This is a genomic window from Marinobacter sp. ES-1 (assembly GCF_000475255.1).
Taxonomy (GTDB): Bacteria; Pseudomonadota; Gammaproteobacteria; order Pseudomonadales; family Oleiphilaceae; genus Marinobacter; species Marinobacter vinifirmus.
Genome location: NZ_AXBV01000043.1, coordinates 1 through 57,671, shown reverse-complemented (window position 1 = coordinate 57,671; position 57,671 = coordinate 1). Strand labels below are relative to the sequence as shown.

General features: G+C 58.1%; 46 protein-coding genes, 3 tRNA genes and 1 pseudogene (1 of these 50 running past the window's edge). 25 read left to right on the top strand and 25 right to left on the bottom strand.

The annotated features are described in order from the left end of the window. The 3 genes from queA to Q668_RS08540 form a co-directional block, all read right to left on the bottom strand. Nucleotides 1-849: the 5' portion of a tRNA preQ1(34) S-adenosylmethionine ribosyltransferase-isomerase QueA gene (gene queA, locus Q668_RS08550; protein WP_022989195.1), read on the bottom strand. It extends 252 nt beyond the left edge of the window; the window shows 849 of its 1,101 coding nt (coding positions 1-849); the start codon lies at nt 847-849; its stop codon lies off the left edge, out of view. 41 nt (nt 850-890) lie between these two features. Further along, nucleotides 891-977 (bottom strand) — tRNA-Leu (locus Q668_RS08545). Nucleotides 978-1,025: 48 nt separating this feature from the next. Next, nucleotides 1,026-1,607 (bottom strand): nitroreductase, encoded by a 582-nt coding sequence (locus Q668_RS08540; protein WP_022989194.1) that lies wholly within the window; start codon nt 1,605-1,607, stop codon nt 1,026-1,028. A 153-nt stretch (nt 1,608-1,760) separates the two neighbouring features. Between Q668_RS08540 and Q668_RS08535 the strand changes: the two are divergent. Then, a pseudogene (locus Q668_RS08535) lies at nt 1,761-3,202 on the top strand (adenylate/guanylate cyclase domain-containing protein). 9 nt (nt 3,203-3,211) lie between these two features. Here the strand turns inward: Q668_RS08535 and queF are convergent. From queF to Q668_RS08520, 3 genes are read right to left on the bottom strand one after another with little or no spacing between them, the layout of a single operon-like run. Further along, complete coding sequence (gene queF, locus Q668_RS08530; protein ID WP_022989191.1) at nt 3,212-4,030, bottom strand: NADPH-dependent 7-cyano-7-deazaguanine reductase QueF; 819 nt, start codon at nt 4,028-4,030, stop codon at nt 3,212-3,214. An 18-nt stretch (nt 4,031-4,048) separates the two neighbouring features. Continuing rightward, the gene (locus Q668_RS08525) at nt 4,049-4,822 is read right to left on the bottom strand and encodes an ABC transporter permease (protein ID WP_022989190.1); all 774 of its coding nucleotides are present in this window, start codon (nt 4,820-4,822) and stop codon (nt 4,049-4,051) included. Next, entirely contained in the window at nt 4,819-5,769 is a 951-nt protein-coding gene (locus tag Q668_RS08520) for an ABC transporter ATP-binding protein (RefSeq protein ID WP_022989189.1), read from the bottom strand. Before Q668_RS08520 ends, Q668_RS08525 begins: the two co-directional genes overlap by 4 nt. Nucleotides 5,770-6,019: 250 nt before the next feature. Between Q668_RS08520 and Q668_RS08515 the strand changes: the two genes are divergently transcribed. Further along, nucleotides 6,020-7,138, top strand: coding sequence for a hypothetical protein (locus tag Q668_RS08515; RefSeq protein ID WP_022989188.1), 1,119 nt, complete (start codon nt 6,020-6,022; stop codon nt 7,136-7,138). Here the strand turns inward: Q668_RS08515 and Q668_RS08510 are convergent. Together Q668_RS08510 and Q668_RS08505 are read right to left on the bottom strand one after the other, a co-directional pair. Further along, entirely contained in the window at nt 7,128-8,435 is a 1,308-nt protein-coding gene (locus Q668_RS08510; RefSeq protein WP_036219544.1) for an HD-GYP domain-containing protein, read from the bottom strand. The two genes, Q668_RS08515 and Q668_RS08510, sit on opposite strands and share 11 nt — an antisense overlap. A gap of 174 nt (nt 8,436-8,609) precedes the next feature. After that, nucleotides 8,610-9,212 (bottom strand): hypothetical protein, encoded by a 603-nt coding sequence (locus Q668_RS08505; protein WP_022989186.1) that lies wholly within the window; start codon nt 9,210-9,212, stop codon nt 8,610-8,612. A gap of 201 nt (nt 9,213-9,413) precedes the next feature. Here Q668_RS08505 and Q668_RS08500 point away from each other — a divergent pair, with 201 nt between their 5' ends. Beyond that, nucleotides 9,414-10,427: a Fe(3+) ABC transporter substrate-binding protein gene (locus Q668_RS08500; RefSeq protein WP_022989185.1), complete on the top strand. Its 1,014-nt coding sequence runs from the start codon at nt 9,414-9,416 to the stop codon at nt 10,425-10,427. Nucleotides 10,428-10,601: 174 nt separating this feature from the next. After that, complete coding sequence (locus Q668_RS08495; RefSeq protein ID WP_022989184.1) at nt 10,602-12,290, top strand: ABC transporter permease; 1,689 nt, start codon at nt 10,602-10,604, stop codon at nt 12,288-12,290. 80 nt (nt 12,291-12,370) lie between these two features. Here the strand turns inward: Q668_RS08495 and Q668_RS08490 are convergent, their stop codons facing one another. Beyond that, a complete protein-coding gene (locus Q668_RS08490) occupies nt 12,371-14,038 on the bottom strand; it encodes an AMP-binding protein (RefSeq protein ID WP_022989183.1) in 1,668 nt (555 codons plus the stop codon). Between the two features lie 284 nt (nt 14,039-14,322). On the opposite strand from Q668_RS08490, the gene Q668_RS08485 reads away from it, so the two are divergent. From Q668_RS08485 to Q668_RS08455, 7 genes are all read left to right on the top strand, one after another. Continuing rightward, a complete protein-coding gene (locus Q668_RS08485) occupies nt 14,323-15,297 on the top strand; it encodes an ABC transporter substrate-binding protein (RefSeq protein ID WP_022989182.1) in 975 nt (324 codons plus the stop codon). 66 nt (nt 15,298-15,363) lie between these two features. Next, nucleotides 15,364-16,266 carry an ABC transporter permease gene (locus Q668_RS08480; RefSeq protein WP_022989181.1) on the top strand — a complete coding sequence of 301 codons (903 nt, stop codon included), beginning with the start codon at nt 15,364-15,366 and terminating at the stop codon, nt 16,264-16,266. A 9-nt stretch (nt 16,267-16,275) separates the two neighbouring features. Continuing rightward, nucleotides 16,276-17,070 (top strand): ABC transporter ATP-binding protein, encoded by a 795-nt coding sequence (locus Q668_RS08475; protein WP_022989180.1) that lies wholly within the window; start codon nt 16,276-16,278, stop codon nt 17,068-17,070. Between the two features lie 289 nt (nt 17,071-17,359). Beyond that, a complete protein-coding gene (locus Q668_RS08470; protein ID WP_036219539.1) occupies nt 17,360-19,498 on the top strand; it encodes an adenosylcobalamin-dependent ribonucleoside-diphosphate reductase in 2,139 nt (712 codons plus the stop codon). A gap of 30 nt (nt 19,499-19,528) precedes the next feature. Next, nucleotides 19,529-20,227, top strand: a complete 699-nt coding sequence (locus Q668_RS08465; RefSeq protein ID WP_022989178.1) for an NrdJb — start codon at nt 19,529-19,531, stop codon at nt 20,225-20,227. 185 nt (nt 20,228-20,412) lie between these two features. Then, the gene (locus Q668_RS08460) at nt 20,413-20,898 is read left to right on the top strand and encodes a GNAT family N-acetyltransferase (protein ID WP_022989177.1); all 486 of its coding nucleotides are present in this window, start codon (nt 20,413-20,415) and stop codon (nt 20,896-20,898) included. Between the two features lie 7 nt (nt 20,899-20,905). Beyond that, entirely contained in the window at nt 20,906-21,412 is a 507-nt protein-coding gene (locus Q668_RS08455; RefSeq protein WP_022989176.1) for a methylated-DNA--[protein]-cysteine S-methyltransferase, read from the top strand. Here the strand turns inward: Q668_RS08455 and Q668_RS08450 are convergent. Continuing rightward, nucleotides 21,375-22,250: a metal-dependent hydrolase gene (locus Q668_RS08450; protein WP_022989175.1), complete on the bottom strand. Its 876-nt coding sequence runs from the start codon at nt 22,248-22,250 to the stop codon at nt 21,375-21,377. The two genes, Q668_RS08455 and Q668_RS08450, sit on opposite strands and share 38 nt — an antisense overlap. 94 nt (nt 22,251-22,344) lie before the next feature. Then, nucleotides 22,345-24,399: a dehydrogenase gene (locus Q668_RS08445; protein ID WP_022989174.1), complete on the bottom strand. Its 2,055-nt coding sequence runs from the start codon at nt 24,397-24,399 to the stop codon at nt 22,345-22,347. 145 nt (nt 24,400-24,544) lie between these two features. Here Q668_RS08445 and Q668_RS08440 point away from each other — a divergent pair, with 145 nt between their 5' ends. After that, a complete protein-coding gene (locus Q668_RS08440; protein WP_022989173.1) occupies nt 24,545-25,564 on the top strand; it encodes a class I fructose-bisphosphate aldolase in 1,020 nt (339 codons plus the stop codon). Here Q668_RS08440 and Q668_RS08435 read toward each other — a convergent pair. From Q668_RS08435 to Q668_RS08410, 6 genes are all read right to left on the bottom strand, one after another. Next, nucleotides 25,561-26,538, bottom strand: a complete 978-nt coding sequence (locus tag Q668_RS08435; RefSeq protein WP_022989172.1) for a tRNA dihydrouridine synthase — start codon at nt 26,536-26,538, stop codon at nt 25,561-25,563. The genes Q668_RS08440 and Q668_RS08435 overlap by 4 nt on opposite strands. Before the next feature lie 145 nt (nt 26,539-26,683). Beyond that, nucleotides 26,684-28,855 (bottom strand): catalase/peroxidase HPI, encoded by a 2,172-nt coding sequence (katG, locus tag Q668_RS08430; protein WP_022989171.1) that lies wholly within the window; start codon nt 28,853-28,855, stop codon nt 26,684-26,686. A gap of 442 nt (nt 28,856-29,297) precedes the next feature. Then, on the bottom strand, nt 29,298-31,190 hold the full coding sequence (gene htpG, locus Q668_RS08425) for a molecular chaperone HtpG (protein WP_022989170.1): 1,893 nt from the start codon (nt 31,188-31,190) through the stop codon (nt 29,298-29,300). A 466-nt stretch (nt 31,191-31,656) separates the two neighbouring features. Next, nucleotides 31,657-32,091: a PaaI family thioesterase gene (locus Q668_RS08420; protein ID WP_022989169.1), complete on the bottom strand. Its 435-nt coding sequence runs from the start codon at nt 32,089-32,091 to the stop codon at nt 31,657-31,659. Further along, a complete protein-coding gene (locus Q668_RS08415; protein WP_022989168.1) occupies nt 32,088-32,558 on the bottom strand; it encodes a PaaI family thioesterase in 471 nt (156 codons plus the stop codon). The genes Q668_RS08420 and Q668_RS08415 overlap by 4 nt, the downstream gene beginning before the upstream one ends. Nucleotides 32,559-32,576: 18 nt before the next feature. Next, nucleotides 32,577-33,320, bottom strand: a complete 744-nt coding sequence (locus Q668_RS08410; RefSeq protein ID WP_022989167.1) for a DUF599 domain-containing protein — start codon at nt 33,318-33,320, stop codon at nt 32,577-32,579. A gap of 190 nt (nt 33,321-33,510) precedes the next feature. Between Q668_RS08410 and Q668_RS08405 the strand changes: the two genes are divergently transcribed. The 4 genes from Q668_RS08405 to Q668_RS08390 all read left to right on the top strand — a co-directional run bounded on the left by Q668_RS08405 (nt 33,511) and on the right by Q668_RS08390 (nt 37,585). Further along, on the top strand, nt 33,511-34,788 hold the full coding sequence (locus tag Q668_RS08405; RefSeq protein WP_036219536.1) for a M48 family metalloprotease: 1,278 nt from the start codon (nt 33,511-33,513) through the stop codon (nt 34,786-34,788). Nucleotides 34,789-34,948: 160 nt separating this feature from the next. Next, on the top strand, nt 34,949-35,494 hold the full coding sequence (locus Q668_RS08400) for a hypothetical protein (protein WP_022989165.1): 546 nt from the start codon (nt 34,949-34,951) through the stop codon (nt 35,492-35,494). Beyond that, nucleotides 35,494-36,681: an iron-containing alcohol dehydrogenase gene (locus Q668_RS08395; protein ID WP_022989164.1), complete on the top strand. Its 1,188-nt coding sequence runs from the start codon at nt 35,494-35,496 to the stop codon at nt 36,679-36,681. The genes Q668_RS08400 and Q668_RS08395 overlap by 1 nt, the downstream gene beginning before the upstream one ends. A 124-nt stretch (nt 36,682-36,805) precedes the next feature. Then, nucleotides 36,806-37,585, top strand: coding sequence for a substrate-binding periplasmic protein (locus tag Q668_RS08390; RefSeq protein ID WP_052009690.1), 780 nt, complete (start codon nt 36,806-36,808; stop codon nt 37,583-37,585). 18 nt (nt 37,586-37,603) lie between these two features. Here the strand turns inward: Q668_RS08390 and Q668_RS08385 are convergent, their stop codons facing one another. Continuing rightward, nucleotides 37,604-40,090, bottom strand: coding sequence for an ABC transporter permease (locus Q668_RS08385; RefSeq protein ID WP_022989162.1), 2,487 nt, complete (start codon nt 40,088-40,090; stop codon nt 37,604-37,606). After that, a complete protein-coding gene (locus Q668_RS08380) occupies nt 40,090-40,809 on the bottom strand; it encodes an ABC transporter ATP-binding protein (RefSeq protein WP_081697575.1) in 720 nt (239 codons plus the stop codon). Before Q668_RS08380 ends, Q668_RS08385 begins: the two co-directional genes overlap by 1 nt. A gap of 69 nt (nt 40,810-40,878) precedes the next feature. On the opposite strand from Q668_RS08380, the gene Q668_RS08375 reads away from it, so the two are divergent. Then, complete coding sequence (locus tag Q668_RS08375) at nt 40,879-41,508, top strand: arylesterase (protein WP_036219534.1); 630 nt, start codon at nt 40,879-40,881, stop codon at nt 41,506-41,508. On the opposite strand, the gene Q668_RS08370 is transcribed toward Q668_RS08375, so the two are convergent. Then, entirely contained in the window at nt 41,505-42,464 is a 960-nt protein-coding gene (locus tag Q668_RS08370) for a YheT family hydrolase (RefSeq protein ID WP_227498322.1), read from the bottom strand. The genes Q668_RS08375 and Q668_RS08370 overlap by 4 nt on opposite strands. A 73-nt stretch (nt 42,465-42,537) precedes the next feature. Between Q668_RS08370 and Q668_RS08365 the strand changes: the two genes are divergently transcribed. After that, nucleotides 42,538-42,613 (top strand) — tRNA-Asn (locus tag Q668_RS08365). 53 nt (nt 42,614-42,666) lie between these two features. On the opposite strand, the gene Q668_RS08360 is transcribed toward Q668_RS08365, so the two are convergent. Then, a complete protein-coding gene (locus Q668_RS08360) occupies nt 42,667-43,956 on the bottom strand; it encodes a M18 family aminopeptidase (RefSeq protein ID WP_022989157.1) in 1,290 nt (429 codons plus the stop codon). 115 nt (nt 43,957-44,071) lie between these two features. Between Q668_RS08360 and Q668_RS08355 the strand changes: the two genes are divergently transcribed. Further along, nucleotides 44,072-44,557: a hypothetical protein gene (locus Q668_RS08355; RefSeq protein ID WP_022989156.1), complete on the top strand. Its 486-nt coding sequence runs from the start codon at nt 44,072-44,074 to the stop codon at nt 44,555-44,557. A gap of 104 nt (nt 44,558-44,661) precedes the next feature. Further along, nucleotides 44,662-45,279, top strand: coding sequence for an outer membrane beta-barrel protein (locus tag Q668_RS08350; RefSeq protein ID WP_022989155.1), 618 nt, complete (start codon nt 44,662-44,664; stop codon nt 45,277-45,279). Nucleotides 45,280-45,322: 43 nt separating this feature from the next. On the opposite strand, the gene rlmKL is transcribed toward Q668_RS08350, so the two are convergent. Then, a complete protein-coding gene (gene rlmKL, locus Q668_RS08345) occupies nt 45,323-47,503 on the bottom strand; it encodes a bifunctional 23S rRNA (guanine(2069)-N(7))-methyltransferase RlmK/23S rRNA (guanine(2445)-N(2))-methyltransferase RlmL (RefSeq protein ID WP_022989154.1) in 2,181 nt (726 codons plus the stop codon). A 321-nt stretch (nt 47,504-47,824) separates the two neighbouring features. On the opposite strand from rlmKL, the gene rmf reads away from it, so the two are divergent. Continuing rightward, entirely contained in the window at nt 47,825-48,037 is a 213-nt protein-coding gene (gene rmf, locus Q668_RS08340; protein ID WP_036219531.1) for a ribosome modulation factor, read from the top strand. A gap of 178 nt (nt 48,038-48,215) precedes the next feature. Here rmf and Q668_RS08335 read toward each other — a convergent pair whose 3' ends face one another. Further along, on the bottom strand, nt 48,216-49,244 hold the full coding sequence (locus Q668_RS08335; RefSeq protein ID WP_022989152.1) for a quinone-dependent dihydroorotate dehydrogenase: 1,029 nt from the start codon (nt 49,242-49,244) through the stop codon (nt 48,216-48,218). 406 nt (nt 49,245-49,650) lie between these two features. Between Q668_RS08335 and Q668_RS08330 the strand changes: the two genes are divergently transcribed. Continuing rightward, on the top strand, nt 49,651-50,814 hold the full coding sequence (locus Q668_RS08330; RefSeq protein WP_022989151.1) for a cation diffusion facilitator family transporter: 1,164 nt from the start codon (nt 49,651-49,653) through the stop codon (nt 50,812-50,814). A gap of 24 nt (nt 50,815-50,838) precedes the next feature. Here the strand turns inward: Q668_RS08330 and Q668_RS08325 are convergent, their stop codons facing one another. Next, nucleotides 50,839-52,338 (bottom strand): RimK family protein, encoded by a 1,500-nt coding sequence (locus Q668_RS08325; protein ID WP_036219555.1) that lies wholly within the window; start codon nt 52,336-52,338, stop codon nt 50,839-50,841. A 197-nt stretch (nt 52,339-52,535) separates the two neighbouring features. Between Q668_RS08325 and rimI the strand changes: the two genes are divergently transcribed. Then, nucleotides 52,536-53,651, top strand: a complete 1,116-nt coding sequence (gene rimI, locus Q668_RS08320; RefSeq protein ID WP_022989149.1) for a ribosomal protein S18-alanine N-acetyltransferase — start codon at nt 52,536-52,538, stop codon at nt 53,649-53,651. Here the strand turns inward: rimI and uvrB are convergent, their stop codons facing one another. Beyond that, nucleotides 53,652-55,709 carry an excinuclease ABC subunit UvrB gene (gene uvrB, locus Q668_RS08315; protein WP_022989148.1) on the bottom strand — a complete coding sequence of 686 codons (2,058 nt, stop codon included), beginning with the start codon at nt 55,707-55,709 and terminating at the stop codon, nt 53,652-53,654. It abuts the gene before it with no gap. 192 nt (nt 55,710-55,901) lie between these two features. On the opposite strand from uvrB, the gene Q668_RS08310 reads away from it, so the two are divergent. Together Q668_RS08310 and Q668_RS08305 are read left to right on the top strand one after the other, a co-directional pair. Then, entirely contained in the window at nt 55,902-57,086 is a 1,185-nt protein-coding gene (locus tag Q668_RS08310) for a pyridoxal phosphate-dependent aminotransferase (protein ID WP_022989147.1), read from the top strand. A gap of 70 nt (nt 57,087-57,156) precedes the next feature. Beyond that, nucleotides 57,157-57,232 (top strand) — tRNA-Asn (locus Q668_RS08305). Nucleotides 57,233-57,671 lie beyond the last annotated feature (439 nt).

Below are 57,671 nucleotides of genomic sequence, written 5' to 3'. Positions count from 1 at the left end.
ATAGCCGGGATAGATAAAGATATCGGTTTCACCCCGAAAGGCCGACAGCACGCCGTTCTGACTGGCGGATTCCAGCGAGCGTACCGAGGTGGTGCCCACCGCCACTACCCGACCGCCCCTGGCGCGGGCCTGATTCACGGCATCTACCGTTTCCCGGGGAACGTGGGCAACCTCACTGTGCATCACGTGGTCTTTGACGTTATCCACCCGAACCGGCTGAAAGGTACCGGCGCCTACGTGCAAGGTGACGTAGGCAAACTCAACACCCTTTTCTTTCAGTAGCCCCAGCAGATCGTCGTCAAAGTGAAGCCCGGCGGTAGGCGCCGCCACGGCACCCGCCTCCCTGGCGTAGACGGTCTGGTAACGCTCCCGGTCAGACTGATCGTCATCCCGCTCCATATAAGGAGGCAACGGCATGTGGCCAATGCGCTCGAGCACATCAAGAATGGGTTCTTCGCTCTCGCAGACAAAGCGGAACAGGGCATCTTCCCGGCCGGTCATGCGCAGGGCCGGTCCATCCTCAAGCAACACCCGCTGCCCCGGCTTGGGAGACTTTGAAGAACGGGTGTGGGCCAGGATTTCGTGTTCACCGACCACTCGCTCAACCAGCACCTCTACCCGGCCACCGGTTTCCTTCTGGCCGAACAGGCGCGCGGGAATAACACGGGTATTGTTGAACACCAGAAGGTCGCCAGGCTGAAGCAGGTCAGGCAAGTCAGTAAAACGAAGGTGCCGGGTGTGGCCGGTAGGGCCATCGAGATTCAGTAAACGGGATGCACTGCGTTGTTTGAGCGGGTAACGGGCGATGAGCTCGTCCGGCAGGTCAAAGTGAAAATCAGAGACGTTCATGGGCCGGGCTATTCACGACGCCGCAGGTTGCGGCCAATAAGTGGTAGCGGCGGGCGGACTCGAACCGCCACGGGTTTTACCCCAACGGATTTTGAATCCGTCGTGTCTACCAATTTCACCACGCCGCCATCGGAGAGTGGGAGGATTATACTGACCCTGATTCTGAAAGCAACCGATCATTCATCCCAGGATGCAAGCTGTCCCGGCGCTTGCCAATTTTCAACAAATTCACGGGTTTCCGGCCGTGGCACGGGTGGCTTTTCCTGCACCACTGTACCCGTATACAGAAAGCCGACTATCGATTCGCCTTGCGCCAGCCCAAGGCCACGATGCACCTGTGCATGGTAGGTAACCGGGCCGGTGCGCCACATGCCACCGTAACCCGCATCGCGCAATGCCAGGCCGATAAATGCCATGCCGGTGGCAGCAGACATCACCTGCTCTACTTCCGGTACCTTGGGATGATGTTGCGGTGAGGCAATCCCGACAATCACCATCGGAGCCCTCAGCGGTGCTTTACGGGATTTTTCGACTTCCTGCTCACTGGCGGTTTCCGGGCAGGCAGAGGCGAACAGCTCGCCAAGGGCCTCCAGCGCCTCACCCTCTATCACCAGGTAGCGCCAGGGCCGCAACAAGGCATGGTCCGGAGCCCTTGCTGCACACTGGAAAGCCTGCTCGAGAACATCCCTGGGCGGAGCCGGGGCCTCCAGGCGGGGCTCGGAGGCACGGTCAAGCAGAAAGCGGGTAACAGAGCTCATAGACACCTGTAAGAATTGTGGCTTATACGTAATACTGCTAACCTTCAGTGTTAGCTCACTTCAAAACTACAAAAAACCGGCAGCACACAATGAGCGACCAAAAGAATTTTAGCAACTCTGTGTCTAAATCTGTGTCTGGGGCCCGGCTCTGAAATGATGAACGCACCGGCAGAATTACGCAACGCTACCGGGTCCGCCGCTAAAGTTGTGCATGGCGACCTCTCCAGCCACGAAACCGTGGCTATTCCGCCTATGCCGGATTACAGCGGCCGGATTCTCGGGTATGGCGTCAACACTGCCATTATTATTACCGGCGTGCTGCAAGGTATCTTCCCGGGCTGGATGCTTTGGCTGGTCGCGGGCACCATGCTCTGGCCCCACGCCGCACACCTGATATCCCGTCGCACCTTTCTGAGACGATCTCCCCGCATCCGGCAGAAAATGCTGTTCCTGGATTGCGTGATCGGCGGTGGCTTTATCGGAATGATCGGATTAGTCGCCATTCCTGCGGTATCCACCGTGCTTATGCTGATGTTCAGCTGCCTGATTGTCGGTGGCACACGCCAATGGCTGGTAGGCACCCTGTTGATGGGCGCGGCCACGGCTGTGTCGGTTGCCAGCTTCGGTGTTGCCGAAAGCTTCCAGTCGCCACTGCTGACCAGCCTGGTCTCGGTGTTTGCAACCGGCACCTACATTTGCGTTACCGCGTACTATTCCCACCAGCAAGCCCGCGCCCTGCTCCTGGCCAAAACCCAGATCCAGAACCAGCGGGAGCAATCCATTGCCCTGTCGCACAAGCTTTCCAAATACCTGTCGCCCCAGGTCTGGCAATCCATCTTTACCGGCGAGCGGGATGTCCGGCTTGAAACCCAGCGCAAGAAGCTCGCTATTTTCTTCTCGGACATCAAGGGCTTTACCGAACTCTCCGAAGAAATGGAGCCGGAAGCGCTGACCGAACTGCTCAACCATTACTTCAACGAAATGTCGGAAGTGGCCCTGAAATACGGCGGCACCATCGACAAATTCGTTGGCGATTCCATCATGGTCTTTTTCGGCGACCCCACCAGCCGGGCCAGAGAGAAGATGCCTTTGCCTGCGTATCCATGGCCATCGAGATGCGCAAGCACATGAAGATCATGCGCCAGAAGTGGCGAAGCCAGGGCATCAAGACACCGTTACAGATCCGTATGGGCATCAGCACCGGCTACACCACCGTAGGCAACTTCGGCGCCGAAAACCGCATGGATTACACCATCATCGGCAAGGAAGTGAACCTCGCCAGCCGCCTGGAGTCCCTGGCGGATTCCGGCGAAATCCTGATTTCCTACGAAACCTTCTCGCTGGTGAAAGATCGCATCATGTGCCGCGACAAGGGCGAGATCACGGTAAAAGGCTTTGCCAAGCCGGTGCCGATCTATGAAGTCGTGGACTTCCGCCGGGACATGGGCCCTCACCGCAGCTTCATGGAGCACGAGCACAGCGGTTTTGCCATGTATATGGATTCGGAAAAGATTACCGAGAGAGAGCGCAAGGCCATACTGGCCGCCCTCGAAGACGCCGCCGACCGGCTGCGCATCGAGGAAGACAGCGAATAACCCCCGCCTTTACTGCCGTACCAGGCGCGGCCCCGGACCCTGCTCAGGGCTGGTGCTGCGCCACGGATTGATATCCAGCCCACCCCTGCGGGTATAGCGTGCACACACCGTCAGGTGTTCCGGTTTGCAGCGGGCCATCAGGTCTGTAAACACCGTTTCCACGCAGTGCTCGTGAAAGTCCTGCTTCTGGCGAAAGCTGACGATGTAGCGCAACAGGCCGGATCGATCTATCTTCTTGCCCTGATAGCGGATAAGCACCGTTGCCCAGTCCGGCTGGCCGGTGACCGGGCAGTTGCTTTTCAGCAGGTGCGAACACAGCTGCTCGCTGACCTGCTCACCGGACACCGCCAGGGACTCCGCCGAGTACTCGTACACCACATCATCTACAGGCTCGTCATCAATCAGCTCATAACCTTCCGGGCGCCCGATAGCCGGTGCCGACTCATCCACACTGAGCAGACGCACATCCACAGACGCTCCACAGGCACTGGACAGGTCAGCGGTAATGGTTTCCGCCACCTGTTCGACGGTGGAGAACACGGCCTGGTTGAGGGAATTCAGGTACAGCTTGAGCGACTTGCTTTCGATGATGGACGGTGACGCGGCAGGAAAGCGGATCTCCGCCCAGGCGACCGCCGGCACGCCACCAGGCCGAAGCCAGGAGATTTCCCAGGCTTGCCAGAGATCTTCCCCGAACCAGGGCCAGCGACCGTCTTCCAGGCCGATGCGACGCCGATTCTCTTCCCGTGCGACCGGAAACAGTAGCGAAGGATCGTACTGATCCGGGTATTCGCTGGATTTACCCAGCGGAGCGTTATGCAATGCCATGTCGTAAAGATTCCCCGATCAGTGACGGATGCCTTTGCCCCGGGCCAGCATGCGCAGTGCAACGGCAGCCAACAGGACAATAAAGACGACAATCATACCAAGGGAGATGAACGGATTAACGTCCGAAACACCCAGTATGCCGTAGCGGAACCCGTTCACCATGTACAGGATCGGGTTGATCATCGACGCCCCCTGCCAGAACGCCGGCAGCAGGTCGATACTGTAGAAAACACCACCGAGATAGGTCAGCGGCGTGAGCACGAACGTCGGCACAATGGAGATGTCATCAAACTTGGTAGCCAGCATGGCATTGATAAAGCCGCCAAGGGAGAACAGTGCCGAGGTCAGGAACACCGTAATCACCACCATGGGCAGATTGTGGATAGACAGCTGGGTAAACGCCAGGGACAAGAGGGTAACAATCAGCCCGATGCTCAGGCCCCGGGCCATACCACCCGCCACATAACCTGCCAGTATCGTCCAGTTGGGTACCGGCGACACCAGCAACTCCTCGATGCTGCGCTGGAACTTCATCGAAAAGAACGACGACACCACGTTAGCGTAGGAGTTGGTGATCACCGCCATCATGATCAGGCCAGGCACGATGAACTGCATATAGTCGTAGCCGCCCATGTCGCCGATCCGGGAGCCGATCAGGTTACCGAAGATGATGAAGTACAGGGTCATGGTGACCGCCGGCGGCAACAGCGTCTGCGGCCAGATGCGGGTGAAGCGGCGGATTTCCCGCAGGACAATGGTCTGGAACGCGATCCAGAGGGCCTGAATGGTCATGCTTTCACCCCCGAGCCGTTTTCGGCTGCCCGGGCATTGTCTTCGACCATTCGCACAAACAGCTCCTCCAGCCGGTTGGCCTTGGTACGCATACTCACCACTTTGATTCCTTGACGTTCCAGTTCGACAAACAGGGAGTTCAGGCTCTGACCTTTCTCCACATCGACTTCCAGGGCGCCGTCTTCGTTAAGACTGCTACGGAAGCCGTCCAGTTCCGGCGCGGAATCCATCAATTGTTCTGTATCCAGAACAAAGGTTTCCACGTTCAGCTGCTGCAGCAGTTCCCGCTTGCTGGTGTGCCGGATAATCTCGCCGTGGTCGATAATGGCGATGTTACGGCACAGGGCTTCCGCCTCTTCCAGGTAATGGGTGGTCAGGATAATGGTGGTGCCCTGGCGGTTCATCTCTTCCAGGAACTGCCACATAGAGCGCCGTAATTCGATGTCGACACCGGCGGTCGGCTCGTCAAGAATCAGCAACCTGGGTTCATGCACCAGCGCCCGGGCAATCATCAGGCGCCGCTTCATACCGCCGGACAGCATGCGGGACGGGGTGTCTCGCTTGTCCCACAAACCAAGCTTGCGCAGGTATTTTTCGGCAGAAACCCTGGCCTGCTTGAGCGGAATGCCGTAATACCCGGCCTGGGTGGTGACGATATCAATGACTTTCTCGAACTGGTTGAAGTTGAACTCCTGTGGCACCACACCAAGGTTCAGCTTGGCGCCCGAGAGATCCGTATCGATATCGTGGCCAAACACCCTCACCTTGCCGCCACTCTTGTTCACCAGGGACGACACTATGCCCAGGGTCGTGGATTTGCCGGCACCATTGGGGCCCAGCAGGGCGAAAAAGTCCCCTTCCCTGACTTTCAGATCGATTCCCTTCAGGGCCCGGAAGCCATCGCCGTAGCTTTTCTCCAGCCCTTCGATTTCGAGTGCAAAGGTCATAAACCGTACCGTTTCCGAAATTTGCCTGACAAGCCAGGCAAAAAAGTAGAGAGCTATTGAATTGTGGCAAAAGGCGGTATTTCAAGGCCGGGGATTACAACCCGGGCAGCAGGCCAAACCCCCAAACTGCGACAGGATTCCCGATATACTCCAGGCACCGTCCCTATAATGCCGTTACAACAACTTACAAGACACCTGTCACCAGGCATCGGGTGCATCAGGTCAACGCGAAGGGATTGTACGACATACCATGAAACTCGTTCACCTTACCCGCCTGTTTCTTCCACTTTCCGCTGCCGTCGTTTGCACCGGCTGCCTGGACAGCGGCGGCTCCGGCTCTGACGACACCCGCATCGGGCGAATCAATTACCAGGGCCTCAGCGGACTGACCTACACCACCAACAGCCAGAGCGGTGAAACCAACGAAGCCGGCGAGTTCCGCTACTATCCCGGTGAAACCCTGTCATTGAAAGTGGGCAAGTTACCGGTCATCGATAACGTTCCGGCACAGGATTTTGTCAGCTTCCTGGATTTTCAGCCGGAACTGCGGGAAGCCCTGAGAACCGCCAGCGTGAACGATCGCGGCCTGAAAGATCACCGGCCGGTGGAAGCCAGATTGCTCCCGAACAACACCGAACTTCAAAACCGCACACGATTCCTGCTGGCGCTGGACTGGTCCGGCAACGTGAGCGAAGGCGAAGGCATCGACATTCGCCCGAGAGTGATCGAGCAGCTGAATGCAGCGATTAACGATCCGGATATCCCCGACACCCTGGATTTCACCGTGAGCGCCCAGGACTTTGCCGCGGCAGATTCGCCAGCAAACCGCATTCTGCAAAGCATCTGTTTCTACCCTGAGGGTGACCGCCTCTGTGGCGCGCCGCCCAGCCCGCAAGAGATTGAGGCGGCACCGTCCCGCCCTGAAAACGACGAGGACCTGGACCCGAACACCGTTTATAAAGAAGACCTGCAATCCCTGGCCGACCGAATCCGCGAAGCCGTCAGAACCCTGGAAGATGTCGACAGTGAGCAGGCTGAAAACTACCTTGAGCGGGAGCTGGCCAGCATCTCCAGCCATTACGGCCGCCGTTACTACCTGGAAGACTACCTTGCCAGCCATCCCGCCAGCGACACCGGCATCAAAACCATTGAAGTACGAAAAATCGGTGGTGAGACTGCGTTAGCCGAAATCGAGGCAGTCAGCACCCGCCCGAACGATATCGCGGTGCACTCCTGGAGCTGGCAGACGGCGGAAGTGGAGTACTATGTGGCAGGAAATACCGGCGGTGAATCCGAGATCCGGATCAACTTCAGGCCGGAAGACACCTACCGGTGGATTACCAAAGATATCCGGGTAATTATCGACTGAGCAGCTTGCCCAGCGACCAGCGGGACTCGGCTCCAGCCACATCATAGCCGGCCGGGTCCAGCCCTTCCGTACCATGGGGCAGACACTCCCTTACAGAAAGCATTGCCTCTCCGGATTTCGATTCGTTATAGCTCGCCAGGTCGATAATCTTTGCCGTTTTACGGGACTGGCGACCGGCATCCTGCATCACCATGACACTGGGCCACAGCCGCCGTTCCGGCGAATGGGAAACCACAATGCCCCGCTGCCCGTCTGACAACTCCACCAGGCTGCCGGTGGGGTAAACGCCGATTGCCTTGATAAAGGCCTCGACCAGGTCATCCTGAAACTCGATATTACGCATTTCGTAAAGCATCGACACCGCTTTCGCCGGCGTCAGTGAATCGCGGGTTTCGCGGGGCGTAATCAGCGATTCGAAAAACTCGGCAATACCGGCGACCTTGGCCAGCAACGGAATTCTGTCGCCTTTCAGCCCTTGAGGGAAACCGGAACCGTTATGGCGCTCTCGATGGTTCTGAACCACTGTCATCACTGCCCGGGACAGCCCCGAGTTTTGCAAAAGCGCCACACCTTGCTCGATATAACCACGATAATGTGTGTACTCTTCCGCAGAAAGCTGTTGCTCGCGCTCTACCAGGTCTTTTGGCAACGCAGTCTTACCTGTCTGGGACAACAGGCAGCCCATCGCCAGGTGGTTAAGCAAACCTTCATTCAAGCCCAGTTGACGACCACAAACCAACGCCCAAACCGCTGTATTCAGGGCGTGCTGGTAAAGAAAATCATCATAGTGGCGGGTACGGCTGAGCCACAGCAAGGCACTGGGCTGACGAACGACACTGGAAACCATCTTGCGGGTGAGATCAGCTACCGGCCGCAAATCAGGGGCCTTGGCGGAGCGAATAGAATTAAAAACCTTCTGAAGAGCCGCCTCGCCATCGTCGAGAAGTTCCCGCGAAGCCTTTATTTCCTTACGCAGAGGTACCGTAACCTGGTGGCTGACCGGCTCGCGGATACTCAGTGGCGGCAGTTTCAGCTCGTTCCGGCCATTACCCCGCCCGGAAGCCCGCTGGCTGAACAGGCGGACATTGCCCTCTTCCTGGTCAACCTTCTGCCGCGCTTCGGCAACGTCTACCTTGACCCACTTGCAATGGGAATGCAGGGCCCGGATATCACTCTGGGAACGAATGTAGAACCCCTGAATGGGGAATGGCGTCTGGTGCCATGGACGATCGAGATCCGACACAAACATGCCGATCTCGAGGTCATGGACCATTATTTTTCTCTGACTTACGCCCACCACACACCTCGGCTCAAGCTTTTGACACTATTTTACAGTTTGCCGCTTGCACAAAAAAACGCCTCTTTAATTTAGTAGCCAACCGTCACTGTACATCGCCCTCAGGTAACGCAGTTTATCTTTGTGCAACAAACTGTATCAGCGGGACAGCCATCACAGGTTCCACCTGGCTGATCACTCCTCCTTACACAGGGATTCATCAAAGGCCGGCAAGCGCGCACTCAAAGAGCCTCTGGGTACCCGCCTCGCGAACACGGTATAAGCCACCGCTGAGGAGCGGATGTAATCGACGTTAACTTCTTCGTCACCCCGTACTATTTGCCGCTGCACAGGCTCACAGGAAACCCGCAAAGAAAACCGGCCGCCCAATTCCGCAATGCGCCCGGCTCCGTCCGGGGAGGAAACTGTCATACACGCGGTGGCGCCGGATGCCGGCTGGCCTGAACCCGCCACAGTGTCCCGAGCCGGATCTGCACAGGCCCGGATGCCATCTCCGCACTCCCCTGCTTGGTCATGACTGTCATCAGCCAGCCGCCAGACCCGCTCGCTGCACTCCGTTTCCACCTTCATGGTGGTGGACTTGTCAGACAGCAACCACCAGTCAGGATAGTCGGCGCTATCCCAGTGCACCCTTACCTGGCGGCTTTCGCCGGCCGAATTCTCCGCTGGAAACATGGCGTAGTGAGTGTAATAACTGGCACACCCCGACAAACCGAGCAGGGGCAGGAGTGGCAGTCCAAAAATCACAACACTTCGGGCGATCGACGGGCATTTCATCAGTAAAAACCTTCCTTGCTTGACTCACTCCATTATCAACGGCCTGCCTTTTATATCTACGTACTACTCATCATTCTGCGGCACCAAATTATTCCAGAAGGGTTATTGACTCCGATGCTGATAGTAATGAGAATGGTTGACGTTTAAAGTTGCTTGTAAGATTCATCCCCATACAGGCTCAAAGTCCAAAGGAACGAAACTATGCGAATGAAACTTGCCGCTACCGCTGCCATCGCCCTGACGGCCCTGCCCCTGACCGCTTCTGCAGACGGCGAAGTGAATATCTATTCTTACCGCCAGGCTTACCTGCTTGAACCTCTGTTGAATGCCTTTACTGACGAAACCGGCGTCAAAACCAACGTGGTTTTCGCCAAGCAGGGCCTTGCAGAGCGCCTGGAGCGTGAAGGCCGCAACAGCCCGGCAGATATCGTAATGACGGTCGATATCTCCCGCATTAACGAGCTGGTCGAGAAAGACCTGGTTGCCGGTGTTGAGTCAGACACGCTGAACAAGAACATTCCGGAAAACCTGCGCCACCCGGAAGGCAAGTGGTATGCACTGACTACCCGTGGTCGCCTGATTTTCACCTCCAAAGAGCGCGTGGAAGCCGGTGAAATCGCCAGCTACGAAGACCTGGCCGATGACAAGTGGGAAGGCCGCATCTGTACCCGCAGTGGCAAGCACCCGTACAACATCGCCCTGATTTCTTCGATGATTGCCCACCATGGCGAGGAAGCGACACGGGAATGGCTGGAAGGCGTTAAAGAAAACCTGGCCCGCAAACCGCAAGGTGGCGACCGCGACCAGATCAAATCCATCGCCGAAGGCGTATGTGACGTAGCCATTGGTAACAGCTACTACTATGGCAACATGCTGATGGATGAAAACCAGCGCCCGATTGCCGAACAGGTGAACCTGGTATTCCCGAACGCTGAAGGCCGCGGCACCCACGTTAATATCAGCGGTATCTCCCTGACCAAGAGCGCTCCCAACAAGGACAACGCCATCAAACTGATGGAGTTCCTGTCATCGCCGAGCGCCCAGCGTATCTACGCCGAGGCAAACACCGAGTACCCGGCTAACCCGGAAGTGAAGCCCACCGGCCTGGTGGCTGAATGGGGTGAGATCAACCCTGATGGCCTGTCTCTCCAGGAGATTGCCAACAACCGAAACGCCGCAGTAAAACTGGTCGACACCGTGGATTACGACGGCTGATCCATCAGTAACTGATCGATAGCTTTTATAGCTGACTCGAAAGGTGCTCCGGAGGGTTCCGGGGCACCTTTTCTTTTAGCAGGACAAAAGGAAATGACCCGCATCATTGCAGGGAGCATGCTCAGTATCTAAAATCGGAACACTTCTCATCACCACTATCAGAACGGATCACTCATGACAGAGGTCGTTACCAGCGCCAACCCGGGTCTTTCGCAACCATTGCTGGCCAAACGAACCTCCAAACGATGGATGATCAGCGCACTGGTCACTACCGCCATCGTAGCCTTACCCGTTCTGTCGGTGATTGTCCTGGCCCTGTTCCCGGAAGAGAACATCTGGCCGCACCTCCTGGAAACTACCCTGCCCCGCTACCTGGTGACCACCATCAAACTGATGATCGGTGTGGGCGTAATCACACTGGCCATCGGGCTGGCAACGGCCTGGGCCGTCACCATGTGCGAATTTCCCGGCCGCAAGTTTTTCGAATGGGCGCTGATGCTGCCCTTTGCGGTGCCCGCCTACGTGATCGCCTATGTTTATACCAGCCTGCTGGATTACGCGGGCCCGGTTCAGATTGCCCTGAGGGACTGGTTTGGCTGGCAAAGCGCCGCCGACTACTGGTTTCCGGAAATACGCAGCCTGGGCGGCGCGACCATCATGATCGGACTCGTACTGTACCCCTACGTGTACCTGCTCGGCCGCGCCGCGTTTCTTGAACAGTCCCCATCACTGTTTGCGGTCAGCCGCAGCCTTGGCCATTCTGCCCTGAGCACCTTTTTCAAGGTAGTGTTGCCCATTGCGCGCCCGGCCATCGCCGTAGGCTTGTCGCTGGTGTTGATGGAAACCCTGAACGACTTCGGCACCGTGGACTTCTTTGCGGTACAAACCCTCACCGCAGGCCTGTTCGATACCTGGATGAACCTGGGCAACCTGGGGGGAGCCGCGCAGATCGCCACCACCATGCTGATGTTCGTGGTACTGCTGGTGACGCTGGAACGCTATTCCCGCCGCCGCCAGCAACAGTTTGCCGCCCGGGACAACCGTGAGCCGCTGCACCGGTTCACCATGTCTTTCCCGCGCCAGATGATTTGCGTGGTGGTGTGTGCCGTACCACTGGTACTGGGCTTTGTCATTCCCGGTGCAACGCTCGGCTACTACGCCTGGGAATATTTCGATGTAAGCTGGAACCCCGACTTCCTGCGCAACACCATGAACAGCCTGTTCCTGTCCGGCTCGGCCGCCCTGACCACGCTGGTAATCGGGGTAACCCTGGCCTATAGCCGCCGGCTGCACAACACCCGTGGCATGCAGGTGCTGATGCGCCTGTCCTCATTGGGGTATGCCATGCCCGGTGCCGTATTGGCAGTCGGTGTGATCGTCCCCCTGGCCGGGTTTGATAACTGGCTGGATTCCCTGATGCGGGATTACCTGGGAGTCAGTACCGGCCTGCTGCTCAGCGGCAGTGCCTTTGCCCTGATCTTCGCCTACACCGTTCGCTTTCTGGCAGTATCAGCCGGCAGCGTGGAAAGCGCCCTGCAGAAAGTAACCCCAAGCATGGATATGGCGTCCCGCTCACTGGGCCACAGCCCCGGCAAAACCCTTGTGAAAGTCCACCTGCCGATGCTCAGGGGTACACTGATTACGGCGGCACTGGTGGTCTTCGTGGACTGCATGAAGGAGCTGCCGGCAACGCTGATACTCCGGCCTTTCAACTATGAAACCCTGGCCACTTACGTGTATCAGTTTGCGTCTGACGAGCAGCTTTACCATAGCGCACTGCCGGCGCTGATCATTGTACTGGCCGGTATCATCCCGATTATTCTGATGAACCGCTCCATCTCCAATTCCCGCTCCATGGCTTAGGGCCGGTTTTCAACTGGCGCAAAAAACAAAGGCCCGGCAATTTGCCGGGCCTTTGTCGTTCACCATCAATCCTGCAGCCGTTACTGCCAGATTACCGGCTGCTTCTGGGCATACCAGTTATCCACCTTCGCCTGGTAGGCATCCTCCACCACGTTACGCTTGAGCTTCAGTGTAGGTGTCAGGAAGCTGTTCTCGATGGACCATTCATCGCTGACAACCGTGATGAACGCCAGCTGCTCGTGGGGATCCACGGTCTTGTTCACGTCGGCAATCAGCTTCTTGAAGCTTTCCTCGATTTCCTTCCGGAAACCGGCGTCGGCCATCTGAGGACGGATTTCCTCGCCAAGCAGCACCAGCGCATGGGGCTGGGTCTGGTTGGCACCAGAAACGCACACCATCTCAATGGCATCGTGAGCCATCAGGCGGTTCTCGATCGGTGCAGGGGCAATGTACTTGCCTTTGCTGGTCTTGAAGATTTCCTTGATGCGGCCGGTCAGCTTGAGACGGCCCATATCGTCGATTTCGCCCTTGTCACCGGTTTTCAGGAAGCCGTCCTCGGTGAAGGTTTCCCGGGTTTTCTCCTCGTCCTTGTAATAGCCCATCATGGTGGCCGGGCTCTTCACCAGCACCTCGCCCTGCTCGCTGATTCTTACTTCAACGCCGGGCAGCGCCTCGCCAACATAACCGGTCCGGGTACGGCCGGGCTTGTTCATGTGGGAGTAGGCAAAGTTCTCGGACATACCGTAGCCTTCCAGCAGCTCCAGCCCCAGGTTGCGGTACCAGTCGAGCACATCGTTGGACAGCGGCGCCGAACCGGAGCCGGCCAGCTTGACCTTGTCGAGCCCCAGGCCCTTGAGCACTTTTTTCTTGATCAGCTTGCTGACCACGGGGATCTTCAGCAAACGCTCGAGCTTCTGCTTCGGCACCTTCTGCAGCACGCCGTGCTGGAACTTCACCCACAGGCGGGGTACAGACAGGAACAGGGTCGGCTGTGCACGCTGCAGGTCCTGGACAAAGGTATCCAGTGACTCGGCAAAATACAGCTCGAACCCTGCGTACAGTGAGCCAAGCTCCACAAAGGTCCGCTCGAACACGTGGGCAAGCGGCAGGTAAGACAACATCCGCTCACCCGGGCCCACGCCCAGGGTTTCGATGCCACCGGCGGCAGCAAAGGCCATGTTATTGAAACTCAGCATCACGCCTTTCGGCCGGCCGGTACTGCCCGAGGTGTAAACAATGGTGGCCAACTCTTCGGCCTCGCGCTCGGTCTTGCCTTCCAGCGGCGGATACTTGGCGACGATATCGTCCCAGGTTTCGAAATCATTGGGCGGGCTGAGGGGATAGGAAATGCAGCGCACGGAATCCGGCACGCCGGGTTTCATCATGTCCCAGTCGTCCAGCTTGCCCACAAACAGGACTTCACACCCGGCATGATCGAGGATGTAGTTGACGGTATCGGCATTCAGGGTGGGATACAGTGGCACGGAAATATGGCCGGCCATCCAGATTGCCCAGTCGGTCATGACCCATTGGGCACAGTTCTTGGAAATCAGGCCGATACGGCTTTTTTCCGGCAGGTTAAGAGACTTCAGGTACGATGCCATCCGGCGGGCTTCGTCTACCGCCCGGCCCCAGGTGTATTGCACCACCTTGCCATCGCCGATGGGCTGGGTCATATAGAGGGAGTCCGCCATTGTGGCCTCCCGGTGGTAAACCATTTCCAGGGGAAGTTTCTTTGCTGTGTCCATGGACCTTCCTGCTTTGTCTTTATAGTTTTCAGAGTTGCGTTTTTAGTGTTATCCGTGGCCTGAGTAGCCATTACGACTTTAGTAGCCTATTTGAACACACCTTCACTCGTCAAAACGTGATGAATGCAAAATTATCTGCAGTTCAATACATTGAGGAAAAACAACCGATAAAGTTCATCGCAATCGCTACCCCGAACCCCGCAACCCTGTGGTAAACTTGCGAACTTTGAAAATTTTCCACCCCGTTCCAAGGGGAAACCTGCAAAAGACCCGGAGATCGGCATATGGCCAAGAAAACTCTGCGTACCCTGATCGGCGCGTCGCTGCTCGCCGCTGCAAGCCTGGTTCAGGCAGAAGACACTCGTGTAGTTGCCATCACCCAGATTGTTGAACACCCGGCACTGGATGCCGCCCATCAGGGCGTGGTCGACGAGCTGGCCGAACGTGGTTACCGTGAAGGCGAAAACCTGCGCCTTATGCACGAAAGTGCCCAGGGCAACTCGGCTATCGCATCCCAGATCGCACGCAAGTTTGTGGGTGAAAGCCCTGACGTCATCGTGGCCATTGCCACACCGTCTGCCCAGACAGTTGCCGCAGCCGCCCGGGAAATTCCCGTTGTCTTCTCTGCCGTAACCGACCCGGTCGCCGCCAAGCTGGTTAAGAGCTGGGAAGCACCTGGCGCTAACATCACCGGCGTAAGCGACATGCTGCCGATCGAAAAGCACCTGGATATGCTCCAGCGTGTAATGCCGGATGCCAAGCGTATCGGTACCGTATACAACCCGGGCGAAGCCAATGCTGCTGCCCTGGTGGAACTGCTGGAAGAGCGCCTGAGTGCCCGTGGACTGGAGCTGGTTAAAGGTGCCGCCACCAAGACTTCCGAAGTACTGGGCGCTGCCCGCTCCCTGGTTGGCAAGGCCGATGCCATCTACCTGACCACCGACAACACCGTTATCAGTGCAGCTGAAGCGGTTATTTCCGTAGGCGAGCGCGCCAAGATCCCGGTCTTTGCCGCCGACACCGCTACCGTAGAGCGCGGCGCGGTTGCAGCCCTGGGCTTCAACTACTACAACCACGGCCGCCAGACCGGCGCCATGGTAGCCCGCGTACTTGAAGGTGCCAGCACCGCAGACATGCCGGTGGAAATCATGGAAGAGCTGGACCTGTATGTGAATCCTGAAGCTGGTGAGCGCATGGGCATTACCCTGTCTGAAGACCTCATCCAGGAAGCAGTAAAAGTCGTCAAGAACGACAAGTAACGCCTGACCAACACGGGCGGACCCCAAAAGGGCCCGCCCGTTTTCTTTCACGGTGAATCCATACCCATGCTCAGCGAAATTGCTTTTTACGGCGCACTCGAAACCGGCCTCATTTATGGCCTGGTTGCTTTTGGTATCTATATCTCTTTCCGTGTTCTGGACTTTCCCGACCTGACGGTAGACGGCAGCTTTCCCCTTGGCGCTGCTGTGGCAGCCGTATTGCTGCTGGAAGGCTGGAACCCCTGGCTGGCCACAGGCTGTGCCGTCCTTGCAGGCATGGCCGCCGGCGCGGTGACTGCCATCCTGAACGTCAAACTGAACATTCTTAACCTACTGGCCTCCATCCTGACCATGATTGCGCTTTATTCGGTGAACCTGCGCATCATGGGGCGGCCCAATATTGCGCTGCTTACCGAAGAAACCGTGCTGACCCCCTGGTACGACCTGGGGCTGGATTACCACCAGGTTCCGGTACTGCTGTTCGTGATCGTGGTTTTTGTGTCACTGATCCTGCTCTGGCGTTTCATGAAATCCGAAACCGGCCTGGCCATGCGCGCCACCGGCGCCAACGCCCGAATGGCTCGCGCCCAGGGCATCGCGACTGGCGGCATGATCATTCTCGGCGTTGCCCTCTCCAACGGCCTGGTTGGCCTGGCTGGCGCCCTGTTCGCCCAGAGCCAGGGCGCGGCAGACGTGACCATGGGCGTTGGTGTGATCGTTATCGGCCTGGCCTCGCTGATTGGCGGCGAAGCGGTTATCACACCGTCTACGGTTATCCGGGCCCTGCTGGCCTGCGTGATTGGTGCCATCATCTACCGCCTCGCGATCGCCTTTGCCCTGAATGCCGACATTCTGGGATTGCAGGCACAGGACCTGAACCTGATCACCGCAGTGCTGGTAACCCTGGCCATTGTTCTGCCGGGCGTGCGCACCAATATCGCCAACCGCTTCACCCGCAAGAAAGCCTGAGGAGGCACTATGATCAGCGCAACCGATCTGAGGCTAACCTTTGGCAAGGGAACTCCCCTGGAGAACCCGGCCTTGCGGGGCATGAGCCTGACTGTAAACCAGGGTGAATTTGTCACGGTTATCGGCAGTAACGGTGCCGGCAAGTCCACCTTCCTGAACGCCCTGGCCGGCGAGGTGATGGTCGACAGCGGCCAGATTATCGTGGACAACCAGGACGTAACCCGGCTGCCGACCTACAAGCGCGCTGCGCGGGTGGCCCGGGTTTTCCAGGATCCCCTGGCGGGCACCTGTGAAAACCTGTCCATCGAAGAAAACCTGGCGCTGGCCATCAAGCGCGGTCAGCGCCGTGGCCTCAGTGCTGCGGTGAAGAGACAGTATCTGGGCCAGTTCCGGGAAAGCCTGTCTTCCCTGAAGCTGGGCCTGGAAAGCCGCCTTGGTGATAAGATGGGACTGCTTTCCGGCGGCCAGCGCCAGGCTGTGAGCCTGCTGATGGCAAGTCTAACCCCGTCCAGCATCCTGCTGCTGGACGAACACACCGCGGCGCTGGACCCCAAAACCGCAGCCTTTGTGCTGGATCTCACCGAGCAGATCATCGAAGAGCAGAAGCTGACCGCACTGATGGTCACCCACAGCATGAAACAGGCACTGGAAGTCGGCAGTCGCACTGTGATGCTGCATCAGGGCCAGGTGGTGTTCGACATCGCCGGTAAGGATCGGGAAGGCCTGGAGGTGAAAGACCTTCTGGGACTGTTCGAGAAACAGCGTGGGCTTCAGGTAGACGACGACAGCCTGTTACTCGGCTGATTCAAACCAGAGCCTGACCTGAAAAGCGGGGCCTGGCCCCGCTTTTTTTTGTTTTGTTAATTGTGGCAAGGATCACCTTTTAACCACTACATCTAGTGATCTCCGCAAACGCAGGTTTCATGCGGGGTTGCGGAGTTTCAAGCCTTTTTCCATTGAATTTCTTTGCGGGGCATCGCTCCGGCAATAGTTCGTACCTTATTCACAGAACACTATATCCTGTTATACTCCATTCAAAATAAGCCCATATATAGGGTTAAAGCCAAAGACAGACTGGAAACCGAGGGTGGCAATGAACGCTAAGGCACAGGCAGTAATCACAACGATTCCGATGCAGGAAGCTTCGCTCGACATCTGGAGCAGCAAGTACCAGCTGAAAACCAAGACTGGCGAGCCGGTCGACAAGGACATCAACGCAACCTATGAACGGGTTGCCCGCGCCCTTGCCGAAGTCGAGAAAAAGAATGTACGCGACAAGTACATGAAAGAATTCCTGTGGGCCCTGCAGAACGGCGCCATTCCGGCGGGCCGTATCACCTCCAATGCCGGAGCCGAGGCTCACAAGCCGGCGACCTCGACCATCAACTGCACCGTGTCTGGCAGCATCCACGACTCCATGAATGACATTCTGGAGAAAAACCACGAAGCAGGCCTTACCCTCAAGGCCGGCTGCGGCATCGGCTATGAATTCTCCACCCTGCGCCCCCGTGGTGCCTATGTGGCCGGCGCCGGCGCCACTACTTCCGGCCCGCTGTCATTCATGGATATCTTCGACCGCATGTGCTTCACCGTGTCGTCTGCCGGTGGCCGCCGCGGTGCACAGATGGCCACCTTTGATGTTCACCACCCGGACGTCATCGAGTTCATCCAGGCCAAGCGTGAAGATGGCCGCCTGCGCCAGTTCAACCTGTCTCTGCTGATCACCGAAGATTTCATCGAAGCCGTGCGTAACGGCGACGACTGGCACCTTTCCTTCCCGGTCACCAAAAAGGAAGTGGAAGAAGAGGGCCTGGACCTGACAGACACCAGCAAGTTCCTGTACCGCGACTTCCCGGTTCAGGACAGCTACGTTATTAACGATGAAGGCAAGGTCGCCTGCCGCATCTACAAGACGGTGAAAGCCCAGTTCATCTGGGACACCATCATGACCAGCACCTACGACTACGCCGAGCCGGGCTTCATCCTGATTGACAAGGTCAACCAGATGAACAACAACTGGTTCTGCGAAGACATCCGTGCCACCAACCCCTGTGGCGAGCAGCCCCTGCCCCCTTATGGCAGCTGCCTGCTGGGTTCGGTCAACCTGACCAAGTTCGTGGACTACCCGTTCACCGACAAGGCCAGCTTCAACTACGAGAAATACCGCAAGGTCGTTGGCACCTTCACCCGTATGCTCGATAACGTAGTGGAAATCAACGGCCTGCCGCTGGCCGAACAGCGCCACGAGATTACCTACAAGCGTCGTCATGGCATGGGCATTCTGGGCCTCGGCTCTACACTGGCGATGCTGCGCATGCCTTACGGTTCAGATGAATCCGTGAAGTTCACCGAAGAAGTGGTTCGGGAGATGGCCGTTGAAGGCTGGCGCCAGTCCCTGGCCCTGGCCGAAGAGAAAGGCCCGGCTCCGATCATGGAAGACGAGTTCGAAGTGACTCCGAAGATGATGACCAAGTGCCCCGAGCTGGCCAAAGACGGCTACAAGGTGGGCGACATTCTCAAGGGCAAGCTGCTGCACGCGAAGTACAGCCGCTACATGCAGCAGATCGGCCACGTTGAGCCGGAGCTCGTCAAGCAACTGGCCGAGAAAGGTGGCCGTTTTACCCACCACACCTCCATTGCTCCGACTGGCACCATCAGCCTGTCCCTGGCCAACAACGCCAGTAACGGTATTGAGCCGAGCTTCTCGCACCACTATGCCCGGAACATCATCCGTGAAGGCCGGAAAACCAAAGAGAAAGTGGACGTGTTCAGCTTCGAACTGCTGGCCTACCGCCACCTGGTCAACCCGGGCGCCATGCCGTTCTCCGATGACGACGACAAGAAGCTGCCCGGCTACTTCACCACATCCGATGATGTATCACCAAAGCAGCACGTAGACATTCAGGCGGCCGCCCAGAAGTGGGTTGATTCCTCCATTTCCAAGACCGCCAACGTACCGCAGGACTTCAAGTACCAGGACTTCAAGGGCATCTACCTGTACGCCTACGACATGGGCCTGAAGGGTTGCACCACTTTCCGCTTCAACCCGGAGGCGTTCCAGGGCGTGCTGGTTAAAGAGAAGGACCTTGAGAATACCCTGTATGAGTTCACCGTGGACGATGGCAGCAAAGTCACCCTGAAGGGCAATGAACAGGTAGAGTACGACGGCGAAGTCCATACCGCCGCCAACCTTTTCGACGCCCTCAAAGAAGGCACCTACGGAAAATACTGAGTCCGGAAACCGACAGACAGGAACAGCAAAATGACAGTCAAAATCAGCAACAAAATCGTCGGCTACCGGGTCAAGAAAGCCGATGCGGAAACCCCGAACGAACACCAGGCACCGGTACAGGCTGAAACCAAGCCGGTTGAGATGAATGAATACATCGAGCGGCCGGATTTCCTGTTGGGCACCACCTACAAGATCAAGCCGCCCGTGGCCGAGCACGCGATGTACATCACCATCAATGACATCCTGCTCAACGAAGGCACTGACCACGAGAGCCGCCAGCCCTATGAAGTGTTCATCAACTCCAAGTCGATGGAACATTTCCAGTGGGTTATCGCCCTCACCCGCGTTATCTCGGCGGTATTCCGCAAAGGTGGCGACGTAACCTTCCTGGTGGAAGAGCTGCGCAGCGTGTATGACCCGAACGGTGGTTACTTCAAGAAAGGCGGCGTCTTCATGCCGTCACTGGTTGCCGAAATCGGCGCCGTGATCGAGAAACACCTGAAAGCCATCGGCCTGCTGGAAAGCGACGAGCTGAGCGAAACCACCAAGCGCATTCTCGCCGAGAAGCGTGCGGAGTTTGAAGCCAGCCAGGACAAGGCCACCAACGACGACACAGGCAGCGACTACCCTGCCAACGCCACCATGTGCGGCAAGTGCAATACCAAGGCTGTGATCGTGATGGACGGCTGTGCTACCTGCCTGTCCTGCGGCGACAGCAAATGCGGCTGAAGTAATCAGCTGACGAGTTGAAAAAAGCCCGGTTGCGCAAGCAACCGGGCTTTTTTCTGATGGCCACAACTAAAGCATTTGAGTGGGTAGGAATGCTGGATTTTCCTGCTGTACGGGGTATGCTGCGGGTATAGTGGAATAACGGTTTTAACCTGCTATCCAACACAGGTGCACACTGAGCTGACATGAACACAATCACGTCTATCACGATTCGCAAGTACCAGATTCAGGATCTGAGCCCGGTGGTTCGGCTGTTTACGGATTCCGTACATGAGCTGACCGCTGGGGCCTATGATGAAACCCAGCGCTATGCCTGGGCCTCCCGCACGCCTCACCTGGATGTCTGGCGCGCTCGGCTGGACTCGCTGGAAACCCTGGTCGCCGAGGAAGGTGACGACCTGGCCGGGTTCATTTCCTACGACAAGGACGGCACCATCGACCTGGTGTTCACAGCACCCAACTTTGCCCGCCGGGGCATTGCCTCCACCCTCTACCATGAGGCGGAGAAGCAACTGATCGGCATGGGTGTGAAAGAGCTGAAAACCGAGTCCAGCGTGGTCGCACGGCCGTTCTTTGAGCGGCACGGCTTTGAAGTGGTCGACGAGCAGCGGGTCACGGTTCGTGGAGCCCAGTTCCTGCGCTATAACATGCGCAAAGTAGTGGAAGGATAATGCGGTGATGCACTATGGCATCACCCCATACTCACAGGGCCAGCTGCTGGCCAGCTGGTCTGAAGAAGGCCTCTGCGCCATCGAGCTGGGCGACACAAACGAAGAACTTGTCGCCCTGCTTCACGCCCATTTCCCCGGCCAGGTTATCAAGCCCGCAACAGCCGGCATCGCCGACGTCCTTGACCCCGTGCGGCAGTTTGTCGACAACCCCACTGGCAGCCTCAGCATGCCCCTGGCACCAAAAGGCACTGTCTTCCAGAAAGAAGTCTGGCAAGCCCTTCTGCGAATTCCGGCAGGCACCACCGTCAGTTACAGCGAACTTGCCCGGAAGCTGGGCCGCCCGAAAGCCACGCGCGCCGTTGCTACGGCCTGCGCAGCCAATAAACTGGCGGTGGTAATACCCTGCCACCGGGTTGTCCGGTCTGACGGCAGCCTCGGGGGCTACCGCTGGGGCATCGAGCGTAAACGCGCCCTGCTCAACCTTGAAGCGACGCTGGCAGCCAGCGCTTCTTAGCCTTCTCCACAAGATCCCGGGCGTCGTTGTTCCAGGGGTGGAAGTTCGGGCTGTAATACTTCAGGTAAGACGGTATCAACTTGCGGAACACACCCGGCTTGCCCCACATATAATTAAAGGCCCCGGCCCAGGATTTCAGGTTCCCCAGCTGGCCGTCTTCCTTCATCAGCTGAATCACGTGCAGCGTGCTGAAGAACGGGAAAATCACGCTCACAACCATCATTTCCGTTACCCGGATAAACTCGCTGCCGCCGATACTCTTATAAACATCAAAGGCCACCGCCTTGTGCTCGGATTCCTCAATGGCGTGCCAGGCCCAGACTGGCGCGATTCTGGGGTCCATTTCCTCGAGCGCATCAAACTTGAGCAAAAACTCCTCTGCCATCAGGGCCGTAAAGTGCTCAACCGCCACGGTGTGGGCCAGCTGGCGCTCCGGGGTGAAGTTCCTGCGCAGCTTGTTCATGAACCACTGAACTTCACGCTCGAGCCGGCCCAGACCAACGCCCCGCTCCTCCAGGAAGCCGTTCATCAGCTTGTGCTCTTTCGAGTGATGAGCCTCCTGGCCGATAAATGCCCGGATCGCCTTCTTCAGCTCCGGGTCCGTAATCTGGTCCTGGTAGTGACGGACCGAATCAATGAAGAATTTTTCTCCGGGCGGGAAGCTGGCAGACAACGCCCCCAGCAACAAGGTTTTTACCGGGTCGTTATCCCACCAGTATTTTGGGAGATCCTCCGGAAACTCGAAATCCGGACTGCGCACTTCCGGAACCAGCCCCGGCGGTGTCGCACTCCGGTAGCCCCTTGTGGACTTCTTGATCTGTGTCGCTGGCGCGTTCATAGCAAACTCTCCTGAACCTGTGGGCTCGAATACATTCCTACAGGCTACGCCCCCTTTTACAGGGGCGTCAGGTGATTGCGGGCCAATTTCGTAATCAGGCGGGCTCTGTGGCCTCTGCGGCAAGCGCCCGTACCCGTTCGAAGTCCTCCTCGGTGAACACACCGTTAACCCCGGACACCGCCGCCAGCTGCATGCCGTGCTTCAGGCCGAGTTTGTAGATTTCCCGCACCTTCTCCCATTCGATATTACGGCCCAGGGTGAAGTTCTCGAACCGGGCCTCCAGCGCCAGTACGATGGTTTCGGCCAGGCAGGCATAGGCGATGCCTTTGGGCAGGCCAATGTCTTTCATCTTTACCGGCCCGGGAAGCTGGATTTCACCGGATTCGATGACCAACACATCCGGCCGCCGGGCCACATCTTCTGCAGGAATATCCAGCGGCCGGGCCACGTCGGTAATCACGCAGCCCGGCTTCACCTTCATGATATCCAGGATGCGCTTGCCGGCCCCTGAGGTGGCCGTTACCACCATATCCATATCCGGAAGATCGCGATCGGTGGTGGCTGCCACGTGTACGATAGCACCCGGGGTTTCCAGTTCGATGCTTTCCTTCAGGGCCAGCAGCTTGGCCGCTTCCGGAGCCACCATATAGATTTCATCCACGGCCTTGGCCAGCAACCGGGCGCACACAGAGCCAATGGCTCCGGTAGCGCCCACAACCATGGCCTTGCCACCCATCTTGCCGCTTTTGCCGATACTCACCCTGCCAATGCGCTGCGCCGCGTCGTGGGCGGCCCAAAGGGCACCTGAGGCGCTGTAGCTGTTGCCGGTAGTAATCGGCAGCGGTGCCCGCTTGGCCACCGTAATCCCGGCATCCCCGACTACCTTGGTAAACGCGCCCAGGCCCATAATCTGGGCACCCAGTTTCCTGGCCAGCTTTGCCGCCGCCAGCAAGCGGCTGTAGGTAAACTCCGGGTCATGGGCCATGATTTCTTTCGGGGTGCCGCCCACGGTAATCAGCCAGCCTTCCACTTCATCACCAGTGGGTGACTGAATGCCGGAGACCTTCGAATACACAAATGGCGGCGTATAGGCGATGGCTTTTTCCACCAGGTTCATCACCGCCGGCGGCGATACGCTGGCGACCCAGTCCAGGGGCGGGGTTTTGGTCAGATACTGTTGCGACAGCGGATGGATTACAAAGGCGAACCGGTTTATACGGCGGTAGCCATTGGGGTACAGAATCCGGGGTTCCACCCCGAGCCGCTCGATCACATCGAGAAAGTCATCCGCACCCAGCTGCTCCGGAGTTCGTGACAACGCTGCGCTGATCATCGCCTCCATAACGTTCACCCCCACTGGCCGACCTTCCAGCCAGGGGCTGTAGTCCACCACCATGGCGACTTTCCGGGAACGGAACCAGTCCAGGGCAGATTCGCTCACCCGGGAGGTGATCACGGTTTTGCCATCCAGCTCTTTCTCCGTGAAAGCCTCCAGATCCCCCATGGCCCCGACAATTACATGGCAGTCCCTGACCGATTCATGCAGGGAACCGCTGATCAGTTTCTCACCCATCCGGTAAAGCGGAGTACGGTGCAGTCGCTCGATGACCTTGACGGCATTGGGGCTGAACATCACCGGTGCGGTGAGCTTGGTGTAGGCTTCCAGCTGGCTCAGGGAAGTCAGCAGACGTGGCACGCCGAAATCCAGGTAAGGATCAGCGAACAGCAGGTTGTCTGTATGTTCCGACAGCGCCTTGGCAATGCGGAAACCGGCCTGGCCGTTGAGGAACAAAACGCGGGCATTGTCGAAAAAATGGCCCAGTTCGGTTTGGGTATGGCGTACGGCCCATTCCTGGAGAATGCCCCGAAGGCCGGCCCCGGTGGTGACGGGCTTATCCGGCACACAGGCTTCCAGACGCGAGGTATCCGGGTGCTGAAGCTGCTCCCGCCCTACCTGGTAATGGTCGTGGATCATACTCAGGCCAATGGCATCTGCCTGTTCACGCACCGAATCCAGAACGGCCTCGGCACGGTCCAGGTTACCATCGCTCCCCACCCTGATCACCCGGAAGTCCTGGCCCAGAAACCGGGTTTCAAGCTCGTAGTCGTACTCGGATGAGCCCTGGCTGATACTCACAACGGTTTTCATGGCGCCTTGTCCCTGTTGTTTTGTTCTTTCTCAAGTCTAGAAGCTGGGGCCTTATCCTGCCTTAGCCCAGATCAAATACCGCCGAGCAAATTACCGGCTACACTGAAAAACACGTTTGATCACCACATCCTTCCACGGAGGTACCATGACCATTCAGGACGAACTGATTACCACCATTGCCGACCTGGTGCAGCCCGGCAAAGGCATACTGGCTGCCGACGAGAGCACGCCTACCATCGCCAAGCGCTTCAAGGCAGTGGGCGTGGAGTCCACCGAAGCCACACGGCGCGAATACCGCAGCATTATTTTCTCCACGCCCGGCCTTGGCGAACACATCAGCGGCGTGATTCTTTACGACGAAACTCTGGAACAACTGAGCCTGGATGACGTCGCTATCCCCAAGCTGCTTGCCAGTCAGTGCGTTGTGCCCGGCATCAAGGTCGATCAGGGTAAAGGCCCGCTGGTGAATGCCCCGGGGGACGAGATTACCTATGGGCTCGATGGCCTGGCCGCGCGGCTGGAGCATTACAAATCCATGGGTGCCCGGTTTGCCAAGTGGCGGGATGTGTTCCATATCTCGGATAGCCTGCCCTCGTTCCAGGCCATCAAATCCAATGCCGAGGTGCTGGCCCGCTATGCCGCCGTGTGTCAGTCCATGGGTATTGTGCCGATCGTCGAGCCGGAGGTTCTGATTGACGGCAACCACCCCATCGAACGGGCGTCAGAGGTGAGCGAGGATGTGTTGCTTGAAGTGTTCAAGGCCCTGCATCGGCACCGGGTGAACCTGGAATGCATGGTGCTGAAGCCCAGCATGGTGACACCGGGCAAGGAATCCGGCAAAGCCACACCTGAACAGGTTGCCGAAGCGACGCTCAGCGTTTTCCGGCGAGTGGTGCCAGCGGCCGTCCCCGGGATATTTTTTCTCTCCGGAGGCCAGACACCTGAAGAATCCACCGAAAACCTCAACGCTCTGAACAGCCTGGGCTACCACCCGTGGGAGCTGAGTTTCTCCTACGGCCGGGCGCTGCAGGAGCCCGCCCAGAAAGCCTGGGCCGGAAGACTGGAGAACGCCGGGGCATCACAGGCGGCCATGAAAAAACGGGCCAGACTCAATGGCCTGGCCCGTTCCGGTGATTACACGCCCATGATGGAGAACGAGGGCTAGGCGGCGTTAGTGCTGCGTTGCGAGAGGTCTACCGGCTGATCCAGGCAAGCCAGCATCGGCGCCACTTCCCGGATTTTACGGGCCTGGGGCCACAGGGCTTCGGCTTCGGCAAAACCCTGGCGCAGGTAGTTGAGCCATTGCTTGATGCGGCCGGTCACGTATTTGTCTTCCAGGCGGGTTTGCAGGGCAGCAGCGTATTCCCGCACCAGAACAACGGCCTCGGCCCAGGTCATAGGCTCCAGTGTTTCACCGTTCTGGGAGGCTTTGATCTGTGCCGCCAGGTCCGGCCGGGCGATCAGGCCCCGGCCGATCATGACATCGTCGCAACCGGAGACTTTCCGGCAGCGCCAGTAATCGTCCACGGTCCAGATTTCGCCATTGGCAATCACATGGCTGTTCACGGCTTCGCGTACCTTGGCGATTTCTTCCCAGTAAGCCGGCGGCTTGTAACCATCCACCTTGCTGCGGGCGTGAATAACAATCTCGGAGGCGCCGGCCGCTTCCAACGCCTGGCCACAGGCCACGCCCATAGAACGGTCGTCATAGCCCAGGCGCATCTTGGCGGTGACCGGAATATCCGCAGGCACGGCTTTACGAACGGCTGCGGTGATTTCATACATCAGCTCCGGCTCGCGCATCAGTACACAGCCGCCCTTGTGTTTGTTCACCGTCTTAGCCGGGCAGCCGAAGTTAATGTCCACCTGCCCTGCTCCCAGCTGCGCAGCCTTGGCACCGTGACGGCCCATCATGCCGGCGTTGGAGCCCAGCAATTGGACGGCCACGGGTGTACCTACCTCGGTGAGCGCACCGTTGTATAGCTCCGGAGCGTACTTGTAGAAAATCCGGGGCGGCAACATGCCGTGGGTCACGCGAATAAATTCCGTCACGCACCGGTCAATCCCGCCGACCTTGGTCAGGGTTTCACGAATGGGTGCGTCGACCAGCCCTTCCATCGGGGCAAGGATGATTCGCATGAAGGCTCCAGGAACTGAGAGAAATGAATCAGAATGCGGCTGATCAAAAATCAGGCGGAGCGGATTGTAAGGAATTCGGGGGGAAATAGGTAGCCGGGCATCCCGAAACAGGATGCCCGGCGGGTTTTACAACGTTACCGGCAGATTATGCCTGTACGTCGAAGCGGTCGTTGTTCATGACCTTGGTCCAGGCAGCGATAAAGTCCTTCACGAACTTCTCACCGTTATCGTCCTGGGCGTACACCTCTGCGTAGGAACGCAGGATGGAGTTGGAGCCGAACACCAGGTCTACGCGGCTTGCGGTCCACTTGGCCTGGTCGGTCTTGCGGTCACGGATCTCGTAGGTTCCGTTACCCACCGGCTTCCAGCTGTAGGCCATGTCGGTCAGGTTCACGAAGAAGTCGTTCGTGAGCTGGCCTTCACGGTCTGTGAACACACCGTGCTTGGTGCCACCATGGTTGGTGCCGAGCACCCGCATGCCGCCGATCAGAACGGTTATTTCCGGTGCCGTCAGCCCCATCAGTTGGGCGCGGTCGAGCAGCAACTCTTCCGGCTTCACGACGTAGTCTTTCTTCTGCCAGTTACGGAAGCCGTCGGCTACCGGCTCCAGGTACTCGAAAGACGGTGCATCGGTCATCTCGTCGGTTGCGTCGCCCCGGCCCTTCAGGAAGGGTACGCGAACATCATAACCGGCAGCTTTTGCAGCCTTCTCGATACCCACGCTACCAGCCAGTACGATCACATCGGCCACGCTGGCACCGGTTTCGGCAGAGATCTGCTCGTACACCTTGAGTACCTTGCTCAGACGGGCCGGCTCGTTGCCTTCCCAATCTTTCTGCGGGGCCAGGCGAATGCGGGCACCGTTGGCACCGCCGCGCATGTCAGAGCCACGGAAAGTACGGGCGCTGTCCCAGGCAGTGCTGACCATCTCGCTGATGCTCAGGCCGCTGTCTGCAATCTTCTCTTTCACCACTTCTTCGCAGTAGTCGATGCTTCCTGCCGGTACCGGATCCTGCCAGATCAGGTCTTCTGCCGGCGCTTCCGGGCCGATATAACGGCTCTTCGGGCCCAGATCCCGGTGAGTCAGCTTGAACCAGGCACGGGCGAAGCAATCCTTGAAGTATTCCGGATCTGCCATGAATTTCTCGCAGATGGCGCGGTACTTCGGATCCATCTTCATGGCCATGTCGGCGTCGGTCATCATCGGGTTGTGACGCTTGGACGGGTCCGAAGCATCCACCGGCTTGTCTTCCTCTTTGATATCAACCGGCTCCCACTGCCAGGCACCGGCCGGGCTCTTCTTCAGCTCCCATTCGTGGCCAAACAACATCTCGAAGAAGCCCATGTCGAACTTGGTCGGATGCGTCGTCCAGGCACCTTCAAGGCCAGAGGTCACGGCGTTGGCCGCCTTACCCTTCATGTTCGGGTTGCTCCAGCCCAGGCCTTGTTCCTCTACGTCAGCGGACTCCGGCTCGGCGCCAAGGGCAGAGGCATCGCCATTACCATGGGTTTTTCCAACGGTGTGGCCACCGGCTGTCAGTGCCGCGGTTTCTTCGTCGTTCATCGCCATACGGGCGAAGGTTTCACGCACCTGCTCGGCGGTTTTCAGCGGATCCGGCTTACCGTTCACGCCTTCCGGGTTCACGTAGATCAGGCCCATCTGAACGGCCGCCAGCGGGTTTTCCATGGTGTCTGGCTTCTCGACGTTGCCGTAGCGCTCGTCTGACGGTGCCAGCCACTCTTTCTCGTTACCCCAGTAGATGTCTTTTTCCGGGTGCCAGATGTCCTCACGGCCGAAGGAGAAGCCGTAAGACGGCAGGCCCATAGACTCATAGGCCACCGTACCAGCAAGAATAATCAGGTCTGCCCAGCTCAGTTTATTGCCGTACTTTTTCTTGATCGGCCACAGCAGGCGACGGGCCTTGTCCAGGCTGACGTTATCGGGCCAGGAGTTCAGCGGTGCAAAACGCTGGTTACCGGTGCCACCGCCACCACGGCCGTCCTGGATACGGTAGGTGCCAGCGGCATGCCATGACATACGGATCATCAGGCCACCGTAATGGCCCCAGTCTGCCGGCCACCAGTCCTGACTGTCTGTCATCAGGGCGTGCAGGTCTTTCTTGACGGCTTCAAAATCGAGTTTTTTGACTTCTTCCCGGTAGTCGAAATCTTCGCCGAGAGGATTGGTCTTGCGATCGTGCTGGTGCAGGATGTCCAGGTTAAGGGCCTCTGGCCACCAATCCATCACATCGCGGTTCTCGGTGGAGTTTGCCCCGTGCATTACCGGGCACTTACCACCAGACGTATTAGCTGTCATAGCACTCTCCTGTTCTTCGCGTCTTTAGCACATTTGGTCTTTTCTGATCAGGGCACCACTTAATATAGATCACTCTCAGTTGCCTGCTTGAATCTTTCCTAATGGCAGCATAGTGACTGACTATAAGAGGTCCACCGCGTTCCTTATTGCCAAATCAGCCTCTGCCTGTTACTGAGCGATGGCATACTCGCAGCAATACAGCGCAAGAATGCCAAGAGACTCATCCCATCCTACAAGGGTCATATTTCTCAATACTGACATGGCGCAACTCCCTGGTTTTCTGGAACAACTCAACCATACGCCACCAACATCATTAGCTAAAATTGATTAATAATAACTTCACGAAAGCTTTTGGTTATCGATAGAGATTCTCAGTTCCAACAAAAAAAGGGCCGGTGATTTACTCACCAGCCCCTCTTGTCTACTTACGCGATGGTTGATATCAATTCGCCAGTTCCAGCAACAACCGGTTCAGGCGGCTGACATAGGCACCGGGATCTTTCAGCTGTTCACCGCTGGCCAATGTGGCCTGGTCAAACAGAACCGCAGACAGCTCCCTGAAGCGCTCCTCGCCCTGCTCGCTTTCGAGGCGCTGTACCAGCGGGTGGTCCACATTGATTTCGAAGATCGGCTTGCTTTCCGGCACTTTCTGGCCTGCAGCTTCCATGATCTTCTTCATCTGGGCGCCCATATCGAACTGGCCCACTACCAGACACGCCGGTGAATCGGTCAGTCGGTTGGTTACCCGCACTTCCTGTACCTGATCGTCCAGCACCTTCTTGATACGCTCCAGCAGGTCCTTGTGCTCCTTGGCAGCTTCTTCCTGGTGCTTCTTGTCTTCCTCGGTTTCCACTTCGCCAAGGTCCAGGTCACCACGGGCTACGTCCTGGAACTGCTTGCTGTCGTACTCGTTCAGGTAACCCATCATCCACTCGTCGATGCGATCCGACAGGATGAGTACCTCGATGCCCTTCTTGCGGAACACTTCCAGGTGCGGGCTGCTCTTGGTGGCCGCGAAGTTGTCGCCGGTGATGTAGTAGATCTTTTTCTGGCCATCTTTCATGCGGTTGATGTAGTCGTCCAGGGAGACGTTCTGAGCTTCATCGCCGGTATGAGTAGAGGCAAAGCGCAGCAGTCCGGCGATTTTCTCGCGGTTGCTGAAGTCTTCTGCCGGGCCTTCTTTCAGAACGGTGCCGAACTCGTCCCAGAAGCCCTGGTACTCATCGCCGTCTTTCTTGGCTAGCTTGGACAGCATGTCCAGCACCCGTTTGGTCATGGCGGTGCGGATGCTCTCCACGGTGCTGTCGTTCTGCAGGATTTCCCGCGATACGTTCAGGGACAGATCGTTGGAATCGATTACGCCCTTGGCGAACCGCAGGTACAGCGGCAGGAACTGCTCGGCGTCGTCCATGATGAACACGCGCTGCACGTACAGTTTCAGGCCACGGGGCGCTTCCCGGTTGTACAGGTCGAACGGCGCGCGCTTGGGGATGTACAGCAGGCTGGTGTAGTCCAGCTTGCCTTCCACCTTGTTGTGGGACCAGGTGAGCGGGTCCTCGAAGTCGTGGGCAATGTGCTTGTAGAACTCCTTGTACTCTTCGTCCTTGATCTCGGTGCGGGGCAACGTCCACAGGGCGGTGGCATCGTTGACCGTCTCGTCTTCGCCCTTCTTGTCCTCTTCCTCGGACTCGGCTTTCATCACGACCGGGAAGGAGATGTGATCAGAGTACTTCTTCACCAGGCTGCGCAGCTTCCAGCCATCCGCAAACTCTTTGTCTTCGGCTTTCAGGTGCAGCACGATTTCAGTACCACGCTGCTCACGAGTCGCCGGCTCGATGGTGAACTCGCCATCGCCCTTGGACTCCCAATGCACACCCTCTTCGACCGGTGCACCGGCACGGCGGGTGAATACATCTACCTTGTCCGCCACGATGAAGGCAGAGTAGAAGCCCACACCAAACTGGCCGATCAGCTTGCTGTCTTTCTTTTCGTCACCCGACAACTGCTTGAGGAACTCTGCAGTACCGGACCGGGCGATGGTGCCAAGGTTGGCAATCACATCGTCACGGGTCATACCGATGCCGTTGTCGGCAATGGTGATGGTGCCGGCGTCTTTGTCGTAATCCAGGCGAATTTTGAGTTCGGAATCGCCTTCGTAGAGTTTGTCGTCTTTCAGAGCGGCGAAGCGGAGTTTGTCTTCGGCGTCCGAGGCGTTTGAGATGAGCTCACGAAGGAAGATTTCCTTGTTCGAGTACAGAGAGTGGATCATCAGGTGAAGCAGTTGCTTCACTTCGGTCTGGAATCCTAAGGTCTCTTTGTTGGTTTCTACCGTCATGGCTGGTTTTGTCTCCTGCTTTTTTGCTTTGGGTGGAGCGGCAGGGCCGGGCTACGGCTTCCAAAACACGCTCCTTGCGGCACATCCATGTGGCGCTTGGGCTCCGCCATCCATGGCTCCGCACAGTTTTGGAAGCCGTAGCCCGGCCCCGCCACCCAACATCTCGGTTAGGCCGGTTTCAGCACGGAGTCTGGGCGAGCGTGAGGGGGATGGCTTTCCGAAACCGTGCGGAGCCATGGGTGAAGAGCGTTAGCTCTTCACGGGCTGGCCATGGACGGCCAGTCCAGGACCCGCAGTGCGACGCAGGAGCAATAAGCCCTGCGGGGCGGAGCCGAGCGTACACGGACGTATTCACAGCGTGTTTCGGAAAGCCATCCCCCTCACGCTTGCCTGCACCAGTGCAGAAAAGTCTGACTCCAGAAATGGGGGTAAGCCGGAGCATTTCAACCCCGGCTTGTGGGCAAAATCAGTCTTCCAGGAGGAAATGGGCCCGTGCGGTGGCAATAGGCTGGGAACGGGATTTTTGCCAGGCGGTGATCATTACGTTGGCTACCCGGTTGCCCTGGCGGGTCAGGCGGCATTCGGCGTAGGTTTCACGGTTGAGGCCGGCGCGCAGGTAGTCGAGGGAGAAGTCGACGATTCTGGGCATTCTGAAGGTGTCCTGGGACATCATCAGGTAGATCGCGGCAGACATTTCCATGAAGCCACCAATCACGCCGCCGTGGATGGCGGGCAGGATGGGGTTGCCGAGGTTTTCTTCTTTCTTGGGCAAGCGGAAAATCAGGTCGTCACCGAAGCGCTCGCACTGCAGGCCGATCCACTTGGCGTAGGGTACGGCGTCGAGCATTCTGGAGAAGTCACCGCTTTCCCGGGTGTGTTTGAGGATTTCCGGGTCAGTCATTCAGCGCCTCCGGTGATCAGGTCGCGATAGCTTTTGGGCGTAGCTTCTTTGCCGATGCGCATGAAGGTGCCCACGCAGTTGGCGATGGTTTCGCCGCCTTCCTGGTAGGCTTCGCAGCGGGTGAAGATGATGTTCTTGGTGATCTTGTAGGTTTCGGCCCGGGCGAAGACCGGTTTATGGGGTTCTGCCGGGCGCATGTAATCTACCCGCAAGTCCAGGGTCGGGCAGAGTTCGAATTCTTCCAGGGCGCAGATCATCACCGAGCCGGAGGTGGTGTCCATCAGGGTGGTGATGGCGCCACCGTGGATCACGCCGGTGTCCGGGTTACCGATGATTTTGTCACTGTAGGGCAGTTCCATGACCAGGTAGCCCTCACCCGCTTCCCGTGCGGTCAGGCCCAGTTCCCGGGCCTGGTTGAGCGTGTTCACAAACCGGTTCACCCGGTTAATTCGGGTTTCGTCATTCATTCAGGAAAATCCTGCGGGTCAGTTTTTCGTTTTTTCATCGTCACCCGTGCGGGCGGGGGTGGCTTCTTCAAATACTTTGCCGGCACGCAAGGATGCCAGCGCATCAGAGTGGAATTCCCTGCGGTAGAGCACGTATACCACCAGCGTCGCCGCCGCAATCAGGGCCAGCGGGTGTATGAACCAGGCCACCACGGCGAGCGCATAGTAATAGGAACGCAGGCCAAGGTTAAAGGTATCGCCCGCCTGGTTGCAGATGGCGCCGGCACTGCGGGCAAAGGCCTCCCTCGCCGCCGGGCTGGTTTTGCTGTCGTCGGGCATGGGGGCGCTGCCGATCATCACCGCCACGAAGTTGTACATGCGCATCGACCAGGTGAATTTAAAGAAGGCATAGACAAACACCACCATAAGCACCACCAGCCGCAACTCCCAGATTTCCCGGGAAGGCACTACGCCGAACGGCATGGTAGCGAACACTTCCATGGCTTCACTGGTGTACCCCAGTGCCGTGATGATACCCGCAAGGATCAGCAGGCAGCTGGAGGCAAAGAACGCACCGTTGCGCTCAAGGTTACCCACCACAGAGGCATCCGAGATACGGTTCTCGCGCTTGAGCATCACCCGCATCCAGTCTTCCCGGTACAAGTCCAGGGTATTGGAAAGGCAAGCCCGTGAATCCGCCCGGTTGCGGGAGTACCAGGTATAGCCACCCCAGCAAGCCAGAAACCAGATCAGTGCCAGAAAATCCAGGTAATGCGTTGTCACAGGTAGGGGTATCCGGGCCAATTTCGGTGATTATTCAATGTGCTGATATGATACGCCAAGGGCGGTGGCCCGGCCACATCCCCGCCAGTACAGGCGAGGAAACCACCGCCTGGCTGTGCTATAAAAACAGCATCATGAATGGCCGGCCCCTGAACAGGACGTTGGTTACTGACCCATCAAGGAGTAAAACGTGAATCCCGGACCTCTCGCCCGTTTGTGTGTCGTTCTTTCTCTGCTGTTTGCCCTGGCGGGCTGCGCCGTGAATCCGGTGACCGGCAAGAAGCAGCTGTCCCTGATCTCGGAAAGCGAAGAACTCGCTCTGGGCGCAGAACAGTACACCCCTACCCAACAAACCCAGGGCGGTCAGTTCTATATTGACCCTGAGCTGACGGTGTACGTTCGGGAAGTCGGCATGAAAATGGCGCAAGTCAGTGATCGTCCGGACCTCCCCTACGATTTCGTGGTGCTGAATAACAGTGTGCCCAACGCCTGGGCCCTGCCGGGGGGCAAGATTGCCATCAATCGGGGGTTGTTGGTGAAGCTTGAAGACGAGGCCCAGCTGGCCTCGGTACTGGGCCATGAAATTGTTCACGCTGCGGCCCGCCACAGCGTTCAGCGCATGCAGCAAGGCATGCTGATCAGTGCAGGCATGGCGGGGATCGGCATTGCGGTCTCTGACAACGAGTGGGCAAGCCTGATTATGGGAGGCGCCGCCGTTGGGGCACAGCTGGCGCTGGCACGGTACAGCCAGGGCGACGAACTGGAATCGGATGCCTATGGCATCGAATACATGAAAGCGGCAGGCTATGATCCCCAGGCCGCCGTGGAACTCCAGGAAATTTTCCTGCAACTCTCCGAAGGCCGGGAGAGCAACTGGCTGAGCGGGCTGTTTGCCAGCCACCCGCCCTCCGCCCGTCGGGTAGAGGCGAACCAGCAACTGGTGCAGGAACTCGGTGGGGGCGGCTACCGGGGCCGGGACGTGTACCAGCGCCGAATTGCCAAAATCAGGCAACTTCAACCCGCCTACGATGCCCACGACAAAGCCATGAAACTGGCGTCGGAGGGGGATTACGATGCCGCCCTGGCTTCGGTAAACCAGGCCATTAAGGCAGAACCCCGTGAAGCCATGTTCTATGCCCTCCGCGGCCGCATCTACAAGGCACAGGACCAGGCTGAGAAAGCCCGTGCCGACTTCGACAAAGCCGTCTCGCTGTATCCGGAAATGTTCGAGTACCAGCTTTACAACGGCCTGAACGAACTGCAACTGAACAACCTCACCAAAGCCCGCGAACACCTTGAACGGGCGAATCAGGTGGTGCCCACCTCTATCGCTTACCTGCGGCTGGGGGATATTTCCCAGCAGCAAGGGCGGAGAGACGAGGCAGTGCAATACTATGCAGCCGCTGCCGAAGCTGGTGGCGATGTGGGCGAGGAAGCCAAGCGTAAACTCGCCGCCATGACCAACTGACGGCCACGCCGCAAGCCCGGGAACCGGAGGCCACAAGCCTCCGGTTTTTTGTGCCCGGTCAATTTGCCAGCCTGACGCGGAGTTCGTGTCACTGAATGCATTGACTTCTAGAGCAATAACTCTAAAAATCACTGAAACCAACAACAACCGGATTGCGAACATGCTCATCAAGCGACTCCAACCGATGATGTTTCAGGCCAGGCGTAATTATGTGGAACTGATGTTCCAGGTAATGGGCCGGGCACTGCAGGCGATCAGTGACGTAGACGAACCCAGCCGCGAAGAAGTCCGCGCCCTGCCCGAAGGCTTTCTGTTTGAGATGCAGGTAATGCCCAACGGGCCGAAACTGATTGTGGAACACACCGGCGACGGCAAATTGCACTTTCACGGTGACACCGCCCCGCGCCCCGTGGACCTGTCTATCCAGTTCAAACACATGGCCCACGCGTTCCTGGTGTTGTCTTTCCAGGAGAAAACCTCCGTTGCCTTCGCCAACGACCGCATGCTGGTAGATGGCGATGTCAGCTACGCCGTGCGTATGACCCGGGTGCTGAACCGCCTTGAGTCGTTCATCCTTCCGAAACTCGTGGCACAGCGGGCGGTCAAGGAATACCCCGCAGACCTCCACCTGCCGGAGAAACTCATGAGCTCAGCCCGCATCTACCTGAAAGTTGCCACCCAATTTGTCGAGACAGTGAGAGCATAATGACTAACAAATACTACGAGTTCTTCTGCCCGGTAAAAGTGATTGCCGGTAAAGCCGCCCTGGAGCATATTCCGTACGAACTGACCGGACTTGCTGCCAAACGGCCCATGATTATTACTGACAAGGGTGTGCGGGCCGCCGGCCTGCTGGATCCGGTGATTGCAGCCTGTGAAGAGAGCGGGCTGGAGATTGTCTCTATCTATGACGATGTGCCGCCGGATTCCTCCACGACCGTGGTACGGGACATTGCCGCTGTTTATCGCAAGGAAAAATGCGACTCCATCATTGCCGTCGGTGGCGGATCCGCCATCGATACCGGAAAGGCCGTCAACATCCTGGTGTCCGAGGGTGGCGATGACATTGCCAGGTACACCGGCGCGGGCGTGCTCAAACATCCGCTCAAGCCCTTTTTCGTAGTACCCACAACTGCCGGCACGGGCTCCGAGGTTACCTCGGTGGCGGTCATTACCGACGAAAAGAAAGGCGTCAAGCTGCCGTTCACCTCCAGCTTCCTGCTGCCGAATGCCGCGATTATAGACCCGCGCATGACCCTGACGCTGCCGCCGCACATTACCGCCGCCACCGGCATGGACGCCCTTACCCATGCCGTTGAAGCCTTCACTTGCATGGCCAAGAATCCGTTAAGCGATGCCTACGCCACCGCCGCCATCAAGAAAATCAGCCAGTCCCTGCTGGCGGTGATGGACAACCCGAAAGACCAGGACGGCCGGTTAGAGCTGGCTCAGGCCTCAACCATGGCCGGTATCGCCTTCTCCAACTCCATGGTAGGGCTGGTGCACTCCCTGGGGCACGCCACCGGTGCCATCTGCCATCTGCCTCACGGCCTGTGCATGAGCTTGTACCTGCCGTACGTGCTGGAGTTCAACCTTGAAAGCATCCGTGAGCCCCTGGGCGAATTGCTGCTGTATCTGGAAGGCCCGGAGGTCTATTCTGCCACTCCGGCTTCCCGCCGTGCCGAAGCCAGCATCTCCGCCATCCGCAAGCTTCGTGATGCCCTGCACAAGCGCTGTGAGTTGCCCCGTACCCTGAAGGAAACCGGCAAGGTACTGGAAACCCAACTGGAGGCGATTGCCCGCCAGGCACTGGACGACGGCTCCATCATGTTCAACCCCAGAGAGGTGACCCTCGAGGACGCATTGAGCGTTCTCCGCCGGGCCTGGGCCTGAACACGGATTCAAAATCATTGAAACAAACGGATAAAACGGTAATATTTGGCAAGCGCACTGGCAGGGAGTTGGCCGGATAAGTGCATTTTCAAAGCATAGGCCGCTTCCACTAGAGTTTCTTGCGATGACTAAACTGGTCCGACACCTCAAGAGCATTGGTTTCCGGACACTCTCCGGGCTGATAACCGCAGGCTGCTTTTCCATGGCAGCCTATAGCGGAGAAACCGGCCCGGGGGTTTTCCACTTCAATGTATCCCCTAACGGCTACCCCCCGTACCTGATCGTCCAGGACTCCGAGCCTGCCGGTATTATGTGGGATGTGGTGGAACTGATTGTTCCGCGACTCGGCTACCAGGTCGAGCCGCGAAAGATACCCCGTAAACGGGTAGACCAGATGCTGGAAGACGGGTACATCGATGGCACGCCCAGAGCCATCGAATGGACCGAAGAACCGGAAAAGTTTCTGTTCACGGATCCTGTTGTGAATGTGGAAGAAGTGTTTTTCTTTCCTGAAGTTTCAGACCTGGATTACGAACATCCCAGTGACCTTTTCGGGAAAACCGTGGTAACTCACCTGGGTTATCTCTACCCGACACTGGCCCCCTATTTCGAAGACCAGCGTATCCGGCGCTTTGACGTTTCCCGCGACCGTGACATGTTCCGTTTCCTGCAACACGGCGACCGATTCGATACCGCACTGGCAGATCGCCTGGTGGGCAAGTGGATACTGAGAAATGAGGGCATGGCGGATGAGTTCAGAAGCTCAGACAAAGCCATCAGCCAGTACGGATTCCGGCTGATGTTGCGGCCTGACTGGACGGATTTCGCCGAATCCTTCAACCGGGAACTGGAACTGATTCGCGAGAATGGCGAACTGGACGCCATTCTCGCCAATTACCGCTAAAACACCGTCATTGCCGGCTCACTCGAGCCGGCGCAGCAACAGCATGGGTGACACGCTGAGCACCGGCCGCAACTGCCAGCGGCCAAACAGGGCCAGCAGCAACGCGCTGATCAATGGCACTGGCAGCATCACTTCCCAATGCCACTGAAAACTGCCCTCGAACATTCTCACCTGCAAGGCATAAACCGCCGCTTCTGCCGCCAGCACGCCCAATATCCCGGCAACGAACCCAAGCAAGGCAAACTCGAGCATGGTGCTGCGCACCAGCAGAGATTGTTGGCCGCCCAGCGTCCGCAACAGGGCACCTTCACGCTGTCGATCCCGCAAGGTCGCGCTGACGACCGCCGCCATCACTACCAGTGCTGCCGCAAGAATCAGCGCCAGAATGGCTTCAATGGCCTGGGTGACCTGGCGGACGATATCCTGGATGCGCTCGATAATGTGATCGATCTCCAGCACCGACACGGTGGGAAAACGGCGCGAAAACTCGTTCAGGGCCACCTTGTTGCTGGCCCCCAGATGGAAACTGGTAATCCAGGTAGCCGGCATGTCGGTCAGGCCGCCGTCCGGGGGAAAGGCGATGTAGAAGTTCGGCTTCATGCTGTCCCACTGCACGGTACGGATACTGACGACCGGCTCGGTGACCTGTTCCGAGCCTATGGTAAAGGTCAGCCGGTCGCCAAGTTCCAGCCCCAGCCTCTCCGCCAGCTCGGCCTCCACCGAGACCCCCTCGGTTACGCCCGCAGCAAACCACTCCCCTTCCACAATGCGGTTGTCTTCGGGCAGGTCTTCCATCCAGGTGAGGTTCAACTCCCGATTAAGTGCGTTAATTCGCTCATCCTTACTGACCGCCTCTTTTACAGGCTGGTCGTTCAGTTCCGTCAAACGGCCACGGACCATGGGGTAGACGGTGTCCAGGGGCGATCCCTGCTGCGCCCAATAGGCATCAACCTCATCCACCGTGTCCGGCGCTATGTTAATCAGGAAGTGATTGGGCGCATCGTCCGGAAGCTGGGCCTGCCAGTCGTCCAGCAGGGACGAACGGACCAGCACCAATGTCGCTGCCAGCATCAGGGTCATGGCAAATACCGCCATTTGCGCCATGCTGGCCTGCCGGTGCCGGTAAAGGCCAACAAGGGCCAGACGCCAGGCGTTGCCACCACCTCGCACTTTGCGCAGCACCGAGACCATCAACCAGCCCACCAGCCCCAGCACTGCCAGCAATAACACCAGCCCGCCCAGCAACGATGCCACCAGGGCCAGTTCGCCGGCATACATCCACACCAGCCCGAAGATAGCCAGCACGGCGATGATCAGATCCGGAATGGCTTCCCGGCCGGTTTCCCCGGGCTGGGAGCGCAGCACCCGCATAGCCGGCACATTGCGCAGGCGGCGAACCGGCGGGTACGCAAAGGCAAACAAGGATACCAGCGCGGTCAGCAGCGCCGGCGCCAGGGCGGCGGGGTCGAGATAAATATCAACCGGGCGCTCCAGCACACTGCCAAGCATCCTGGCCAACAGCCAGAACAGCGGCAGTGCCAGCACCAGCCCGCCAATAATGCCCGCCACGCCCCACAGGGCCAGGCGGCGAAGGTATAAACGGCCGATGCCCTTACCGGTGAGCCCCAGCGTCTTTAGCAGTGCGACCGTGTCCCGTTGCGACAATGCATACTGGCGACTTGCCACGGCAACCGCCACCGCTGCCAGCAGAACCGCCAGGCTGCCGCCAAGCAGCAGGAAGCGTTCGGCGCGCTCAAGGGAGCGGGAGAAGGTTTCGCCATCCCTCACGCCTTCCCATTCATGGCTCGGCCCCAGTTGCGGCTCCAGCCACTGGTAGTAATCGTTTAACAGGTTTTCGGCACCGGCAAACAGATAGATGTATTCCACCCGACTGCCTTCCTGAAGCACCCCGGTAGCCGGAACATCGTCTACGTGCATCATCACCCGGGGCGCCAGCGATGAAAGCCGGAAACCGCCATCGGGCTCACGTAAAAGCAGGTTCGATATCTCGAGTTTCAGGCTGCCGACTTCCAGCATGTCGCCAACGTCCAGCTCCAGCAAACGCAGCAGGCGCGGGTTGATCCAGATCTCGCCTTTGGCAGGGCCAGACCCCACAATTGAGCGAGTACCCTCGGCACGGGATTGCACTTCGATGTCACCGCGCAGTGGATATTCATCGCTGACCGCTTTTACCGACACCAGCTGAAAACCGCTTTCGCCGAACACCATGGTGGAAAATTCGATCATCTGGCCGGTTTCGATGCCGCGATCACGCGCTTCCTCAATCCAGCCTGCCGGCACCGGCCGGCCATTTTCGGCTTCCAGCTGGCGATCAGCCGCCAGGAAGGAGCTGGCCGAAGATACCAGCGTGCGCTGCAACTGGCTGGCAAACAGGGCGATGGTGGCCACCGTGGCCACGGCGATAATCAGGGCAACCAAGACCACCCGAACGTCTCGTTCGCGCCAGTCCCGACTTACGGACATGAGCTTCTGTGATGCTGCCATCAGCCAGACACCTCTTCCACCAGCTCCGGCTCGGTGAGCACACCCGCTTCGATATGCAGCTGCCGGCCACAGCGGGCCGCCAGGCGGTCATCGTGGGTGACCATCACCAGTGTGGTGCCCTGCTCCCGGTTCAGGTCCATCAGCAGGTCGGACACTGCCTGGCCGGTGCGGTTATCGAGGTTACCGGTGGGTTCGTCGGCAAACAGGATCACAGGGTCGGAAGCAAACGCCCGGGCAATCGCTACCCGCTGCTGCTCGCCGCCGGAGAGCTGCCGGGGCGTATGGCTCAGGCGCTCACCCAGGCCAACCCGTTCCAGCAGTTCCCGGGCCCGTTTCTCCGGCGCTTCGATGCCGGCAAGCTCCAGCGGCAGCATGACATTTTCCAGGGCACTCAGGGCCGGCAACAGCTGGAACGACTGGAACACGAAGCCCACCCGCCGGGCCCGCAGCATGGCGCGTTCGTCCTCGCTCAGACGGCTGATTTCAGAGCCGTCCAGCTCGACCTTGCCTTCGCTGGGGGTATCCAGGCCCGCCAGCAATCCAAGTAACGTGGTTTTGCCGGAACCGGAGCGGCCAACAATGGCTACGGACTCTCCCCGATTGATTTCCAGATTGACCCCCTGCAAGATCGTCAACGTATCAGCTTCCAAGCTGACCTTGTGGGTCAAGTCTGTTACGCGCAGCATCGGGCTGGTATCGGTTTTACTGAGATCCGTCATCTGGTTCACGGTTGCTCCGTTGTCTGGTTCTGGATGTTCATGAATTGTTTAAGGGTATACGACTTTACTATGCATACGATATCCACGTTCGTCAGATCATTGGTCATCGCAGCGTTTGCCATGGTGTCGCTGCCAGTTCTCGCCAGCCAGAACACCCTGCTGGTGGTCGGCGACAGTATCAGTGCCGCCTACGGCGTACCCTCTGAAACCGCGTGGGTAGAGCTGCTCAGGGAAAGGCTGTCCGGACAAGGGCTGGACTGGCAGGTCGTGAATGCCAGCATCAGCGGCGAAACCACAGACGGCGGCCTTCGTCGCCTGCCGGGGCTGCTGGAGAAGAATGATCCGGATATCGTAGTGATCGAACTGGGTGGTAACGATGGCCTCCGGGGGTTTCCGCCAAACGTGATCGAATCCAACCTGGCCGGGATGATTGAGCTGGCACAGGATTCCGGCGCGGTTCCATTGTTGGTGGGAATGCAGATTCCGCCAAACTACGGCCAGCGCTATACCCGGATGTTTGCTGATCTGTTCCCGACCTTGTCTGACCGCTACGGGGTCCCTTTGGTTCCGTTTTTCCTTGACGGAATCTACGACCAGGACGGGTTAATGCAGGGCGATGGCATTCACCCTACCGAGGAGGCCCAGCCTTTGTTGCTGGACAATATCTGGCCGCGGCTGGAGCCCCTGGTTGCGGATTAACTTCCAACGAACATTAGCGCCCGTCGCTCTGACCAGTAGTAACCGTCCTTCGCATGCTCCACAAAGCCCACGTGCCCTCCCCACTTGGGCACTTCCAGCTTCACATAGGAACCCAGCACTTTCTTTGAATCCGGGAAACAGGCCGGAGACAGGAAAGGGTCGTCTGCGGCGTTGATCATCAGCGAAGGTACACGGATATCTTTCAGCCGGAACAGGGCCGAGCAATTCTCCCAGTAGTCCTGCGCATCTTTGAAACCATGCAGGGGGGCGGTGTAGCGGTTATCGAATTCATGGAAGTTACGGATATCCCTGAAACCACTCACATCGATCAGATCAGGGAATAATTCCGATTTTTCCTGCATTTTCCCATGCAGATCGTTCAAAAATCGCTGCATATAGATCTTGCGACTGGGCAAGGCGAGCATGTCGGCGCTGCCGGCGAGATCTGCCGGGACTGAATAGACCACCGCACCACTGATGCGGCTGTCTACCTGTTCACCCTGCTGGCCAAGATACAGGAGCGTCAGGTTGCCGCCCATACTGAAACCACTCAGGAACAGGTTCTGGTAGTTTTTGCCCAGGGCGTGGTTGATCACGATTTCCAGGTCTTCCGTAGCACCGCTGTGGTAAAACCGGGGCTGACGGTTCATCACGCCTCCGCAGGAGCGGAAGTTCCACGCCAGCACATCCCAGCCGGCCGCCATCAACGCCCGGGCCAGGCCCAATACATAGGGGCGCCGGCTGTGGCCTTCCAGTCCGTGGGAAATAATGGCCAGGCGGTTGCTGTGTTGGCGGTACCAGTCCAGGTGGAGCTGGTCGTCATCCGGGGTGCTGATCACTTCGGTTTGTGGCTCCGGCATCTGCACCTTGCGGAACAGCGTGGGCCAGATGGACTGCACGTGTCCGTTACGCAGCCAGACCGGTGGGCGATAGCGGTTTTTGGCACTTCTGTGCAAATTTTGACCTTTCATTTCAGAGGGTTGACGAACCTGATCAAAGCGCTTAATATGCGCGCCACGTTGATGATGTTCCCCGATAGCTCAGTTGGTAGAGCAACGGACTGTTAATCCGTTTGTCCCTGGTTCGAGCCCAGGTCGGGGAGCCACTTATTCCGAAAAGCCGCTGATTGTTTCAATCAGCGGCTTTTTACTTTCTGCCTCAGAATACTTCTTCCCGCTGCATGAATTCCTTCAACACCTGGTACAGGGTGTAGCCGTCCTGGGTACCAATGAGTTCCCGAATGGAATGCATGGCAAATTGCGGCACACCGATATCCAGGGTCGTTACCCCCAGATTGCCGGCGGTCAGCGGGCCGATGGTGCTGCCACAGCCCATGTCACTGCGCACCACAAAGGTCTGGTGCGGCAGGCCGAGTTCGTCACTGATGTGACGATACAATGCAGCTGAGCGGCTGTTGGTGGCGTAACGCTGGTTGTGGTTAACCTTGATCACCGGGCCCTGGTTCAGGATCGGACCATGGTTCTCATCGTGCTTGTCCATAAAGTTAGGATGCACGCCGTGGGCGTTGTCGGCCGAGATCATCATGGAACGGGCGATGGCCCTGCCCTTTCCGGCACCACACCAGCGTTCCAGCACGGAACCAAGGAACGGCCCCTGGGCGCCTTCCGCCGACATGCTGCCCACTTCTTCGTGGTCGTTGCATACCAGCAAGGCCGCCTGGTCTCCGGACGTATCCAGCAACGCCTGCAGGCCGATGTAACAGCTCAGAAGGTTGTCCAGCCGCGCAGAGGCCAGGAACTCTTCCCGCAGGCCAACGTAGGAAGCGCCCTGGGCATCATAGAAGCTCAGCTCATAACCCAGCACCTTGCGGGCTTTCAGGCCGGATTCACTGGCGATCTGCTCCCGCAACAGGTCGGTAAAAGCCGTGGTATCCGTCGCTGGCACCTGCATGACGACCGGTGGCAGGTCGGTCTGGGCATTGACCGAACGATTGCTGTTGGCCTCCCTGTCCAGGTGAATGGCCAGGCTGGGGATAATGGCCACAGGCTTGCGGAAATTCACCAAGGTATCCTGCACCTTGCCGGACTCATCCAGCACGGTTACCCGGCCGGCCAGGGACAGGTCCCGGTCAAACCAGGGATTCAGCAACACACCGCCATAGACTTCTACCCCGAGCTGGAAGAAACCTTTGCGGCGGATTTCCGGTGTCGGCTTTACCTTCAGGCAGGGGCTGTCGGTGTGGGCACCGACCATACGTACACCGGAGCTGACCACGTCGTTCTTTCCGGTACGGAAGGCAATAATGGATGAGCCGTTGCGAATGGCGTAGTAGCCTTTGCCCTGCTCCAGTGCCCACTCTTCACGTTCATCCAGCTGCTGAAAACCTGCGGCATCGAGGCGGGTTTTCATGGTATTCACGGCATGCCAGGGCGTGGGTGAGGCGTTCAGAAATTCAATCAAGTCATTATTAAATTCAGTGTGTTCCATGATCTTCCTGATTGCATGATAATGGCCGCTACAGTATGGCACGAAGCCGGCAATGCTCCTACAGCGCGCGCCGTCAGTGACTATACTCACCCAACAATATTTACCGGAGTCGCCCGTGTCGATACCCCGCTTTCTGGACATCGAATACTGCCAGACCGAAGATGCCCTGTTTCCCGTTGCCATTGCCTGGTCGCTTGCAGATGGCCAGATGAAAACCGTGGTGATCACGCCGGAAGAATCCTGGATTCCGGAAGACGGGGGTCTGGGGGATATCGATCTGCTGTACCTGGAAGAACAGGGCGTGCCGCTACTGGAACTGGTACAAGAGCTGCACCAGGACCTGCCGGACCAGACAGTTTACGTAGACGGCATAGACCCGGATGAAATCCTGGTCGACCTGATTTTCAGTGCCGTAAGCCAGGATGCCCCCTTCGAAGTCGCCCCTGTTTCCGAACTGATCTCCGGCCTGGACAGCGAAGCCATCGAAGACCGCCGGCGCCAGCTGTTGTTCGATGAAGGCCTTGAACCACAGCTCCCGGAAAACGGCGTCTATGCCCTGCTCCTGCTAGCCCAGGAAGAAGGCCTGCTGGACGACCTGTAAAACCGGCGTTCAGGCGGGGAAGTGTGACCGGCGTCTGCGTAACAACCCGTTACACAAGGCAGAATCTGGCGTCAGTATCCATGACGACAGGACGCCGGACCATAATGAAAAAAATCACATCTCCCCTGCTTTGCGCCAGCCTCGTGACCGCGGTTTTATTCCCGCCGGTTGTATGCGCCCAGGAAGGTGCCGCGTCAGAAACTCCCCGCTCAGACAAACACTACATCGGATTACTGGCCACGGCACTGGAACATCGCTCCATCGGCATTTCCAAGGAAGACGGCTGGGGCCAGGCGGGTACGCTGGTGATCGGTGGCCACCTGAATGACCTGATCCACGCTGAAATCCGCCTGGGCGGTGGCTACAAGGATGCCGAGATCTCCCGAGGTGACCTGAGCCTGGCGATCGACTATTTCGGCAGCTGGTACATGGGGCTGCATTACCCGATTGGTGAGCTTGGTAACGTCTATGCGCAGGCAGGTTTCACCCACGTGAGCGGCGAGGCAACACTGGACAATCCGGATGCCGATGCCAACGGGCAGTTCCGGGATTACGTGGGAGATTACCCTTCAAGCAGTTTCAGCTTCAGCTGGCTTGCCGGTATCGATTTTGAACTGCTGGATAGCACGTACCTGGTGCTGGAAGGTGGCAAGCTGTTCAAAGATACCGATACCAGTGCCAATGCTTTTCAGTTTTCTTCTGGTATTCGTTTCGAGTTCTGAGTTGGCGGCCCGTTTCCGGTGCAGGCCGCCACTAAACTGACGCTTAATCAGTAAGTTTATGTTGGATATGCCAGCAGCGGTGAATCTTCTGATTCCGCTGGAAATCCTTGTCCAGAGTGCTCGCCGTTACCTCTTTAACTTCGAATTCCTGCTCCAGATCTTCATCAAGCTTAAATTTCCGGAAGTTGTTGGAGAAGATCAGTAAGCCATCACTGGATAACCGCTCCATACACTGCCGAACCATGGCGCCGTGATCCCGCTGGATGTCGAGAACACCAGCCATTCTGGCGGAGTTCGAGAAGGTGGGCGGGTCCATGAAGATCAGGTCGAAGGTCTGGTTGGCGGTTTTGCGGTCGGCCAGCCAGGCCAGGCAGTCGGCCTGTTCCACTACGTGCTTGCGGGAGTCTGTCCGATTCAGGGCCAGGTTGTCCTGCGCCCAGCTGACGTAGGTTTTGGACATATCCAGGCTCAGGGACCGGCTGGCGCCGCCAACGGCTGCGTGTACAGTGGCTGCGCCGGTGTAGCAGAACAGGTTCAGGAAGCGTTTGCCCCGGGCATGTTGCTGTATCCAGTGGCGTACCGGGCGGTGGTCCAGGAACAGGCCGGTGTCCAGGTAGTCTTTCAGGTTTACTTTCAGGGTGCAGCCGTGTTCATGCACATTGAAGTATTCACCGGTTGCGGCCTGTTTTTCATACTGCTTGGTGCCGGTCTGGCGCTGGCGTTGTTTACAGACCAGGTTTTCCGACGCAACTTCCAGCACTTCCGGGATGACCGCCATGGCTTCGGCGAGGCGTTCCCTGGCGGCTTTTTCGTCTATAGATTTCGGGGCCAGGTATTCCTGCACATGCACCCTGCCCTCGTAGATATCGATAGCCAGGGCGTACTCCGGCATATCCGCATCGTAGAGGCGGTAGCAGCCAATGTTCTGTTTCCTGGCCCACTGGCCGATGGTTTTCAGGTTTTTCTTCAGCCGGTTGCGCAGCATGTCTGCCCGCGCGGGATTAGCGATTCGGGGCATCACCTGGCCGGGCGCTGCAGGGTCCCGGGGGGTGCGGGCATTTTCGGGCTGGATTTCGAACAACAGCAGTTGTGCCGGCAGTTTGCCGTTGAAGAGCTTGTATTGCTTGAAGCTGCGCAGGCCGATGGACTTTCCGAACTCCGGAGCACCGGTAAACACGGCCAGGCGCCAGCCGGGCAGTTCACGCAGCACCACTTCGCCAAGAGCCTGGTAAAGTCCGGCCAGTTCTTTGCGCTCGCTCAGGCGTTCACCGTAAGGAGGGTTGGTCAGCACCAGGCCCTGTTCGGCCCAGCTTTCCTGCCGTTCAAATCCGGTAACTGGCCGAACCTCAACCTGCACAAGGTTATCCAGGCCGGCCCGGCGGATGTTGTTTCGGGCGGTATCGATAACACGGCTGTCCTGGTCGAAACCGGCAAAGGCCGGTATCCGTTTCTGTTTGCCTTCGTGGGCGCGGCGCTCCGCTTCCTGGCGTAGTCCAAGCCAGAGTTCCGGCTGATGGCCAGGCCATTTTTCGAACCCGAAACGCTCGACCCGGCGGCCCGGAGCGATATCCAGGGCCATCAATGCGGCTTCGATCAGCAGCGTTCCGGAGCCACACATGGGATCAACGAAGTCACCGCCGGCAGCGGCAATGTCCGGCCAGCCGGAACGCATCAGCAAGGCAGCCGCCAGGTTTTCCTTCAGGGGTGCCAGGCCTTTCTCCGTGCGATAGCCCCGCATGTGCAGGCTGTGGCCACTGAGGTCGAGCCCCACCGCCAGCCGGCCCCGGTTCAGGCGGGCAGAAATGGTCACGTCCGGGTCTTTCGGGGCGACGGACGGCCGTGGCATGCCGGCACCGCGGATGCTGTCAACGATACCGTCTTTAACTTTCTGGGCACCAAACTGGGTGTTACGAATCTCTTCGTTCTGGCCCAGGAAGGTCACGCGGAAACTGCCGGCAGCCGGGATATGGGCCTGCCAGTCCAGCGACACTACGCCTTCGTAAAGTTCCTCGGCACTGCGGGCGTCTACCTCGGCGATGTGCAGCATTACCCGGTTGGCCAGGCGCGACCACAGGCAGGCACGGTAGCCCGACTCCAGCGTGCCCTCTACCCAGACTCCCGCCGGCGCATTACGCACCTGTGCCAGACCAAAACTTTCCAGTTCATCAGCCAGGAGATACTCAACGCCCTTCGGGCAGGTTACGAAAAATACATGTTTGGACAAAATAAACTCCTGGTTTTCCTGATGAAGCCGGTAAGCCGCCGGATTGGCAGCAAAACCCGATTTCGGCCTGTCATCGATATGCAATAAACCTATAAGAAAGGGTTCACATAGATGAAATAAGTAGTGTACTTCCGCTCAAGGTTCGTCTTACCTTGTACATGACGCGTCGTTCCGGAAGCCAGTAGAAAGTGCTTCCGTTAACAGGATCCTGACTGCTCTGGCCCGAGCTGGCAATAGGGGGATATCCCGGATGGGTACCCATGCCACGGTCACTGCAGATGTGTACACGCTTGTTCTGTTAATCCATCAGTGAGGAACGGCATGAAAAGACAGAAGAGAGACATGTACGCTCGTGCATTCAAGCGGGGTTATCTCGCTGGCGTGTCCGGCAAATCCAAAGACAGCTGCCCCATTGATCAGCCAGAAGTACGTCAGGAATGGCTGAACGGGTGGCGCGAAGGCCGCACAGATAACTGGGAGGGCATGACCGGCGTATCCGGCATCCACAAGCTTGCCAACGTAACCGCCACGTAACTGCGGTGTTGGCAGACCCCGTTTAACCCTGATCTGTTTTTTTCACACACCAACACAACAATCAAAGCAGTAACCAGAGCAACCAAAACGGGGCCTCCCGCCCCGTACCATGCGAAGAAGCGCTACGGGGTTCATTCCCCGCAAGGGCCCGCTCAGCGGGCCCACCTTCTTTCTGGCCTCACCGTTTTTGCTGTTCTTTCCTGATCGCTTCTACCGCTTCGTTAATCAGCGCAGGGCCTTTATAGATGAAGCCTGTGTAGATCTGTACCAGTTTCGCCCCTGCCCGGATTTTCTCTGCTGCGCTCTCGCCATCGGTAATGCCGCCCACGCCGATAATGGGCAAACGCTCACCCAGCTCGGCATACAACCCCTGAATCACCCTCAGAGAGGCCTCGCGCACCGGGGCACCGCTCAAACCACCCGCTTCCTGTTCGTGCTGGTGGCCGCGCACTGCCTCACGGCTGATCGTGGTATTGGTGGCAATCACGCCATCCAGGCCCGCCTCGAGCAGCGCGTTAGCCACAAAACGAATACCGTCGTCGTCCATATCCGGCGCAATTTTGACAGCAACGGGCACATAGCGGCCCAGGGCCTGGTGCCACCTGGTCTGCTCGTCTTTGATGGCATGCAGCAACTGCTTGAGGGAGTCACCAAATTGCAGGTCCCGCAGGCCCGGCGTATTCGGCGAAGACACATTCACCGTAATGTAGTCGGCGTGTCCATAGACCGCTGCAATCCCCTTGCGGTAATCCAGCTCGGAGTCTTCGTTGGGGGTGTCTTTGTTCTTGCCCACATTAATGCCTAATACACCCCGGTAACGACGGTGCTGAACATTGTGAACCAGGTGCTCCAGCCCTTCGTTATTAAAGCCCATGCGGTTGATGATGGCCTGGTGTTCCGGCAAACGGAACATACGGGGTTGAGGATTACCCGGCTGGGCCAGGGGCGTAACCGTGCCCACTTCAATAAAACCGAAGCCCAGCGCACCCAGGGCATCAAGATGGTCGGCATTTTTGTCGAGACCTGCGGCCAGCCCGACCGGGTTCGGAAATTCCAGCCCCATGACATTCACCGGACAAGGTGCAGGATGCTTTGAAAATACATTCAACATACCCAGTTTATGGGCTACATCCAGGCTATTAAGTGTCACATTGTGAGCGGTTTCCGGGGGCAGCCGGAAAAGCAGGTTTCGAACAACGCCGTACATCAGAAAACTCCTTGCCAGAGGGTGGCCGGAGTATACCGGAAGTTTTCCACACCATCCTCCTGAACCGGTAAATGTATCGTTAAGCCCCATGCTCAAAGGGCTTGCGCGGCTTTTCCACGGAATCTGTGGATAACCCTGTTGAAAACGTTGGGGCAAACGGTTCTACCCCTTGATAACTGCGCCAGCCTACAAAATGATCATTTTTTAACCAGTCTTTTTGTTGTTATTTTTCAATGATTTATAATGATTCAAATAAGATTTGACGAAAGTTGGAGCAAAATGCTAGCGGGTAACTGTTTGGTCATCATGTGCATAAATCGATCCGTCTTTCTTGATTAATCCCGCCCTGTCAAGCGCTTGTTCACGCTATACTGGCCACTGTCAGAAATCCCCGGAGCCACGGATAATGGAACAGCCTTCCCCAACACATCACCGCCCACAACCCGACCTGGAAAAGGAAAAGCATGCTGCCTCCCGGGTTACCCTGATCGGGATGTTTCTTGACGCCTTTCTCGGTGTCATAAAAGTCATTGGCGGTACACTATTTCACTCCCAGGCATTGGTGGTTGACGGCATCCATTCGTTTACCGACGTGGCGTCGGACTGGGTGGTCCTGGCGGTCATGCGGTTATCCCGGAAAGGCCCGGATGCCGACCACCCCTACGGCCACCAGCGCATCGAAACCCTGGGCACCCTGCTTCTGGGCAGTATTCTGATTGCCGTAGGTGCAGCTCTGGCCTGGGAGAACATTCTGCGGCTGTTGTCCGGCGAAGACCTGGCAGTTCCCGGCTGGCCGGTTCTGGTCGCGGCGGCTATTTCCGTTGGCAGCAAGGAGTGGATTTACCGCTACACCCGCCACGTTGGTATCCGCATCCGCTCTGACCTGCTGATTGCCAATGCCTGGCACAGTCGCACTGATGCATTCTCTTCCGTTGTGGTGCTGGTATCCACCATCGGCGCAATGCTTGGGTTTGTGTGGCTGGACGTCGTCGCCGCGGTGGTAATTGCCGGCATCATTATCCACATTGGCTGGAAGTTCACCTGGGACAGCGTGAAGGAACTGGTCGATACCGGTCTCTCTGAAGAAGATACCCGCATGCTTATGAACATTGCCATGGAGACCGATGGCGTTCGAAACGTTCACGAACTGCGCAGCCGCCGGATGGGCCACGATATCCTGCTGGACGTTCACCTGGTGGTACGCCCGGAGATCAGCGTGTCGGAAGGCCATCAGATTGGCATGAAGGTGGTTGCCGGTATGCGGGAGGCCCTTGGTAACATCCTCGATATCAACTTCCACATCGATGCCGAGAACGACGAGAAGTACCCCCACCCCGCCGAGCCGGACCTTCCCTCCCGCGAGCAGGTGCGGGAATACCTTCAGAACGCCCTGGGCGAGCTGCCCCACCACAGCAAGCTCCACCTTCATTACCTGAAAAACCGGGTGCATCTGGAACTGTTCCTGGACGAGGATCACCCCGCCCCGGAACTGACCAACGAAACAGTCCGCCAGGTTCTTGTCGATTACCCCTGGTTTGGCAGCGTCCGGGTCTGGGTGGCGGCCACCTGACCCGGCAGCCTCGCTTAACCGGGATCAGCGGCGGCGATTCTCCTCCATGCGGGACAAAAACTCCTGCATGATCAGGGTATACAGTTCACCCCCCAGGAACTTGTCCTCAACGCCGGAATCGATGCTCGGGTTGTCGTTCACTTCAATCACCGCAACCCGGTTACCGGCCTGTTTGATGTCTACACCGTACAGGCCGTTACCGATCAGGCGCGTGGAGTTCAGCGCCGCCTGAATCACGTTGCGCGGCACCTCGTAGGTGGGCATGGTTTCAAAGCCGCCACTCTCCACCGACGCGCCACCATGCTGGTAAATCTGCCAGTGGCCTTTCACCATCATGTATTTGCACGCGTAAATCGCCCGGCCGCCAAGCACACCAATACGCCAGTCGTAATCGGTATAGAAGTACTCCTGGGCCAGCACCAAGGCCGATTGTTTGAACAACTCTTTCAGACCCGCCCGTAGCTCCTTCTCATCCCGGGCCTTGGCCACACCCCGCGAGAAAGCACCGTCCGGTATCTTGATCACCACCGGAAAGCCCAGTTCCTGCGCCACCTGCTCAACCGCATTTTTCTGGTCTTTAGACAGGATCAGGGTCTTTGGCGTGGGCACCTTGTTGTTCTTCAACAGGTCCGCCAGGAACACCTTGTTGGTGCAGCGTAGAATGGAAACCGGGTCATCAATCACCACCATGCCTTCGGCTTCTGCCTTGCGGGCGAACCGGTAGGTGTGATGGTCAATGGCGGTGGTTTCCCGAATGAACAGGCCGTCGTATTCCGGCAGCCGCATATAGTCCCGCCGGGTAATCCGCTCCACATTGATACCCAGCTTGCGCCCCGCTTTCTCGAAGCGTTTCAGGGCAGCCTCATCACTCGGCGGCATTTCCTCGTCCGGGTTCACCAGCATGGCCAGGTCGAACCGGTAACGCCGGCGGGTGCGGGGTTTGCGCCAGACCATGCTGCTGAACCGATCCAGTGCAGAGGCAAAGACATCCTGTTCAGACTCACCCAGGTCAGACGGAGACGCCGGCTTCATGGACTCGATCTGCCACTGTTTCCGGTGCCGGAACACCACTTCAAGAATCGGACAGGGAAAACGCTCGAACAGGGCGCGGGCGACCGGCTTCAGGTCCGGATGCTCGGCCTGGCCGAAATAGGTGCGAATCCGCACCTCATGGGTCGCTTCCCGGGCATCGGTAGACGGGTCAATTTCCCTGGCCTCTTTTTCCAGCCACTGGATAACACTGCTGTCGAGTTCCTCCAGCTCCAGGGAGAAAAGGCCCTTGCGGCTGAGGTCATTCAGCGTCATCACCGAGGGCACCACATGATGGCCGCGGGCTTCGGCCAGCAAGGAGCAGTAGTATCCCCGGCTCAGGTACTTGCCACTCTGGCACAGGTTGATCACCCGCACCCGGCTGTTAGCCGGCGCGGTAAACTGCAAGTACTGGTCAAAAGTGAGCACATCTTCGCTGGGGTAGTACGGCGCCCAGTCTTTGGCACGGTCCACAACAATCAACAAGCGGGACATCAGCGGCATTCCTCCCTGAAGGTTCAGCCGGGGTTATTTCGCGCAACAATACGCCGGCGCACAGTACTTCACAATCGGCTTTCGATGCGTGCTTTTACGCATCACGGCCGGCTATCGGAACACGGCGCTCTCTAACATAATAGCTGCAGGAACGGCGCCCGCCATTTCCGCCTGATACACCCGGGACACCCAGACACATGACCGATGTAATTCTCCGACAAGCCGTCGCTAAAGACCTTGATGCATTGGTTCAACTGGAACAGCGGTGCTTCTCTGAAGACCGGATATCCCGCCGCAGCTTCAAGCGTTTCCTGGACATGCCCAGAGACCGGTTGATAGTCGCCCAGAAGGAATCTGAGCTGGTGGGCTACTGCCTGGTGCTGATGAATGCGGCCACCCGCCTGGCCCGCATCTATTCCATTGCGGTATCACCCTCGGTTCGTGGCCGGGGCGTGGGCGAGAAGCTGGTTCGTGAGGCAGAGAAAGAAGCGGTAGAAGCAGACCGGATTCTGATGCGCCTGGAAGTTCGGGAAGACAATACGGGCGCCATCAATCTTTACAAGCGGCTGGGCTATCGCCAGTTCGGCACCTATCGGGATTACTACGAAGACCACGGCAACGCCCTGCGGTTCGAACGGCGCATTCTGTATTACGAGCCGTCCCGGGAATTCCTGCCGGTGCCCTACTACCCCCAGACAACGGAATTTACCTGCGGGCCGTCGGCACTGATCATGGCCATGGCCGCCCTGGATGAGCAGCAGCCTGTCAGCACGCTGGAAGAGCTGAAAATCTGGCGCGAAGCCACCACCATTTTCATGCTTGCCGGCCACGGCGGTTGCGGCCCCCACGGCCTGGCGTTGTCTGCCTGGCACCGGGGCTTCGAGGCCAGTGCGTGGATCAGCCAGGAAGGCGCCCTGTTCAAGGACACCGTGCGCAACGATGACAAGAAACGGGTACTGGAACTGGTGCACGAAGGCTTCCTGCACGACATAGGCCAGACCGATATCCAGCTGCACCACGACCCACTGACACTGGACGCCATGGAAGCAGCCCTGCACCAAGGCCGTATTCCGGTGATCCTGATCAGCACCTGGCAGCTCAACCGCAGCCGGGTGCCGCACTGGGTGACGGTATGCGCCATCGACGAAGACTTCGTATACCTGCACGACCCGGAAATCGACACCGAAGAAGGCGAAACCGTGGCCGACAAGCAATACCTGCCCATCGACAAGCGGGTGTTCGGCAAGATGTCCAGCTACGGCCGCAACCAGCCTTTGCAGGCTGCCGTGATCATTGGGCCGAAACGGCCCTGATCAGCCAGTGCGAATGGCGGCTTCCTTCAGCTCCGAAATCTGGTCCCGCAGGCGCGCGGCCGTTTCGAAATCCAGGTCCGCGGCGGCCTTGTACATATCATCTTCCAGGCGAGCCACTTCCTTGAGCAGGTCTTCCGGAGATCGTTTGCCCGCCTTCACCAGGTAACTTTCCGCTTCTTCCGCCGCCTTCTGGCCCGGGCGCTCCGCCTTGCGCCGGCCACGACCACCACCGGTGGCGCCTTCCATCACATCGGCAATCTTCTTGTTCAGCCCCTTGGGGGTAATGCCGTGTTCTTCGTTATGAGCTAACTGCTTGGCGCGACGACGTTCAGTTTCATCAATGGCCCGCTGCATGGAACCGGTTATCCGGTCGCCGTACAGAATCGCCTTGCCGTTCAGGTTACGGGCTGCCCGGCCGATGGTCTGAATCAGGGAGCGCTCGCTGCGCAGGAAACCTTCTTTGTCTGCATCCAGAATGGTTACCAGTGACACCTCCGGCATATCCAGGCCTTCCCGCAACAGGTTAATGCCCACCAGCACATCAAACTCGCCCCGGCGCAGGTCACGGATGATCTCCACCCGCTCCACGGTATCGATGTCCGAATGCAGGTACCGGACCTTGATGTCGTGTTCCATCAGGAAGTCGGTCAGGTCTTCCGCCATGCGCTTGGTCAGGGTGGTCACCAGTACCCGCTCCTGCACCGCCACCCGCTTGTGAATTTCAGACAGCAAATCGTCCACCTGTGTAGACGCCGGGCGCACCTCGATTTCCGGGTCCAGCAGGCCCGTAGGCCGCACCACCTGCTCCACCACCTGGCCGGCGTGTTCCGCCTCGTAGTTGCCGGGGGTGGCAGACACAAAGATCATCTGCGGTGCAATCCGCTCCCATTCCTCAAACCGCATGGGCCGGTTATCCAGTGCCGACGGCAGCCGGAAGCCGTATTCCACCAGGGTTTCCTTCCGGGAGCGGTCGCCCTTGTACATGGCGCCTATTTGCGGAATGGTCACGTGGGACTCGTCCACCACCAGCAACGCATTGGGTGGCAGGTAATCAAACAAGGTAGGAGGCGGCTCGCCCGGGGCGCGGCCCGACAGATAGCGGGAGTAGTTCTCGATACCGTTGCAGTAGCCCAGCTCCATCATCATTTCCATGTCGTAGCGGGTACGCTCCTCCAGCCGCTGGGCTTCCACCAGCCGGTGGTTGTCCCGCAATTGCTGCAGCCGTACTTCCAGCTCGGCACGGATATTCTCTACCGCATCCAGCACCTTTTGCCGGGGCGTCACGTAGTGGGATTTCGGGTAAATGGTCACCCGGGGCACCCGGCGCAGCACTTCCCCGGTGAGCGGATCGAAGTAGCTGAGGTTTTCCACCTCGTCGTCGAACAACTCAATGCGAATGGCTTCGCGCTCGGATTCCGCCGGGAACACATCGATCACGTCGCCGCGCACCCGGTAATTGGCGCGGTGGAACTCGATATCGTTGCGGGTGTACTGCAGCTCGGCCAGCCGGCGCAGGATCGAGCGCTGATCAATCTGATCGCCCCGATCCAGGTGCAGCATCATCTTCAGGTAGGATTCGGGATCACCCAAACCATAGATGGAAGACACCGTGGCCACGATAATGGCATCCGGCCGCTCCAGCAGCGCCTTGGTGGCAGACAAGCGCATCTGCTCGATGTGTTCGTTGATGGAGGCGTCTTTCTCGATAAAGGTGTCGGAAGACGGCACATAGGCTTCCGGTTGGTAGTAATCGTAGTAAGACACGAAATACTCCACCGCGTTATCCGGAAAGAACTCCTTGAACTCGCCGTATAGCTGCGCTGCCAGGGTCTTGTTGTGAGCCATGATGATGGTGGGCCGCTGAACTTCCTGCACCACATTGGCAATGGTGAAGGTTTTACCGGAACCGGTTACCCCCAGCAGGGTCTGGTGCGCCAGCCCTGAGTGAATGCCGTCCACCAGCCCGGCAATCGCCTTGGGCTGGTCGCCGGCAGGCTGATAGGGAGAGTCGACACGGAACACTCCTTCACGGGCGACACTGGATGCTTTACTGGCCATAACGGGCGGTTAACCTCCGGGTTTGGCGCTGGCCGCAATACGGCACAACCCCTACAAGAAATTTAGTGTTCTGGCTGCTTCATGATACCATCTGTGCGATCGACGGCTGGGTAGAAAAACAGCCCGCACCTTTGGCTCCACAGTTGCCCGGCCGATCGCAGCCCATAAGACGCAGCTTTAAGGAGCTCAAGTTTGGACCTTCAACTTTCCAGCCGAGTACAGGCGATCAAGCCTTCCCCCACCCTCGCAGTCACCAACAAAGCCGCAGAACTCCGCGCGGCTGGCCAGGACATCATTGGCCTGGGTGCTGGCGAGCCGGACTTCGACACCCCCGAGCACATCAAACAGGCGGCCATTGAAGCCATTAACAACGGCCAGACCAAGTACACCGCCGTTGATGGTACGCCGGCCCTGAAGAAAGCGATTATTGCGAAGTTCAAACGGGACAACGGCCTGGATTACGAAGCCAACCAGATACTGGTAAGCAGTGGTGGCAAACAGAGCTTTTTCAACCTGGCACTGGCCACACTGAACGAAGGCGACGAAGCCATCATCCCCGCGCCTTACTGGGTGTCTTACCCGGACATGGTCCTGGTAGCGGAAGGCAAGCCGGTGATCATCGAAACCACCGTAGACACCCGCTTCAAGATCACCCCGGAACAGCTGGAAAACGCCATTACCGAGCGCACCCGCCTGTTCGTGATCAACAGCCCGTCCAACCCGAGTGGCATGGCCTACTCCCTGGAAGAGCTGCAGGCCATTGGTGAAGTGCTGAAAAAGCACCCCAACATCATGATCGCCACAGACGACATGTACGAGCCGATCCTGTGGACCGGCAAGCCGTTCTGCAACATCCTGAACGCCTGCCCGGAACTGTACGACCGCACCTTCGTACTGAACGGCGTGTCCAAGGCCTACTCCATGACTGGCTGGCGTATCGGCTACGCTGCAGGCCCGGCGAAAATCATCGGCGCCATGAAGAAAATCCAGTCCCAGAGCACCTCCAACCCCTGCTCCATCTCCCAGGCTGCCGCGACTGCCGCCCTGGATGGCGACCAGGCTTGCGTGGGTGAAATGGTCAAAGCGTTCAAAGAACGCCACGACTGGCTGGTAGACGCCCTGAACAAACTGCCGGGGGTTGAATGCCCCTACGGCGACGGCACTTTCTACGTGTTCCCGAGCTTCCAGGGCGCTATCGACGCCACCGAAGGCGTGAGTACAGACGTAGAATTCGCCGAGAAACTGCTGACCGAAGCCGGCGTTGCCCTGGTTCCGGGTTCTGCCTTCGGCAGCCCTGGCCATATGCGTTTGAGCTTTGCCACCAGCATGGATAACCTGCGAAAGGCCATCGAGCGTTTGCAGAAAGCCCTTGGCTAAAAATTTTAGTCAGGGGGTTGACGAGGCGGTATAGCCAACTTAATATACGCGCCTCGTCACATGACGACGTTCCCCGATAGCTCAGTTGGTAGAGCAACGGACTGTTAATCCGTTTGTCCCTGGTTCGAGCCCAGGTCGGGGAGCCACTATTTCGAAAGCCCGCTAGTTCTCTGAATTAGCGGGCTTTTTTTATGCCTCGTTTATGGTTTTCTTCCTGGGACTGATGGTGGCATTGTCAGGTTCTGGCCCTAGCCTGCGGGGCCTGGAGTATGGCGAGGTGGGGAAGACCTTTCCGAAAACCGCTCCTTACGGCACATCCCTGTGGCGCTTCTGCTCCGCCATCCATGGCTCCGCAAATTTTCGGAAAGGTCTTCCCCACCCGCCATTTGGACACTGCCAGTATAGGCAGCCAAAAGCCCGGAACAGTGTAGTGAGGTCCCCACCCCTAACACCGCAAATAACAAGCAAGACCACTTGGATCTCTTAACGACTATGCCCGCATTTGGCAGAAGGGAGCGGATGGGTGTCCCTCCCGAAAATTTCGGAGGCCATGGATGGCCGGAGAGAAGCGCCACAGGGATGATG

What these genes read in the sequence shown, in the direction of transcription:
- Q668_RS08480 (WP_022989181.1), top strand. Translation starts at nt 15,364, where the DNA reads ATGCTCAGCGAAATTGCTTTTTACGGCGCACTCGAAACCGGCCTCATT.
- Q668_RS08525 (WP_022989190.1), bottom strand. Translation starts at nt 4,822, where the DNA reads ATGACCATTCAGGCCCTCTGGATCGCGTTCCAGACCATTGTCCTGCGG.
- Q668_RS08475 (WP_022989180.1), top strand. Translation starts at nt 16,276, where the DNA reads ATGATCAGCGCAACCGATCTGAGGCTAACCTTTGGCAAGGGAACTCCC.
- htpG (WP_022989170.1), bottom strand. Translation starts at nt 31,190, where the DNA reads ATGACGGTAGAAACCAACAAAGAGACCTTAGGATTCCAGACCGAAGTG.
- Q668_RS08460 (WP_022989177.1), top strand. Translation starts at nt 20,413, where the DNA reads ATGAACACAATCACGTCTATCACGATTCGCAAGTACCAGATTCAGGAT.
- Q668_RS08375 (WP_036219534.1), top strand. Translation starts at nt 40,879, where the DNA reads ATGCATACGATATCCACGTTCGTCAGATCATTGGTCATCGCAGCGTTT.
- Q668_RS08450 (WP_022989175.1), bottom strand. Translation starts at nt 22,250, where the DNA reads ATGAACGCGCCAGCGACACAGATCAAGAAGTCCACAAGGGGCTACCGG.
- Q668_RS08455 (WP_022989176.1), top strand. Translation starts at nt 20,906, where the DNA reads ATGCACTATGGCATCACCCCATACTCACAGGGCCAGCTGCTGGCCAGC.
- katG (WP_022989171.1), bottom strand. Translation starts at nt 28,855, where the DNA reads ATGACAGCTAATACGTCTGGTGGTAAGTGCCCGGTAATGCACGGGGCA.
- Q668_RS08350 (WP_022989155.1), top strand. Translation starts at nt 44,662, where the DNA reads ATGAAAAAAATCACATCTCCCCTGCTTTGCGCCAGCCTCGTGACCGCG.
- Q668_RS08515 (WP_022989188.1), top strand. Translation starts at nt 6,020, where the DNA reads ATGAAACTCGTTCACCTTACCCGCCTGTTTCTTCCACTTTCCGCTGCC.
- Q668_RS08325 (WP_036219555.1), bottom strand. Translation starts at nt 52,338, where the DNA reads ATGTCCCGCTTGTTGATTGTTGTGGACCGTGCCAAAGACTGGGCGCCG.
- Q668_RS08465 (WP_022989178.1), top strand. Translation starts at nt 19,529, where the DNA reads ATGACAGTCAAAATCAGCAACAAAATCGTCGGCTACCGGGTCAAGAAA.
- Q668_RS08380 (WP_081697575.1), bottom strand. Translation starts at nt 40,809, where the DNA reads ATGACGGATCTCAGTAAAACCGATACCAGCCCGATGCTGCGCGTAACA.
- Q668_RS08395 (WP_022989164.1), top strand. Translation starts at nt 35,494, where the DNA reads ATGACTAACAAATACTACGAGTTCTTCTGCCCGGTAAAAGTGATTGCC.
- Q668_RS08490 (WP_022989183.1), bottom strand. Translation starts at nt 14,038, where the DNA reads ATGGACACAGCAAAGAAACTTCCCCTGGAAATGGTTTACCACCGGGAG.
- Q668_RS08335 (WP_022989152.1), bottom strand. Translation starts at nt 49,244, where the DNA reads ATGTACGGCGTTGTTCGAAACCTGCTTTTCCGGCTGCCCCCGGAAACC.
- Q668_RS08520 (WP_022989189.1), bottom strand. Translation starts at nt 5,769, where the DNA reads ATGACCTTTGCACTCGAAATCGAAGGGCTGGAGAAAAGCTACGGCGAT.
- Q668_RS08385 (WP_022989162.1), bottom strand. Translation starts at nt 40,090, where the DNA reads ATGGCAGCATCACAGAAGCTCATGTCCGTAAGTCGGGACTGGCGCGAA.
- rimI (WP_022989149.1), top strand. Translation starts at nt 52,536, where the DNA reads ATGACCGATGTAATTCTCCGACAAGCCGTCGCTAAAGACCTTGATGCA.
- rmf (WP_036219531.1), top strand. Translation starts at nt 47,825, where the DNA reads ATGAAAAGACAGAAGAGAGACATGTACGCTCGTGCATTCAAGCGGGGT.
- Q668_RS08445 (WP_022989174.1), bottom strand. Translation starts at nt 24,399, where the DNA reads ATGAAAACCGTTGTGAGTATCAGCCAGGGCTCATCCGAGTACGACTAC.
- Q668_RS08330 (WP_022989151.1), top strand. Translation starts at nt 49,651, where the DNA reads ATGGAACAGCCTTCCCCAACACATCACCGCCCACAACCCGACCTGGAA.
- Q668_RS08415 (WP_022989168.1), bottom strand. Translation starts at nt 32,558, where the DNA reads ATGAATGACGAAACCCGAATTAACCGGGTGAACCGGTTTGTGAACACG.
- Q668_RS08420 (WP_022989169.1), bottom strand. Translation starts at nt 32,091, where the DNA reads ATGACTGACCCGGAAATCCTCAAACACACCCGGGAAAGCGGTGACTTC.
- Q668_RS08360 (WP_022989157.1), bottom strand. Translation starts at nt 43,956, where the DNA reads ATGGAACACACTGAATTTAATAATGACTTGATTGAATTTCTGAACGCC.
- Q668_RS08505 (WP_022989186.1), bottom strand. Translation starts at nt 9,212, where the DNA reads ATGAAATGCCCGTCGATCGCCCGAAGTGTTGTGATTTTTGGACTGCCA.
- Q668_RS08440 (WP_022989173.1), top strand. Translation starts at nt 24,545, where the DNA reads ATGACCATTCAGGACGAACTGATTACCACCATTGCCGACCTGGTGCAG.
- Q668_RS08495 (WP_022989184.1), top strand. Translation starts at nt 10,602, where the DNA reads ATGACAGAGGTCGTTACCAGCGCCAACCCGGGTCTTTCGCAACCATTG.
- Q668_RS08400 (WP_022989165.1), top strand. Translation starts at nt 34,949, where the DNA reads ATGCTCATCAAGCGACTCCAACCGATGATGTTTCAGGCCAGGCGTAAT.
- uvrB (WP_022989148.1), bottom strand. Translation starts at nt 55,709, where the DNA reads ATGGCCAGTAAAGCATCCAGTGTCGCCCGTGAAGGAGTGTTCCGTGTC.
- queF (WP_022989191.1), bottom strand. Translation starts at nt 4,030, where the DNA reads ATGGCATTGCATAACGCTCCGCTGGGTAAATCCAGCGAATACCCGGAT.
- Q668_RS08485 (WP_022989182.1), top strand. Translation starts at nt 14,323, where the DNA reads ATGGCCAAGAAAACTCTGCGTACCCTGATCGGCGCGTCGCTGCTCGCC.
- Q668_RS08470 (WP_036219539.1), top strand. Translation starts at nt 17,360, where the DNA reads ATGAACGCTAAGGCACAGGCAGTAATCACAACGATTCCGATGCAGGAA.
- Q668_RS08540 (WP_022989194.1), bottom strand. Translation starts at nt 1,607, where the DNA reads ATGAGCTCTGTTACCCGCTTTCTGCTTGACCGTGCCTCCGAGCCCCGC.
- Q668_RS08390 (WP_052009690.1), top strand. Translation starts at nt 36,806, where the DNA reads ATGACTAAACTGGTCCGACACCTCAAGAGCATTGGTTTCCGGACACTC.
- Q668_RS08500 (WP_022989185.1), top strand. Translation starts at nt 9,414, where the DNA reads ATGCGAATGAAACTTGCCGCTACCGCTGCCATCGCCCTGACGGCCCTG.
- Q668_RS08435 (WP_022989172.1), bottom strand. Translation starts at nt 26,538, where the DNA reads ATGCGAATCATCCTTGCCCCGATGGAAGGGCTGGTCGACGCACCCATT.